The organism is Enhygromyxa salina (assembly GCF_000737335.2).
GTDB classification, from domain to species: domain Bacteria; phylum Myxococcota_A; class Polyangia; order Nannocystales; family Nannocystaceae; genus Plesiocystis; species Plesiocystis salina_C.
In genome coordinates this window covers 57,378-112,576 of sequence record NZ_JMCC02000090.1, presented here as the reverse complement: position 1 = coordinate 112,576, position 55,199 = coordinate 57,378, and the positions used below count along the sequence as shown (strand labels likewise).

Here is a 55,199-nt window from a genome sequence, read left to right as displayed (position 1 = left end):
GGCGGGGGAATGTGGGCGAGGTGACGCTTTCCCTTCGACGGGGTGGGCGCTCTCGATGGGGACGGGAATGTGGGCGAGGTGACGCTTTCCCTTTGGAGGGGTGGGCGCTCTCGCTGGGACGGGGGAATGTGGGCGAGGCGACGCTTTCCCTTCGACGGGGTGGGCGCTCTCGTTGGCGGCGGGGGAGTGTGGGCGAGGTGACGCTTTCCCTTCGACGGTGGGCGCTCTCGTTGGCGGCGGGGGAATGTGGGCGAGGTGACGCCTTCCCTTCGACGGGGTGGGCGCTCTCGTTGGGGACGGGGGAATGTGGGCGAAGTGACGCCTTCCCTTCGACGGGGCGGCGCTCTCGTTGGCGGCGGGGGAATGTGGGCGACGTGACGCCTTCCCTTCGACGGGGCGGCGATCTCGTTGGCGGCGGGGGAGTGTGGGCGAAGTGACGCCTTCCCTTTGGCGGGGCGCACTCGCTTGGGTGACTCAGCCGAGTTTCAAGGTGCGGCGGAGCTCTAGATAAGGGGTCGAGACCGAGAAGGCGATCAGGCCCTTGATCAGCTCGCGGCCGTCGACGGAGGCGTTGGGGCTGCCTTGTAGGATCACGCGGGCGGAGACGTCTAGGCTGTCGCTGACGAGGAAGCCGGCGCGGGCGCTGGCGTGTTCGCAGCCGCGGAGCCATGACTTGGTGTCGGCGCCGCCGCGCTCGATGACCTTGGCGACGGCCTTGCGCAGATCGTCTAGGCGCGAGGGGGGGAGCATTTTTTTTATGGCTTCCGCCCAGCCGCGGGCGGGGTCGCGGAGCTCTTTGGGGATCGCTACTTGGGGGTGGGTGAGGCCGACGGCGCCGTAGATCGCGTTGCGTAGGCTCGAGACCGAGGGCATGACCGAGGCGCCGAGCAGGTGCGGGTGGGTGGAGGCGACGGCGCGGCCGGCTCGGAAGGCGAGGGCGGCGTCGGGCTGGCGGCCAAGGGCCTCGTCGCCGCCGAGCAGGGTTGGGTAGACGCCCTTGGGATCGCCGAGGGCGGTGACGCGGAAGCCTCCGGGCTCGCCCTTGCGCAGGTAGAGGTCGGGCGGGGGGATGTCGATGACCTGGGCCATGTAGGCGACCCAGCGGGTCACGCCGGCGGCCTGCATGGTCACGGTCTCGCGCTGGCTGCGGTCGACGTTGGCCGAGGCGTGGGTCAGGCCCTCGCGCGCGGCCATGACCGGCCACAGCAGGCCGTACAGATCCGAGAGGCGGGAGCTGGGGTGGCTGGGCAAGATGACGTCGCGCCACTGCTTGCGCGAGATCGTGCCGCGGGGTGGTTGGTAGTTGTCGCCTAGCTCGGCGGCGAGCTCGAGCTCGGCCTCGTCGGCCTGCTTGAGGAACCGAAGCGTGCGCGAGACCGCGACCGAGGCGTCGCGCTGCTTGGCGGCGAGGTACAGCTCGACGAGGCGGTGGTAGCTGTCGTAGTCGAGCGGGTTGTCGCGGATCAGGGCCTGGACCTGCTCGATGCCCTTGTCGAGGGCGTCGTCGCCTAGCTGCACGGACAGCGAGATGACCTTGTTGCGGCGCTCGGTCTGGCGCTCGTCGTCGTCGCTGGCGCCAAGCGTCTTGGTCAGCGTGATCGCCTGCTCATAGGCGATCATGGCGGTGCGCTTGTCGTCGAGGTGCCTGTCGTAGATCGAGGCGATGCTGTCGAGCAGATCGATGCGGACCTCGGGCTGATCCTCGGGGGTGATCTTGAGCCGCGAGCGCAGCACCTTGGACAGCTCGCGCCACTCGCCGCTGGACTCGAGGTTGTCGCGGACGGCCTTGAACGCCTTGTCGTGGAGAGGATCGGCCTCGAGCACGCCAAGCAGCCGCGCGCGCACGACGACGCCGGTGGTGTCGAGGTTGTGGGCGCGCATCAAGGACGCGGCGGCGTAGCGGTACTTGGCCCGGATCGGCCCCTGATCCTGCAAGGTTGCGAGCCGATCGAGCACGCCGACGGCCTCGGCCCACTGCTCGGCGTTGCTGAACAGATCCAGCGAACGGTGGAGCAGCGAGATGTCGTTGGGTCGGCGGGCGAGCACGGCCCGCAGCAGGACCACGGCCTCGTCGGGGCGGTTGAGCTGATCCGCGAGGGTGGTCGCGAGCTCGAGGCGCAGATCCAAGATCTCTTGATCCTTGGCTTCGCGGCGATCGTCGTCTTCGTCGTAGCTGGCGAGCTCGGCCTCGAGCACGGTGAGCAAGCGCTGCTTGGCCTCGACCTCGCGGGCCGGGCTGTCGGCCAAGCTGACCAAGAACCGGGCGGCGTCGACGTAGGCAGGGTCGATGTCGAGGGCGCGCTCGATCATCTGGAGCGCCTTGCTGGCCTCGCCCATGCCCTGGCGAGCCTGGCCCATGCGCAGGTACAGCTCGGCCTGGACGCGCGGCTCTTCGCCCTCGCCGGCCTGGATCGCGAGCCCTTGGTAGGCCCGCAGCGCGGCGTCCCAGCTCTGCGACTCGAGCTCGAGATCCGCGAGCGCGCGACCGACCTCGCGGTTGCGTGGATCGAATTGTTTGGCGTCGCGCAGCAGCTCGCGGGCCTCGGCGTTGTTGCCAACCGCGAGGGCGCAGCGACCGGCGAGCGCGTGGACGCGGGCGTTGAGCTCGCGATCTTCGGGGCTGCCAGCGCGGGTCTGGGCGACCCAGCGCTCCGCGTGCGGCCACGCTTCTTTGAGCTCGCCGCGCTCGACGAGGCGCTCGACGAGCATGCCGGTCGCGCCTGGATGATGCGGATCGAGCTGGACGATCTCGCGGATCAGCGGCAGCGCGCGCTCGGGCTTGTTGAGGGTCTGCGCCCAGGTCGTGGCGGCGGCGAACAGCTCGCGGACCTTCACGCGTGGATCGTCGCTGGTCTGCGCGGCCCGGATCTGGGCCTCGAGCGCCTCGAGCGGGCGGTCGCGTTGCTCGAGGATCTCGCGCAGCAAGGCCCACGCCCGGCTCGCGGACTCGTCGAGCTCGAGCGCCTCACGCACGCGGGCCTCGGCCTCCTCGAGCTCACCCGCGCGCTCGCGCATGCGGGCGACGGTGACCAACATCGAGGCCCGATCCGCGGGGCTGTCGGCGTCGGCGATCCGCTGACGCAGGAGCTGCTCGGCCAGCTCTTGCTCGCCGGCGTCGCGCAGGCGCTCGATCAACAGATCACGCCAGCGCCCCTCGGCCGGCTCGAGCTCGACGAGGCCCTCGAGCGCCGCCCGCTCGCGCGCGGGATCCTCGAGCGGACCGGCGGCGAGCTCTTGCAATTGCTTGTACGCGCTGACCCGCAGCTCGCGGCCGAGCACGGTCAACTTGGCGCGGCGCTCGAGCAATTCGGCGAGGGGCTCGTGGGCGTCTTGGCTCAGGTAGAAGCGAGTCAGGCCCGCGACGGCGTCGAGCACGAGGGCGTGATCGACCGGCAGGGTCTCGACGATGCGCTCACGACAGTCCGCGGCACGCTCGCCGCCGTCGGGCTCACGATCGAGCAGGCCCGCGGCCTCGGCGAGCAGCTCGGCGCGGCGGCCGGTGTCCTCGGTGATGTCGGTGAGCACGCTCAGCGCGTCGATCAGGCCCTCGCGGGCGCTGGCGGCCTCGCCCGAGTCGCCGCTGGCCTTGGGCCGCAACAGCTCGAGCAGCGCCTCGGCGGTGGTCTTGTCGCTGCGATCGCGCTCGATGATCTGGCGGTACATCGAGATCGCGCCCGCTTCGTCTTGCAGCCGCTCGAGCATGATCTGCGCGGCTTCTTTGCGCAGCGCGGTCGCCTCGGCGTCGTCGAGGTTGCCGGCGGCCTGGGCCGGCAACACCTTGGCCAGCAAGTCCCAGCGCTCGAGCTCCCGCGCCCACTGCTCGCTGGCCGCGAGCGCGCGATGGTTCTCGGGATCTTCAGCGCGGACGTGCTCGGCGGCCTCGAGCGCGCCGTCGAACTCGCCGAGATCACCCAGGATCTGCGCGGCTTCGATCAGCGCCTCGTGGCGGACGGGCCCGGTCTCGAGCTCGGCGATCGTCAGCAGCCCCGTGGCGAGCTCGGCCGGCCGATCCGCCTTGCGGTAGGCGACCAACGCGGCGCGCTGCAGATCCAAGTTCTCGGGCTCGAGGTCGAGCGCGTCTTCGTAGACGGCGATCGCCCGGCCCAGATCCCCGGCTTGCTCGAGGTAGATCAGCGCGGCCCGGCTCAGGATCCGCAGCTGATCCGCGGCCGACGGGACCCGCCGGCCCACGGCGTGGAGCTTCTCGGCGACCGCTGCCCAGCGCCCCGTGACCTCGGCGAGCCGCAGCAGATCCTCGACGAGCGGGACCTGGGCGTTGACCGAGATCGTGTCGATCAGCAGCAACAGAGCGTCGAGCGCGGTGCCCGGCGCGTCGAGGCGCTGCTCGCTGATCTCGGCGAGCTCGCGCAACAGCACGATCTTCTCGCTCTCGGCCTGGCTCGAGCGCGCGCGGATGTCGAGCACCTCGGCCACGCGATCCCAACGCTGGGCCGCGCGGGCTTCTCGCTCGATCCGGCTGATCGCCTCGCGGGCGGGCAGGTGCGAGGACTTCTGCTCCAGGATCCACTTCCAGGCGTCGAGGTCGTCCGGGTCCTCGGGCTCGACGAGCTTGACCGGGCCGGTTGGCTTGGCCGGCGCCGCGGGTGCTGGCTGCTCGACCGGCGTGGCCGCGGCGACCTGGTCGAACTTGTGGGGGGTCGTGAGGATCGTCGCGACCTCGGTCCGCAGGCCCTTGGGGTCCGGGCGCTGCTCGGGGTCGGGGTGCATCGCCTTGGCCAGCAGCGCGTCGACGCGCATGTCGATGCCGGTGACCAAGCGCGAGGGGGCGGGGACCGAGCCAAGCGGCAGCTTGCCCGTGATGCAGCGGTACAGCAGCGCGGCGAGGGCATAGGTGTCGCTGGCTGGGCTTGGGGCCGCCCCCGCGAACAGCTCGGGCGCGGCGTAGCCATGGTTCTCGCGCACGATCGCCGGGCGCGACCACGAGACCAGCGGCAAGAACCCAAACCCGCGCAGCTTGGCGCCGTCTTGGGTGATCAACACGTGGCGCGGATGCAAGTTGCGGTGGACGAGCCCCTTGGCGTGGGCCAAGCCGACGACCTCCATCAGCGGGCCGATCAATTCAAACGCCTTGTCGAGCGCGAGCGGCTCGGCGGTCTGCTCGAGCAAGCGCGCGAGCGGGACGCCCTGCTCGGGTTGCATGATCACGCCAAACACGCGGCCTTCGGCGACGCCTTCGCGGACCCGAACCAGCGCGGGGTGATCGATCTCGGCGAGGACCCCAACCTGCTCGATGAAGCGGCGGCGCTCGTCGGGGCTGACGGGGCGCCCGAGCGTGCCGACCTCGATCGCAACCAATTCGTTGTCAGCCGCGCGGTCGTGGCACTCGAGCCAGATCCGCGAGCCCACGCGCCCGCGCACGGTCGCCAACGCAAACCGCGGCGAGACCAAGGCGAGGTTGCGATCTTGCTCGGCGGCGGCCTCGAGCCCGGTCCGCGCCGCCTCTTCGTCACCCTCGACCAGCGCCAGCAACGCGAGGTTGAACCGCGCCACACGCATGTCGCGGGCGTCGTCGTCGAGCGCGATGACCTGGACGAAGGCCTTGCGCGCGCGCTTGTGCCAGCGACTCTGGGTCTTGCCCGACACGCGCGCGTGGGCCAGCCACACGCTGCCCAAGCGGAGCAGATCCCGCGCCGGCAGCGACTCGATGCCGCCCGGCAGCGCGTCCACGAGCAGGTCGACCTCGTGGGGATCGACAGCGAACGCCGCGTCCACGCCAACGTCGACGCGGACCGGCACCGGTCGCAGCACGCGGCTGAGCTCGAGCGCCGCGAGCCGCTCGGGAGCGCGCGACTCGGCCTGCTCGTCACCGACCGCCGTCGCGATGCGATCGAGCAAGCTGTCGACGCCGCCCTCGGGCAGGCTGCAGACCTGCAGCCCGCTGCGCTCGCGCAGCTGCTCCGCCTCGATCCCGCCGATCTCGGGCAAGAACAGGTAGTGGGACCCGCCCGATGCGGGGATCCGGCGCAAGATTGCGAGGATCTGGCGCAGATCGGGGTCGCCGAGCTCGAAGCCCAGCAGCACCAAGGTGGAGGTCCGCACGGCTTCCTCGACGAGCTCGCGCAGATCGTGATCACGGCGCAGATCTTCGCTCACCGAGGTGTGCAGCACGTGGTCGCGCGGCATGCCTTTGCTGGCGTCACGGCTGACCCGCGGTCGCTCGTGGCCCCCAGCCTCGCGCGCGCGGGCGAGCAGATCCGGGTAGACGGTAGCCAGGCACCCACGCCAGCGCAGCTGACCGAGCGCGCACAGGCTTGGGGGCAGCGGCTTGTCTTCGTCGATCTTGGCGGCGAGCGAGGCCTCGAGCGCGTCGCTTTGATGGCGCCGCAGCCAATCGAGCACGGTCAGGCGGTCGCCGCGAGCGAGCAGACCCTCGAGCTCGGCCTGGGTGTCTGGCTCGGCGCCAGCGGCCAGCTCGGCCAGCAGCGCGGCCCAGCTTGGACGCTCGACGAGGGCCCCAATCCCCGCGCCAGTCCACAGCACACAGTCTCCAGCCTGGATCGCGGCCACTAGATCGATGGGAAGCTCTTGCATGACGGTCCGGGAGCTCGGCGCGAGAGTGGCCAAGTGATCCCCGACAAATACTCGCACTGCGGTGGGCTTTGATCGTTCGGCCACACGTGAGAAGTCGCGCAAGCCGGTGATCCGCTGCACAGGCAGTCAGGATCCCCACGACGAACACCCCATCGCTGGCCTGGGCCTGGTAGATCGTGCCGCGATGGCTGACCCAGCGTATCGACCGCCCCGCGGCAAGACCCTCGTGACTGGCGGTAGCGGCCACTTCGGGGCCAATTTGGTGCGTCGGCTGCTCACCGAGGGGCACGAAGTTCGCGCGCTGTTTCAGCCCGAAGCCAACAACCGGGCCCTCGACGGGTTGGAGCTCGAGCGCTTCGCGGGAGACATCCGCGATCCCGCGCGAATGCGCGAAGCCTGTCGCGGCTGCGGCCAGGTGTTTCACGCGGCGGCCAAGGTCTCGACGCGCGCGCCGACACCCGCGCAGGAGCGCGAGATCTGGGAGATCAACGTGCTCGGCACCCGCAACATGGTGCGCGGCAGTCTGGAAGAAGGGGTGGATCGGCTGTGCCTGACTGGCTCGTTCTCCGGCATCGGCATCGACCCCGACGCGCCCTCGCGTCCGGTTCACGAGGGCATGCCGTTCTATCCCTTCATCGACTGGCTGCCCTACGCGCGCAGCAAGACCCTCGCCGAGCACGAGCTGCTCAAGGGCGTCGCCGACGGGCTCGAGGCCGTGGTCGCGGTGTCAACGGGGATCATCGGCCCGCACGACTTCTTGCCCTCGCGCACGGGCAAGGTGTTGGTCGACTTCGCCAACGGAGATCTGCGCGGCTACATGCCGGGCGGCTCGGAGTTCGTGCGGGCGGCCGACCTGGTCGAGGGTCACCTGCTAGCGATGGCCAAGGGCAAGCCCGGCCGCCGCTACCTGTTGTCGACCGAGTTCTTGACCCTGGATGATCTGCTCGACCTCTACGTCGAGCGGGTCGGACGCCCCAAGCCGTGGCTGCGGATGCCCGTGCCCGTGATGAAGGCGGTCTCGCACGCGTACGCGGCGACGGTGCGGCGGGTCGTCCCCGACGCGCCCCAGCGGCTGACGCCCGGGGCGATCGAGATCCTCTCGATGGAGCGCCACGCGGACATCTCGCTGGCCCGCGACGAGCTTGGCTATCAACCAACGTCGATCCGCGAGGCGGTCCGCGAGGCTTACGAATTTTTCTGCGAGATCGGCAAGATCTCGAGCCGACACTGACCTTGGACTTCTCCGGCGAACCTCAGCGTCGGCGCTTTGGTTTTCGGCCCAGGCGCAGCCCAGTGCCGCCCGTGTTGGTGCCCGTGCCCGTGCCGCCGCGCTCGGGCGCGCTGCCCGTTCGATAGCTCCCGGTGCCCGTCACCTCGCGCGGGCCCGGATGCTCGGGGGGCCGCTTGGGCCGGCCTGCTTGGCGCAGGCTGCCGCGGCGGTTGGCCTGGCCGCTGCTGGTTTGATTGTGCCCGCTTCGATCCTCCCACGGCGACTCGTCTGCGGGCTCCCGATGATCACGGTCGAGGTCGCGTCGCCGCGCCGCCGTTCGTTCGCGGGTGTCTTCGCGGTGAGGCTCGCGGGGCGCGTGCGCGTCATCCCAGACTGCCGCTTCGAGGGGCTCGGGCTCGGCCCGACGGGTGAAGGGCTGGGTCGGCTGCTGATCCTGCCGATGCGGGACATCTGGAGCGTCGAGATCGACGCTGAGATCCCGACCCAGGTCCTCGCCGTAGTCCGTACGTGGGCGGGACCGGCCAAGCTCGCCGCGGCCCGGCTCGCGCGTGTCTCGGGCGCGCTGGGGGTCCTCGCTGCGCGCATTAAAGTAGCTGCTGCCAAATTCCGGCGGCTCTCGGGCCCAGTCGCTGCTCCCGGTGTCGTCTCGACCCTCTTGGTCGTCGGTGTACCTCGGCGCGTGGTCGCGTGGAGCGTAGTCGTCCCGGGCGTAGTCGTCCCGAGCGTAGTCGTCCCGAGTTGGCCGACCGTACTCGCCCCGGCCGGCCGGCCTCGGTCGATCCTCTTGGACGTACCCGCCGCGACCTGGACGCTCGCGTCCCACGTCGAAGCGCTCGCGGGACCCGGGTGACGCCTGCTCGCGGTCGTCGGGCGCAGGTTCGCGCCCGAAGCCAGCCCCGGACCCGAACCCGGGACCCGACCCTAAATCCGACCCTAAGCCCGACCCGGAGTCCGACCGTGAGTCCGACCCTGAATTAGAGAAGTCGGGTTCGCGCTCGAGCTCATCGACCCCAAGCGGGGGCTCTCCAGAATCGAGGAACAGATCCTCCTCGACCGCTCCAACGTCCCCACGGCCCTCGCCGAGCCACGGCGCGGCCGACAAGAGGGGATCGCGGCTCGCGGTCACGGCGTCGATGATCTCGCTGGCGAGCCCGATCCCCGGCGGACGCCAGCCGGCCTCCATCCGGGTCTGCATCAGCTCTTGGACCTGGCGGAGCAGCGCGAAGTACTCCTTGCGCGTCCGCTTCTCGTTGAGCACGTAGAACTCGGCGCCGGTCAGCCCCACACACGCCAGGCAGTGCACGCAGTCGGTGCAGCTCACGCACAGCGTCAGGTAGCGAGACTCCTTGCAGTCCCGCGAGTCGTCGCAATAGCTGACCTTCTCGCAACCAACGCAGCGCTTGCATTGCGTGCCGCTGGTGCAGTCCAGACACTCTTCGCAGTAGGTGCAGTCTTCGCAGGTGTCACACCCAATGCAGAACCGACAGTGGTTGCACGCGCGACAGTCCTCGCAGCTGAAGTTACCCACGCCAGGCTCATCGTCGCTGCTCTCCCGATCTTCGATCAGGTTCTCGAGCGCGCTCAGGAAGTCGTCGAGGGTCATCTTGGGTCGAGCCAGGGTACGCGGCTCGGGGAGATAGATCCAAGCGACTCCTGCGGGGTCTTGGCCTGTACTGGTGTGCGGCGGGCCGGACGTCTACACTCCGCCGGTTCATGTCCGCCCACCGACCCATGCTGGCGCTAGCGCTGCTTGCGCTGTCCTTGTCGGCGCTCGGTTGCCAGCCGCAGGTTGGCGACAAATGCAAGCGCGCGACCGACTGCGGGCTCAACGTGATCCGGCAGTGTGACGTGTCCCAGCGCGACAGCAAAGGCGAGGGCGAGTGCATCGTCGAAAACTGCAGCTTTGGGGTGTGCCCCAACGAGGCCGAGTGCGTGAAGGTGTACGCCAGCGAGTTCCTGTCGATCACCTGTGATCCGGAGCTCGAGGACATCCCGATGTCGAGCGAAGGCGCGATCCTTCGCGACGACTGCCTGCCCAACGAGGTGTGCTTGCCAGAGGGCTTGTGCGCCGATGAGATCCGCGCGCGGACCAGCTGCCGGCGCAAGTGCAAGACCGACAAGAACTGCCGCTCGAACTACAAGTGCGTCGGGACCGGCGTCGGCGGGCTGTATGTCGCGCCAGACCCTGCGGATCCGATCGCAGAAAACTTCGCGCGGATCTGTGTGCCGCGCGACGCCGACTAGTCGGCGCCTGCAGGTCCAGCTGGCGGCTGACCTGCTTGGTGTGCTTGGTCATAGGCGCGCCTGAATTGATCGAGCGCCGCACGGAACGCCGCGGCGTCGCGCTGCACCACTTCCGAGACGCTGTGCACGTCGAGCAGCTCGCAGCGTGAGCCCGGCCAGCGAACAACCAACCCGTGCCCGACGGAGTGGGGCGTGGACTCGGTTGGCTTGGACTCGATCCGCCAGATCTCGAGGGCACGCAGCGCGGCGTAGAGCGCGTCGAGCTGTGCTGGGCCAAGCAAGACGCACGCGCCCGCGGGCGCATCGACCCACAACATGTCCCACTCGAAGTGACAGGCCCCGCCGGCCGCCCCCGCCACGTCGGCGGCCGCGATCCCATAGAAGGTCTCGACCATGCCCTCGTAGGGGTCCTCCCAGTAGCTCAGCTCGAACCCGGGTGGGCGCGTGGCTGGCATCGGCTCGCATGAGTCGTGCGCGGTCGCGACATACTCGACCCGCGGGTCATCACTGGTCATCGAGACCTCTCCGCGTTGGTAGCGGGCGATCCAAGCCTGGGCCTCGGCCTGCTCGGCCGCGAGCTCGAGCGCCGGGCTCGACTCGGGGCTCGGCGCTTCGTTCTTGCCGGTCTCACTATTGCCGGGCTGATTGGGGTTCGGACTTGGACCGGTACATCCAGATACGAGCACGCCCAACACCATCCACATGCTCGCCGACATACGCACCACGTCAGCAGTGTAGCCGACGCGCCCTATCGCGGGGGCAAGTCCGCCTGGGTCAGGGCCAAGAAAGCCGCGAGCGCAGGCTGCAGTGATTGCATGTGATCCCCGGTGACGACCACCCGCTCGAACGGCTTGCCCAGCGCCCACGCCGACCGCTCGAGCGCGGCGGCGTTGTCGACGAACCAGGGATCGTCATCGCCGACGTACGCGACATGTCGGTGGACCATCCACGCGAGGTTGGGACCGAGCACGCGCAGCTCGGTCTCTTCGGGATCGTTGGCGTCGAAGCGGACCAGCTCGCCGTTTTGCTTGGAGGCGGCCCAGCGCGAGAAGGTCTCGGGCATGTAGATGCCCCCGCAGCTGCCGGTGATCCGCAGCGGCAGGGTTGGGTACAAGCTCAGCATCGCCGCCACGCCGCCGCCGATGCTGTGGCCGAACGCGTAGATCCGGCGGCGATCCACCATGGGCTGACTGGCGACCCACTCGATCGCCGCGCGCGCGTCGTCGACCTCGCCCCACAACAATTCGAAGTCGCCGGGGTTGCCGTTCTCACCCCGGAGCATCGGCGTCATCACGACGAAGCCCGCGTCGACGAAGGGCCGCACGGCCTCGAAGTCGTCGGGCCCAAACGCGAAGTCGCCGTGAAAATAGACGAGGGCCGGCGCGCGGTTCGAGCCGCTGGCGCCGAGCGGGGTCGCATACCAGGCCGCCAGCGAGAGGTCGCCTGAGGGATAGGTCACGGCCATGACCCCGCTCGAGGGTCGGTACTCGTTGAACTTGCCAGGCGACGGTCCGCTCACGCGGAGCTTGGTGTCGCGGGCGTGCCGGCGGGCCAGGTAGGGGGTGCTTGGGATCGGCCTGGTGACGGTATCGGGCGCTTCCAGCTCGGTTTTGCGACATCCGGCGGGTCCGACGCTCATCGCCAGCGCGAGCGCGGCGGCGCTCGGCAGGGCTTGCAGAAGGCGTGGCCCAGGCATGACGCGAGTGTGCGATGGGTGGCGGCCAAGGTCCATCCTGGCCGATCGAGCGCTTCACGCCGCGCGCCGCCACACATGCGCACGCTTGCACACGCACGCACGCCCGTGCATGTTCCGCCGCCTAGTGACCACAGGCAACCATACCCGCGACGACATCCGCAACCTGGCGATCATCGCCCACGTCGATCACGGCAAGACCACGCTCGTCGACGCCCTGCTGACCGAGGCCGGGGCGTTCGAGCGCACCGAAGTCGGCACCGAGCGGGCGATGGACAGCGGCGATCTCGAGCGTGAGCGCGGGATCACGATCACCTCGAAGCCCACGGCGCTGTCGTGGAAAGACCACCGGATCAACCTGGTCGACACCCCCGGCCACGCCGACTTTGGCGGCGAGGTCGAGCGCGTGCTCAACATGGTCGACGCCGTGCTCCTGGTCGTCGACGCGTTCGAGGGCCCGATGCCGCAGACCCGGTTCGTGACCGAGAAGGCCGTCGAGATGGGCCTGAAGATCCTGCTGGTCGTCAACAAGATCGACCGACCTGGCTGCGAGCCGCACGCGGCCGTCGACGGCACCTTTGATCTGCTCGCCGGGCTCGACGCCAGCGACGACCAGCTCGACTTCCCCGTCGTGTTTTGCTCGGCGCGCGAGCGCTACGTGGTCGCCGAGCCCGACGATGAGGACGGCGAGCGCCTGCCGATCTCGCAGATCCTGGATCTGATCATCGAGCGCGCCCCGGCGCCGCAGGTCCAGCTCGACGCCCCGCCCGCGATGTGGGTGTCGACGCTGCACCACGACAACTACCTGGGCTATCTGGCGATCGGCCGGATCGACAGCGGCACGATCGAGGCCGGCAAGCGGCTCGCGCAGATCCGCCCAACGCCCGGCTCCACGCCGGACCCCGTCCGCGACTGCACCGAGGTGTTCCGCGTCGCCAAGCTGCTCGCGTTTCGTGGCCTCGGCCGGTTCGAGGTCGCCTCGGCCAGCGCGGGTGACATCGTGGCGATCGCCGGGATGAGCTCGCTGCAGGTCGGCGACACGCTCAGCGACCCCGAGGTCGAGCGCCGCCGCATGTTCCCGGCCCTGTCCGTGGATCCGCCCACGCTCGCGGTTCGGTTTCGCGTCAACGACGGCCCCTTCGCCGGCACCGAGGGCAAGTGGGTGACCTCGCGCAAGCTGTCCGAGCGGCTGTTTCGCGAGCTGCGCTCCAACGTCGCGCTGCACGTCGACAACACCGAGTCGGCCGACGAGTTCGAGGTCTCCGGTCGCGGCGAGCTGCACCTCTCGGTGTTGATGGAGACCATGCGCCGCGAGGGCTACGAGTTTTGCGTCTCGCGCCCGCGCGTGATCTTGCGGGAGAACGCCGAGGGCAAGCTCGAGGAGCCCTACGAGAACCTGCTCGTGCAGTGCGACTCCGAGTACGCGGGCGCCGTGATCGACAAGCTCGGCCGCCGGACCGGCGAGATGACCACCATGGAAGAGCTCGGCAACGGGCGGACCAAGATGGGCTTCAAGATCCCCGCGCGCGGCCTGATCGGCTACCGCTCGGAGTTCATGACCGACACCCGCGGGACCGGGATCATGGCCTCGATCTTCGCGGGCTACGGCCCGCACCTCGGGGCCACCCGCAACCGCCCGCGCGGGGTCCTGATCGTGCTCGAGGCAGGCGAGAGCATGACCTACTCGCTCGCGCGCCTGCAGGAGCGCGGGGTCCTGTTCGTCGGCCCGCAGGTCCGCACCTACGCCGGCATGATCGTGGGTGAGCACGCCCGCGAGAACGATCTGATCGTCAACCCCAACGTGAACAAGAAGTTCACCAACGTGCGCTCGAGCGGCGCTGACGAGAAGGTGTTCTTGACGCCGCCGCGCGAGCTGAGCCTCGAGGACGCGCTGTCCTTCATCGAAGAGGACGAGCTGATCGAGGTCACCCCCAGCAACCTGCGCCTGCGCAAGCGCTGGCTGGACCACAACGTCCGCAAGCGGATGCTCAAGGCCTCCGCCGCGGTGGTCGCCGCTGCGTCTGCCTGAGGGTGGGTCTCATATCCCCAGCTGCGCGAGAGCGGGACCTTCATGGTCCCGCTTTTTTGTTGGCCCGCGTGAAACCGACCACCCGTCCGACGTTGTCTGATTGACACCATCGCAGCGGCCCAACGCCTACTCGACCACATGTAGCGGTCGCAGGCTGGCGCAGGTCGACGCGAGTGGAGTCAACACAACGAAACCCGGTAGCGATCGCGACCGCAACGAGGAACCGCGCCAACATGTCCCGCACCAAACAGACCAAGACCACCTTCACCGCTCTGCTCCTCCTCGCCGTCGCCGCGTTGGTTCCGGCCTGCGATCTGACCCGGGAGTGCAACCCGGAGATCGAGCTGTGCGTCTACACGGGCCACCCGGGCGGCCTCGCGCCCCGGAGCTGACCCCGAGGTGACCCCGTCTAGAAAGCGAAGCGTTCCCCAGACGGCCCGACCTTGGGCCCGAGCGAAGCGAGGGTGTCGACGCGCGCGGAGGCGAAGCCGAGCACGGGTCGAGTCGGGGCGGCTGGGGGTATGAGCAGGCGGGCCGACCTTGGGCCCGAGCGAAGCGAGGGTGTCGACGCGCGCGGAGGCGAAGCCGAGCACGGGTCGAGTCGGTCCGGGTGGGGGTATGACAGCCCAGCTGACAAGCGTCCGGTTTCTTTTGTAGACTGCGGCGAAGTTGGAGCCGCGTCGGATCAGCCGCCACAGCGCCGTCGCTGGGACCATCATCTGGATCGTCTGGCAGCTGCTGTCGAGCAACTTCGCGCCGCTGGTCCTGTTCGTGCTCTCGCCGCTGGTGTTGGTCCCGCTGCTGCTCGCGGCGGTGGTCGACGCCCACGAAGAGTCGCCGCTGTGGCGGGCGCTGTGCTGGGCGCAGCTGCCCTGCGCGCTGCTGTTGCCGCTGGGGCTGAGCCTCGACCCGGGGGCGTTCGCGCTGCTGGCTTGCCTGCCGTGGGCGGGCTGGACGGTGGTCGCGGCCGTCGAGGGTCTGCGCCGCATGTGGGGGATGCTGCGCGAGGGTGGCCTGCGCGGTCTGTACGACACGGAGCTGGCGATCGCGGCCGGCCTGAGCTTTCCGGTGATCGGCAGCGGCTGGTTGTTGTGTGATCGCCTGGCGATCGAGCCGCTCGGGTTCTCGCCGTTGATCGTGCTGCTGACGGCCGTGCACTTTCATCACGCGGGGTTCACCTTGCCGATCTCGGCGGGGCTGCTCGGTCGCGCGATGCCCCAGCGCGAGCCCTGGCGGGCGGCCGCCGTCGGGGTGGTCTTCGCGGTCCCGCTGGTCGCGGTTGGGATCACGGTCTCGCCGTTGATCGAGGTCGTGGGCTCGCTGCTCACGGTCACCGCCGCGGTCACCGTTGGGGTCGGGATGCTGCGACGGTCCACCAGCTTGCCGCCCACGCCGTTGCTGCCGGCGCTGCTCTCGGCCCTCGCGGGGGCGTGCCTGTTGGCGGCCATGATGTTCGCTGGCAGCTACGCGATCGGCGAGTACACGGGCACGCCGTGGCCCGACATCGGCTCGATGATCCAGCTGCACGGGGCCGTCAACGCCCTCGGCTTTGGTCTGCTCGGCGCGTGGGCGTGGCACTTGTCGCCCCCGGCGAGTCCACGCAAGATCGCTACAAATGAGTGAGCGCCCGCTGATCTGGATCGACGAGGCCATGCGCGCCCACGATCCAAATTCGGGCCGGCCCCACTCCCACCACCCCGAGCGACCCGAGCGACTGCAAGCCCTGCTCGAGCTGCTGAACGAGCCTGCGATCCACACCGCGATTCAGCGCCGCAGCCCGAGCCCCGTCGATCCCGCGGCGCTGTTGCGGGTCCACACCAAGGCCCACGTCGAGCGGCTGCTCGCGCTCGCGGGCCAACATGCGGCGCTCGATCCCGACACGCGGGTCTCGACCGGCAGCGTCCACGCGGCGCAGTTGGCCGCGGGCTCGCTGCTCGAGGCCGTTGACGCGGTGTGTGCCGAGCAGGCGCCCTCGCGCCGCGCGATGTGCCTGGTCCGGCCGCCGGGCCACCACGCCGAGCCTGATCGGGCCATGGGGTTTTGCTTGTTCGACAACATCGCGCTCGCGGCCGAGGCCGCCCGCGCCTCGGGCAAGTCTGCGCGCACGCTGATCATCGACTGGGACGTCCACCACGGCAACGGGACCGCTTCGGCGTTCTACGAGCGCGACGACGTGCTGTGCTTCGACCTGCACCAGCACCCCTTGTTTCCTGGCAGCGGGACCCTGGCCGAGCGGGGCCGCGGCGCTGGCGAGGGCTTCACCGTCAACGCTCCGCTGCCGGCCGGCCTTGGCGACGCGGACTACTTGGCGATCGTGGATCGCATGCTTCCGGCGCTCGCGGCTCGCTTCCAACCAGAGCTGGTACTGGTCAGCGCGGGCTTCGACGCCCACGCGGATGATCCCCTCGGCAGCATGGAGCTGAGCGCGGCCGGGTTCGCCCAGCTGTGCGCGCGGGCCCGCGGGATCGCAGATCAGTACGCGGGCGGTCGGCTGATCCTCGCGCTCGAGGGTGGCTACGATCTGGCCGCGCTGCGCGACAGCGTGCGGGCCTGCATCGAGGTGCTCGCGGGCGGCGAGCCGGCTCGCGTCACCGGGCAGGCGCACCCGCAGACGCGGGCGCTGATCAACGAGCTCGCCCGCGTCGCTCAGATCTAGCGAGGCGTGTAGACCTCTGCATGGACATCGCCTCGGTGAGCGGGTGCGGGGTTCGATGTGCTGATCGAGCAGCGCGCACGACCCGTGCGGCCTCTGTCGCTCACCCGAAGCGAACTCCTCGCGGGGAGGGAGATCCATGTTTGTTCGGGTGCGCTCGTTTGCGCGGGCACAAACTCGACTCAAATACACCGAATTTGGGGTGCCAAGGACGTTAGAGCCGGATCTCGGGGGCGTCTGCGAGCCACTCGCGCAGGCGCACCGCGTAGGCCAGCGGGATCTCGATGCCCGGCCGGGTGACGTCTGCGAGCGCGTCCCCGTGGAAGTCGCTGCCGGCCGTCGGCACCAGGTCGAGCTCGCGAGCGAGGCGCAGCCACGGCTCGGCGCGGGCCGGGCTGGCTTGGCCATAGAACGCCTCGATGCCCTCGAGACCCTGGTCGCGGAACTCGACGAAAAGCTCGCGAACGACGGCGTAGTGGCGCAGCGTGTGCGGGTGCGCGAGGCTCATGCGCGCTCCTGCGGCGCGGCCGAGCGCGAGCGCTTCGCCGAGCTCGAGGCTTGCGATCGGGACGTCGGCCGGGCCGTTGTCGCGCAGGTACTTTTCAAAGGCCGCGCGCATGGTCTTGCAGACGCCAGCGTTGACGAGCGCCCGCGCGACGTCGGGGCGTCCCGGGGTCCCGCTCGCGCCCGCGAGGATCGCCTCGGCGTCGAGCTCGATCCCGAGCGCGGCGAAGCGCCCACAGATCGCCACGATCCGCTCACGCCGTCGCTGCAGCTGGATCGCCAAGCGGCGCTCGAGCTGCTCGCGGCCCGGCCCATCGGCGACGCCCCAGATCAGCAAGTGGATCGTGCGGCCCGCGTGCTTGCTGCTGAGCTCGAGCCCGCGCAGGACCTTGGCTGGTGCCCCGGTCGACGTGTTCGCAAGCTCGGTAGCGAGCCGATCGCAGCCCGCCATGGTGTCGTGATCTGTCAGACACGCCAGCTCGACGCCGAACTCTGACAGCGCCTGCGCGAGTTGCTCAGGGTCGAGGCTGCCGTCGGAGCAGGTCGAGTGACAATGTAGTTCTAGCCGCAAGTCTGCGCAGTATAGCGGCTGGCTCGTCCGCTCGGTCACGCAGCACACCGACATGACACGCATTGCCGCTTACGCGCGGCGCCCCGGCTCTTGTAAGCTCAGCAGCCCGCATGAAAACCCGGCGACACGACGCGCTGCAGGCTGGACCACTTGGTCCGGCGAAAGGATCGCAGCGCGCATGAGTGACGCACCGCCAGCCAAACCTCACGATCCAGCCACGAGCGGCTTTTGGTGGATCCCGGGCGGGCTGCTGGCGGCGACGGGCGCGTTGATCGTGCTGTGGTGGGTGTGGCCGGTCAACGAAGAGGTGCGAGAGATCAGCGCCGAGCTCGCGACGGCGCCCGCGACGGACGTGGGTGCGGAGCTCGGCTTGGATCTGCCGCCCGAGCCCAGGCTCGATCTCGGCGGCAGTGACAGCGGCGCGGCTCCACCAGCAGATCCCTTCTCGAGCTACGTGCTCGAGACCGACGGCGGCGTCGCGGCCAGCGACGCAGATCCCCCCGAGCCAGACCGGCACCACTACCACCGCGAGACTCCGTTCGAGTGGACGCTGCGACCCAGCCACAGCGTCGGTCCGATCTCCGACGTTGGCGTGCGCGGCTACGCCTTCGTCGATGGCGGCAGCGCAGGCTTGCCGCTGGCTCTCGACCCGCTTGGGCAGATCTCCGAGGCCGGCGCGATCCTGCTCTCCGGCAAGATCGGCCAGCTGGGTCTCGAGCCGGGTCGCTACACGATCGCGCTCGCCGTCGGTCGCGCCAACGCGCTGCCGGTTCAGGCCCAGGAGCTGCTCGCGCCAAGCCCCGATGCGCCCGCGGGCGCGCCGACATGGGTGGTCCGCCGCGTCGAGCTCGTCATCGAGGATTGAGCGCTCGCGACTACACCAGCGCGTAGCGGAGCCCGCGATCGCGGACGACCAGCCACTGCGCGCCGCAGTGCTCGAGCGCCGCGAGCAGGATCGTCACGCCGCCAACGACCACGTCCGCGCGCCCGACCCCGAGCGTGGGCATGGCCTGCAGCTCGGCCAGGCTGCGGGTCGCCAGCCGCTCGCGCAATTGGGCGATCTGCGTGATCTCGAAGCGCGTGCGATCGACCCGCTCACGATCATAGCGCTCGAGCCCGAGCAGCAGCCCCGCGGTCGTCGTCACGGTGCCGGCGAGCCCGTACAGCTCGGGCTCCGGCGCGAGTGGCTGACTGGCGAACACCTCGCGCGCGTGGTCCAGCATCCGCGCGAGCGCTGCCGGGCTTGGCGGGTGGCCATCCAAGAGTTGCTCGGAGATCCGCACGGATCCCAGGCGATGGCTGACCGCCTGCGCGACCTCGAGACCGTGACCCACGACCAGCTCCGTCGACCCCCCGCCAATGTCGATGACGCGCAGGGGATCGACCGTTGGGTGCTCGAGCGCGACCGACCGGTACGACAGCCGCGCCTCTTCGTCGCCGCTGATCAGCCGCACCTGACTGCCGAGCACCTGACTCGCGGGCCCCAGGAATTGCGCGGCGTTGCTGGCCATGCGCAGACCTTCGGTCGCGACCGCGGTGATCTGCGTGACGCCCTGTTCGTCCGCCAGCGCGCGGTAGCGCCGAAGCACGCCCAGCGTCCGCTCGATCGCCGCGGGCAACAAGGTCCCGCGGGCGGCCGCGCCCTCGGACACCCGCGCGACCGTTGACTCATCGCGGATGATCTCGAGCGCGCCATCTTCACGCCGCCGCGCCAAGAGCAGCAGCACGCTGTTGCTGCCGATGTCGATGACCGCACGCGTTGTCATGTTGCTCGCGTCCCCAGGCGATCCGGGCCAGCTAGCGCGGACCCGAGGAGATCACCGCGAGATCGTGCAGTGACCAGATCCGTGGGTTCTTGATCCGCCGCGAGCCGGTGTTTTGGTAGGCCATCTCGACCAGCGCCGCCAACCACGGCCGCAGCTCGTCGAACCGGATGATCTCGTCGGTGTCCATCTGGCGGCCGGCCACGAAGGGATCCATGTCGGCCTCGATCCGCTCGGCGACGGCCTTCATGCCTGCCTCGATCTCCGCGCGCTCGGCCGGATCCGTGGCGACGATCTCGAAGTCGTCGTCGAGCTTGGTGTTGTAGGTGGCGATCGCCAGGGTCCGCCCCTCCATGACCGAGAGCCGCGAGATCGTGCTGCTCAGCTGCACGATCGGATCGTAGGGCAGACCGCTCATGGCGTAGTAGCCCGCGCCCGACGCCTTGCGCAGCAACACCGTGAACATCGGCACGTCGTTGGTGCTGTTGGTGTAGATCAGGCTGGAGCCGTAGCCGAGCAAGCCCTGCGCCTCGGCCTCGGCCCCGACGTCGAAGCCCGAGATGTCTTGCAGCCAGATGATCGGGATCCCGTCGGCGTTGCAGGCCCGCGAGAACGCGCTGATCTTGGCGATCCCGCCGCGGTACAAGATCGCGGCGGGGCGCTTGCGATCGCAGCGCTCGGGGTCGCCGACCAGGCCCTGGCGGTTGATGATGAAGCCAGCGTAGAGCCCACCGATCCGGCCCACGCCGGTGATCATCTCTTCGCCGGTCTCGGGCATGAGCTCCCAGAACAAGCTCTGATCGCACAGCCGCGCGAGCACTTGGGTGGCGTCGTAGACCTCGCGGTGATCCGGCGGGATCAGCCCGGCGAGCTCGCCCGCGGGGTGAAACGGCTCGACCGCGCCGCGGCCGTGCCGGTAGAAGTCTGCGCCCGAGCTGGGCAGCTTGGCGACGTCGCGGCGGATGCAGTGAAGGGCGATCTCGTCGTCGGGCACGCGGACATCGGCGCAGCCGCTCTGGTGCACGTGAACTTCGGGGCCGCCGATGTCCAAGCTGGTGATGTTGGTGCTCTTGGCGCCTTTGATCAGCGCGGCCCCGGCGATCACCATGTAGGCCTGCTCGGTCATGTACACCCGATCCGAGATGATCGGCATGTAGCCGCCGCCGGCGATGCAGTCGCCAAACACCCCGGCGATCTGCGGCACTCCGTTGGCGCTCAGCAGCGAGTTCATCTTGAAGATGTGCCCGGCCCCGGTGCCGCCCGGGAACGAGCGTGACTGCTCGGGCAAGAACAGCCCCGAGCAATCGACCAAGTAGACCGTGGGGATCCGCAGGCGCAGCGCCATGGTCTGCGCGCGCTCGATCTTCTCTGGGGTCTTGGGCCACCACGAGCCCGAGGCCACGGTGTTGTCGTTGGCGATCACCATGCACCAACGCCCGTGGATCTGGGCGAACGCGGTCACGACCCCCGCGCCTGGGCTCTCGAGCCCGCGATCGCCAAAGCTCAGGCCCCAGTTGACGAAGGTGCCAACCTCGAACACCTGCGTGCCGGGGTCGATCAGCTTGGCCAGCCGCTCGCGCGCGCTGAGCTTGCCGCGGACGTGCAGGCGCTCGAGGTACTTGGGGCCCCACCCGTCTTGGACCTTGGCGCGGCGCTCGTCGAGCACTTGCTCGCGCTCGGCTAGGGTCTCGCGGTACTCGCCGAAGGTCCGATCATCGCAGACCTGATCGCGGGGGGAACCAATGGGGGACAAGGGGACGATGGCCATGATGGGGCTCTGGAGTCTGCGGGTCTGCCGTCAGGGCGCGAAGCCGGGGATCGCCCGCGTGTCGTAGCGGTGGCTGCGGAATTCCGGGCTGCGCAGGATCTGGAGGTGCATGGGGATCGTGGTCTGCACGCCCTCGCAGACCAGCTGCTCGAGCGCGAGGATCATCTGATCGCAGGCCGCGTCGCGGGTGTCGCCGTGGGTGATGACCTTGCAGATCAGGCTGTCGTAAAACGGCGGGACCTCGTAGCCAGCGCGCACGTGGGTGTCGACGCGGATCCCCGGACCGCTGGGCGCGACCCACTTGGTGATCACGCCGGGCGAGGGGCGAAAGCCCTGGGCGGGATCTTCGGCGTTGATCCGGCACTCGATCGCGTGACCCGTGAGCGCGATCTGATCTTGCGTGACCGAGAGCCGATGACCGGCGGCCACGCGGATCTGCTCGCGGACCAGATCGACGCCGCTGCGCATCTCGGACACGCAGTGCTCGACCTGCAGGCGGGTGTTCATCTCCATGAAGCGCAGCACGTGCGCGCCCTCGACCGCTTGATCGAGCAGAAACTCGATGGTTCCGGCGCCGACGTAGCCGATCGCCCGGGTCGCCTCGACCGCGGCGGCCAAGGTCCGCGCGCGCTCGTCTGGATCGAGGGTGGGCGCGGGCGACTCTTCAATTAGCTTTTGGTGGCTGCGCTGGACCGTGCAGTCGCGCTCGCCGAGGTGGACCACGTTGCCGTAGCGGTCGGCCATGATCTGGATCTCGATGTGGCGTCCGCCCTGGATCAGCTTTTCGAGATACAGACGGGCGTCACCGAAGGCCGCTTGGGCCTCTGCGCTGGCCTGCGTCCACGCTTGCTCGAGCTCGTTGGCGGTCTGGGCCGCGCGCATGCCCTTGCCGCCGCCGCCGCTCTCGGCCTTGAGCAACACGGGGTAGCCAACGGTCTCGGCCACGCGGCGGGCGTGCTCGAGATCAGACAAGATCCCGTCGCTGCCGGGGATCAGCGTGAGCCCCGAGCCACCCATGGCTTGCTTGGCCGGGGTCTTGCTGCCCATCAAGCGCATCACGTGCGCGGGCGGGCCGATGAAGGTCACGCCGTGCTGCTCACACAGTCCGGCGAAGCGGGGGTTCTCGGCCAAGAAGCCCCAGCCTGGGTGAAGCGCCGTGCACCCGCTCTGGCGGGCGGCCTGGACCACGCGCTCGAGCGCGAGGTAGCTGTGCGTTGACCGGGCCGGCCCAAGCACGACCTGCTCGCGACCCTCTGTCCACGGGCCGCCGCGATCCGCCGCAGACACGCCGAACACGGGGGTGATCCCGAGCTCGTCGCAGCTTCGCGCGATGCGGGTTGCGACCTCACCCCGGTTGGCGATGAACAGGCGATGAAAGCCGGCCATGGGGGCGGAATCTAACACGAACCCGCGCGGCCGGACCTCTCGCCGGGAAAGATCACTTGGGGATCGACTCGGCGTCTTTCAAGAAGCGCGCGAGCCCGCTGTCGGTCAGCGGGTGGTGGATCAGCTTGGCGATCACCGCGAAGGGGATCGTCGCGACGTGCGCGCGCAAGCGCAGGGCCTCGACCACGTGGGTCGGCGAGCGAACCGAGGCGACCAGCACCTGCGTGTCGAGCTCGTAGGAGTCGTACATGTCGACGATCTGCTCGACGAGACCCATGCCGTCGTGACCGATGTCGTCGAGCCGGCCCACGAAGGGCGAGATGTACGTTGCCCCCGCCTTGGCGGCGAGCAAGGCCTGCAGCGGCGAGAAGCACAGCGTGACGTTGGTCTTGATGCCCTCTTCGGTGAGCGTGACGACGGCCCGGATCCCCGCTTCGATCAGCGGCACCTTGACGACGATGTTCGGGGCGATCGCCGCGAGGTCACGGGCCTCGTCGATCATCGTCTCGTAGTCGGTCGCGAGCACCTCGGCGCTGACGGGGCCCGGGACCAACGCGCAGATCTCTTCCAGCACCGCGCGCATCTTCTTGCCAGTCTGGGCGACCAGCGAAGGGTTGGTGGTCACGCCGTCGAGCACGCCCATGGCCTGGGCGGCCTGGATCTCGCCAATATCCGCGGTGTCGATGAACAGCTGCATGGCATCGTGATCGCCGAAGGACAGCCCGTTTGCAAGCGGCCATGTCAGCCGAGCGCAGCCAGCAGCGCCTCGATCTCGGTGATCGGCATCGAGCAGGTCTGGGCCCGGCACACCAGCGCGTCCGCCCCCGCTGCCTCGGGGCGAATCATGAAGGAGATCGCGACTGGCGAGGCCAGCGAGCCACGTCGCTCGCGGATCGCGGCAGCGAGAGCCTGCCCCTGCTCGGGGCTCGCGGCGCGGATCGTGACGTGCACGGCCCGATCGCTGGCCCACTGCGCGGCGTTGATCAGCCCAGCGAACGCGAACGGCTGGGCGCTCGCGGTTGGGAACCGGCTGAGGGTCTGCTCGATCTGCTCGCGGGTGCCCGGGGGCGCGCCATGGCCTGCGGGCCCGCCCAGATCCAGACGCGCGAGCAGCTCGACGGCGGCCGCGAGCCCGCTTGGCAGCGGCGAGTCGTGCTGGCTCTCGGTCCGCTCGATCAGCTGCTCGCCGTCGTCGGCGGTGGTGAAGAAGCCGCCGCCCTCGCGCGCGTAGTGGGCCATCAGCTCGCGCGCGAGCGCCTCCGCTTCATCGTGCCAGCGCGGCTCGAGGGTCAGCTCGTGCAGATCCAGGCACGCGCGCCCGAGCAGCGCGACATCCTCGAGGTAGGCCCGGGTGTGGGCGACGCCCTGCCCAACAGAGCGAAGCGTTCCCCCAGACGGACCGACCAAGGGGCCCGAGCGCAGCGAGGGTGTCGACGCGCGCGGAGGCGAAGCCGAGCACGGGTCGAATCGGGCCGACTGGGGGTAATAAGAGGCGCGAAGCAGTCGAGTGTCCGCGTCGCGGTGGGTGGTCAGGATCGTTTCGGCTGCCCGCCGCGCGACGTTCGTCCACTGCTCGACCCGCTTCGCTTCGCCCCACACGTGGGCCGCCTCGGCCGCCCGACAAAAGCCGGAGATCGCCAGCGCGTTCCAGGCCGTCAGCAGCTTCTCGTCGCGCAGCGGCGGGACCCGGCCGTAGCGCAGCTCGAGCAGCTTGGCGCGGGCGGGCGCCAGCTCCAGATCCAGGGCCGGGGGGATCGGCTCGGGCCGGTGCAGCGCCGACATCCCGTGCTCGAAGTTGCCGTCCCGCGTGACGCCGTGAGCCCGCGCGAAGGTCTTGCCCATCGCCTCCCCGAGCGCGTCCTCGAGCTGCGCGGGCGTCCAACAAAAATACTTGCCCTCGACGCCCTCGCTGTCCGCGTCAGTCGCCGAATAGAAGGCCTCCCCCTCGCTGCGCATGTCCGCGGTCAAGTAGTCGGCGGTCTCCTCGACCACGCGGCGTAGGTACGCCAGCGGGCCGGTCGCCCCAAACGCGACGCTGGCTTCGGCGTAGAGCGCGAGCAGCAGCGCGTTGTCGTAGAGCATCTTTTCGAAGTGGGGGATCAGCCACTCGCGATCGGTGCTGTAGCGGGCGAAGCCGCCGCGCAGGTGATCGTAGATGCCGCCGCGCCACATCTTTTCCAGGGTCAGACGCAGCGCAGGGCCGGCGTCGCCCTGGGGTTGGTCGCGGCTGCGGCCAAGCAGCAGCTGCAGCCCAGGGACGTTGGGAAACTTCGGCGCGCGGCCCAGCCCACCCCACTGTGGATCGATGCGCTCGACCAAGCGGCGCCCCGCGTCGGCCCACGCGCCGGGGCTCGCCAGGCTCAGGTCCACGCCGGACGCGGCGTCCTCGTCGATGCTCTTGGCGAGCTCGGCGAACCCGTTCATGAACGCCTGGGCCTGCGAGAGCGCGTCGTCGCGCCGCTCGGTCCACAGCTCCGAGAGCGCGACCAACAATTTGGCGAAGCCGGGGCGCCCGTAGCGATCCTGCGCCGGAAAGTAGGTGCCGCCGTAGAACGGCCGCTGATCCGGGGTCAAGAACACGGTCAGCGGCCAGCCGCCGCCTTGGCCCATCAGCGCGACTACCTTCTGATAGATCGCGTCGATGTCGGGCCGCTCTTCGCGGTCGACCTTGATGTTCACGAAGTGCGCGTTCATCAGCGCCGCGATGGCGGGATCCTCGAAGGACTCGTGCGCCATCACGTGACACCAGTGGCACGCGCTGTACCCGACCGAGAGCAGGATCGGCTTGTCCTCGTGCTTCGCGCGGGCCAGCGCCTCGGGCCCCCAGCCGTACCAGTCGACCGGGTTGTTGGCGTGCTGGCGCAGGTAGGGGCTGGTCGAGTCGGCCAGCCGATTGGGGCCGCTGGGTTGGTTGGGATCGGACATCTGGATGCGGAGTCGTCAGCATAGCGAAGATCCCCCTGGGCTCGACCGACCCTGGCCGACGGGATCCCGGGCACCCGCTGACCCGCCCTTCGCGCCCGCGGGGGCTACGCTCGCTACTGGTCAGATGTCTGCGTCGCGCGGCTCGACCTGGTGCGTCAGCTCTCACCCGGTCACCTCAAAACCCCGGGCGCGGCTTTGGCCGGCCCCGAAAAGTTGCTATGTTCCGCGCCCCCGGAGAGGTGTCCGAGTGGTCGAAGGTGCCAGACTCGAAATCTGGTGTGGCGCAAGTCACCGTGGGTTCGAATCCCACCCTCTCCGCTACCTGAAAATTTAGCCCATGAGCGTGCCCGCCAGAGAACGGGCCCGCTCGAGCTCGTCTCGAGCACCGCTCGAGCACATCTGGAGAGGTGTCCGAGTGGTCGAAGGTGCATGATTGGAAATCATGTGTGGGGCAACCCACCGCGGGTTCGAATCCCGCCCTCTCCGTCGGTCGACAAGCCTAGTCTCGTACGACCGTTCATGCCCCGGGTGACGTTTCTCCCCCTAACTCCGCCAGGTCCGGAAGGAAGCAACGGTAAAGGGGAGAGCGGGTGCCCGTGGGCTTACCTGTTTTACGTCCAGGCTGCCCGACTCGGCCCGTACTCGGCTTCGGCTATTTTACGTCCAGGCTGCCCGACTCGGCCCGTACTCGGCTTCGCCTCCGTGCGCGCCGACACCCTCGCTGCGCTCGGGCCCAAGGTCGGGTCCGCCTGGACGAACGCTTCGCTCTTTTTTGCCTTGTTCGGCCGCGATGGGCCGTGGTCGGCTTCGCCTCCACCGACACCGACGCCGTGCCCGCGTCCAGAACCACGGCCCGCCACGGTAGAACAAGGAAAAAAAGCGAGCGAAGCGAGAGTCAACGCCGGCCCAGGCACGCAGTCGCAGTCGGTGGAGGCGAAGCCGACCACGTGCCGCCGCGAACGAACAAAGCAAAAGAGAGCGAAGCGTTCGTCCAGGCGGACCCGACCTTGGGCCCGAGCGCAGCGAGGGTGTCGGCGCGCACGGAGGCGAAGCCGAGTACGGGCCGAGTCGGGCAGCCTGGACGTAAAATAGCCCGCTCATGCTCCAAGCCCCCTTCTAGGGGGCCACACATGCCCCCGCGCACAAGCGGCCCCGAGGAGCGAAGCGACCAGACGCGAAGCGGCTGCAGTCGGCGAAGTGCGAAGACGGCCGGGGGGGTATAAAAACAACCCCCGTGCCTTACGTTGAGTATGCCTGCGAGGGACGCCTGCTGTTCCGGACCGAGACGACCGAGTCTGCGCAATTTGTGCCGCGGGTCCATGAGATCGTGGTCATCGACGACGAGCCCTACCAGGTGGTCGATGTCGAGTACTGGGCGCGGCGCTTGGGATCGACGGACCGGCGGTTCGTGTGGCCAACGGTCTACGTGATCCCCCTGTCAAGCGAGGACTGGAAGCTCCGGCTGGAGCGACGCAACCTAAAAGTGAAGCCCGACGGGCCGCCGGTGCGGTACTGACGTAGTCTGGGGGCCCGTGGCCTTGCTGCGACCAGACCTGATCCAGGCGCTGCTGCCCGCGCGTGAGCGCGAGCGGATCGAATCGTATGCGCTCGACGACGCGGGGGCGGGGACCGATGCGTTTGGAACCTCGGCGACGGGGATCGGCAACGCGTACGCGGTCGCGTACTGGCTGCACCGCTACTACTTCCGCGTGGTCTCTGCCGGGCACGAGAACATCCCGCTGTCGCGGGGCGGCGTGGTCGTTGGCAACCACAGCGGGGTGCTGCCGTTCGACGGCGCGATGGTGTCGACCGACGTGTTTCGCCATACGGATCCGCCGCGGCTGGTTCGCTTCATGGTCGACTTCTTCGTCTACAGCATGCCCTACATCGGGACGCTGTTTCGCAGCCTTGGCCAGGTCCCGGGCACGCGGCGCAACTTCGACGGGCTGATCGAAGAGGGGCACCTGGTGGGGATCTTCCCGGAGGGCGCCGACGCGCTGGGCAAGCCGGCCGAGGATCGCTACGAGCTGTTCCCGTTCTCGCATGGACACGTGGAGCTCGCGGCCCGACACGGGGCGCCGGTGATCCCGTTTGGGGTGGTCGGCGCAGAGGAGCAACAGACCGTGATCACCAACCTGCAACCGCTCGCGCGCGCGCTCAACCTGCCGTTCATTCCGGTCACGCGCACCTTCCCGTGGCTCGGGCCCGCCGGGCTGCTGCCCAAGCCGGTCCGCTACTTCATCCACTACGGGGAGCCGCTCGACATCGATCCCGCGGTGCTCGAGAGCATCGAAGTGCGCGCGTCGGAGGTCGAGCGGGTCCGCGACGCGGTCCGCGAACAGATCCGAGTTGGCCTCGAGCATCGACGGCTGGTGGACGAGGGGCGCGCATGAACGAGGGGCACGAAGACGATCGGGTGGTCAACGTCAACGCCGGCTCCGACCCCGACCCCGACCCCGCCCGGTCGCAAGACGCCGACGACCAGGTCCGCCAGATCATGGACTCGACGCCGACGCTGCTGCGCCCAGGTCCCCGGCGGATCCTGATCGCCGGGGCGCGACGCAAGATCGCCGGTGAACTGATCGCGTGTCTGCTCGAGGATCGGCGGATCGACAAGATCCTCGCGGTGGGTGAGGGCGCGTGCCCGCCGGGGTTGCTTGGCCACGATCCCAACCGCTTCATGTATCACACGGCGACGCTGGATCGCCGCCGCCAGGTCGACAACCTGTTCCTGTTCGAGGAATTCCGCGAGCACCCGCTCGACACCGTCGTGCACCTGGCGTTCTCGGGCAACCCCAAGGGCTACGACGTCTCGCGCCACGAGTACAACGTCAACGCGGCCCGGCACCTGCTCGACGCCAGCTTGCGGCATGGGATCGGCAAGTATGTGTTCCTGTCCAGCGACGCGGTCTATGCCGTGGGTCCGCGCGGCGACTACAAGGTCGCCGAAGACGCGGAGCTCAACCTCGATCCAAGCTCGCCCAAGTCGGTTCGCGACATCATTGACGCAGAGTTCTACTGTCGAGCCAAGATGGACTCGCCTGGGTGCGAGGTCATGGTCTTGCGCCCGGCGGGGGTGATCGGCGGGGGCGTGATGTCGGGGCTCAATTTGTTGTTCGAGAGCCACCCTCCGGTGCTGCCGATCGGCTTCGATCCAATGATCAACCCCACGACCAAAGAGCGGCTGGCTCGCGACATTCAGCTGGCCCTGATGCTGCGGGGCAAGGGCGTGTACAACATCGCGGGGCCGTCTCCGGGGCCGTTGACGCGGTTCTTGGAGCAGCGCGGGATCACGCCCATGCGCGTTCCTGGGCCGCTGCTGCGCCAAGCCAACCGGCTGCAGCGGATGATCGGCCAGACCCGCTATCACGCAGAGTACCAGCCCAAGCGGCTGTTCTACTCGCTGGTGCTCGACGACGCCCGGTTCGAGGCGGCGTTTCGTCAGCGCGCGAGCATGTTGTCCGCAGGCTGAGCGCCCTCGCGGTTCATGTATGATCAGCCATCGTGGCTGACATCGCGAAGACCCCGCAGGCACCGCTCCCACGCCGGCTCGCGTGGGTGTTGGTTCCGACCTACCTGCTGGTGCTGCTGAGCTTCGCGCTGCCAACGATCCCCCTCGACGGGAGCTTCGCGGCGCTCGTCTTGCGGGTGGCCGACTCGGCGACCTGGGAGCAGCTGCCCTTGTTGTGCATGGCCACGTTGATCCTGCTGACTTCGCGCCCGGGGCCAAACATGCGCAAGCGGGTGATCGAGACGGGGTTCATCCTCGCGGCCATGGTCGCGGCGCTGGCTGGCAACGCGCTGCTCAACGAGAGCGTGGTCAAGCCGGCGTTTCACGTGCCAAGGCCGAACATCGTCGCGCTGACGCAACACCACGCGCTCGAGCCGGCCGTCGCCGAGCCCCATGATTTTTATGCGCTTGGCGACAAGCAAGCGCGGCGCGACTACCTGGCCCCGCGCCTCGCCGCGCTCGAACAACCCGCGCTCGGGCCCAAGGTCCGCGCGCACTGGATCCACGAGACCGGCTACTCGTTCCCCTCGGGCCACGCGACGGCTTCAATGACCTTTGCAACGCTAACCCTGGCGCTGGGGATGGCGTGGTTGCACGGCTGGCGCCAGTGGATCACAGCGGCGATGCCGGTGTGGGCGTTGGGCGTGGTCTACTCGCGGCCGCTGCTGCAGGTCCACACGCCAACCGATGTGTCCGTGGGCGCGCTGCTTGGCATCGGGTGGGGGCTCGGAACGTTCGTGCTGGTCCGCTGGCTGGTCGAGCACACCACGGGGCCGGAGCCTCGCCAACGTAGTCACGCCCGCGCCACCATGGGGTGACGCGGGCGCTGGTTGTGTGTGTGTGTGAAGGTTGCGTGGGTTTAGCCGGCCACGCGCAGCGTGGTCTCGCCTTCGACGATCAGGTAGTCCTTGATCTTGGCGAAGGTCTTTTGACCGATCCCGCGAATGCGCATGATGTTGTTGCGCTGCTGGTATTTGTGGGTCTCGCGGTAGCTGATGATGCGCGCGGCGATCGACGGGCCAATCCCGGGCAGCAGCTCGAGCTCCGCCGCGCTCGCGGTGTTGATGTTGACCTGGCCCTCGAGGGTGACGGCGGCGTCGAAGCGATCGGCATCGTTGGCGTCGAGCTGAACCTGATCGACCTGCTGAAGCTGCTCGGTCTGCTCGACCAGCTCGACCGCGGTGGGTGCTGCCGCGAGGGCGCTGCCACCCACCAAAGTGGCGAGGACGAGGGCGAAGGAGGTGGTGATGTTGCGAATGGTCTTGTTCATGACGCCCGTACACAAAGCACGTGGTTTGCCAATGATCGAAATCCAATGATCACGAACAGTTGGACGAATTCATGCAAGATTGAGTGGCCCGTGGGCGGGACGGTGGCCCGCGGGCGGGCCACCCTCTTTGGCCCGCTCACGGGACACCTCGAGCGAGCCGGCACGAAGCTCGCTCCAATGGCCGACGCCCGCGCCACCAAGAGGTGACGCGGGCGTCGGGTTGGATCGGCCAAGTCCTACTTGGCCACGCGCAGGGTCGTCGCGCCTTCGACGGTCAAGAAGCCCTTGATCTTGTCAAAGGTCTTTTGGCCGACGCCCTTGACCCGCATGAGGTTGTTGGCCTGCTCGAACCGATGGGTCTCGCGGTAGCCAACAATTCGCTCGGCGATCGACGGCCCAATCCCGGGCAGCAGCTGCAGCTCGGCCGCGCTCGCGGTGTTGATGTTGACCTGACCTTCGAGGGTGACGGCGGCGTCAAACCGCGCGTCATCATGTACGACCGAGCTGGCGTCGATCGTTGCGACCTGGGCGGGCGCGGCCGCGAGGGCGCTGCCACCGACGAGCGTGGCGAGGACGAGGGCAAAGGAGGTGGTGAGGGTGCGAATGGTCTTGTTCATGACGCCCGCACACAAAGCACGTGGTTTGCCAATGATCGAAATCCAATGATCACGAACAGTTGAGCGGATTCGTGCAATTCGAGCTGGCCCGTGGGCGGGACGGTGGCCCGTGTGCGGGCCGGGGATCGTGGCTCGCTCACGGGCCACGCGCCGAGGCGACGCCATAGATCGAGGGTTGCGCGCTGGGTCGCTAGTGTCCTGAGTCAGCAACAACCTAAAAAAGTCAGCCCTCGCCAAAGACCTCCTGAAGTCGCTGGCAGTGACGGGCCACTGCCGCGATGATCTGGTCAGCGGTCTTGGTCCAGATGAAGGGCTTGGGGTCGGCGTTGTGTGCAGCGATGTACTCACGGATCGCTTGCTCGAGTTCGGCTGTCGAGCGGTGAACTCCCCGTCGCAGAGCCTGTTGAGTCAACAGCCCAAACCACCGCTCGACCTGATTGAGCCACGAGCTGTAGGTCGGTACGAAGTGGAAGTGAAAGCGACGATGCCGCTTGAGCCAGCGCTGGATCTCGGGGGCGCTGTGCGTGGCGTAGTTGTCCAGGATGACATGGACCTCGAGCTCCTCGGGCACGGACCTGTTGATCGTGTTGAGGAACTTGCGGAACTCGATGGCTCGGTGCCGCGAGTGGCACTCGCCGATGACCTCGCCAGTGGCAATGTTCAGCGCAGCGAATAAGGTTGTCGTGCCGTGCCTCAGGTACTGAGGGGTTTGACGCTCAGGCTGTCCGAACAGCATCGGGATGACCGGCTGTCCACGCTCGAGCGCCTGAATTTGCGACTTTTCGTCAACGCACAGAACGAGGGCGTTGTCGGGAGGACTCATGTACAGCCCGACGACGTCGCGGACCTTCTCCACGAAGAAGTCGTCCGTGCTCAGGCGGAACGTCTCTTGGCGGTGAGGCTTGAGGCTGAAGGCCCTCCAGATCCTCGACACGCTCGACTGACTAACTCCGAGCTTCTTGGCAAGCTGCCGAGTGCTCCAGTGAGTCTGCCCCTTCGGGGTCGTCTCGAGCGTGCTACGCAAGACTTCCTCGACCTTCTCATCGCTGAGCTTGCGGGCTGTTTTGGGGCGCGGGAGGTCGTGAAGACCGTCGGTGCCTTGCTTGGCGAATCGCTTGCGCCACTTCGAGACGGTCGCCGCGGACAGCCCCACCTTCTTCGAGACCTCAGTCGTCCCCATCCCTTGGGCGCAGAGCAAGACCACCCGGGCTCGTTGGGCAAGCTGGACTGACACAGTTCGGCCGCGAGCCCAACGCTCGAGTACCTTGAGGTCTTCGGCTGTTGGCTCGACATGTGTTGGAGGACGCCCCACGCGTGTACTGATCTGCATACACAACTAAGGCGGTCCCAGGCGTGGAACGTCACAGACTTTTTTGAACTTTCTACGGACTCAGGACACTAGCAGCCCGTGGTGTAATGCATCGTGTCGCCTCGCGCCGGAATTTTCGTCGAGGGCGCGAAGCCAAAACGCCGCTGTGGTGGGCCCACTGCAAGTTTTGGCGACAAAGCCCTCGGCGAAAAAGCCAAGCGAGGCGGCGCGAGGCATTGCACCACGGGCTGCTAGGCTAACGCCGCGACCTGCGTAGATGTAGCGAGACAGAACCGCGTGTCACCTGCCACCACTGCGGTGCGCGAGCCCTGACCCGCAACTCTGGCGCGATGCGGGGGGTAATGATGCGAGCAACGTCGAGTGCCCAGGGCCCAAGACTCGAGCTACGTGGGACGGATCCTGACCAACATCGCAGACCCCATGCGCTGTAGCGCTGTGTGCACAACATGCGTGGCCATTTTCCCGTATGGAGACGAAGGTAACCTCGAGAGAGCGAAGTGGCGAGGCTTTGCCGTGAGCACGTAACACATGCCCTCCGACTTGATCTTCATTCCTTCTGGCTCACGGAGCTTTTCGATCTCATCCGGGCGGAACGACACATCGTAGTTGGTCCGCTTCTCGTCGCGCCCTGTCAACGGGAGACCGATAACGAGGCCGTCCCGTCGAAGAACTGGGTCCGATATGATTAGCCACAGGTGCTTCCCTCCGACTTCAGCCCCGTGGGCTTCGCCAGAGTCGATTTCATACACGTGCTCGCATGGAATCTGTCGACGCGAAGTCATGCAACCTTACTTGACCAGTGTAGGCCGTCCTCATTGACGGCTGCCGACACGAGCCCGAACGCACGGCTGGCAGAGTCTAGAAACGCAAACGTGAGATCATCCCAGATCATCAAATCTTGCCGGTCGGAGTAGATCCACGTGGCAATCGCCATGAGGAGAAATCGGCCCCTCGAATCCTCCTGTTGGATCATGGGATGAGCCTGGATCCCGCCAGGCAAGAACCTCAGCAAAGCGGCTTCGTCATCGGCGGCAAGCAAACCGAGCCGGATCCGCTCGATCACCTCGTCGGTCCCGCCGCGAGTTCGAAGGTCTTTGAAGAGGTTGTTCCTTGAAGGCGGCCTGATTGGACCCTCCATCAGTTCAAGGCCCATCGTGATAACTCGAACGGCAATGCCGGCCTCTGGCATGATCTCCGCGAGGATCTGTTCCATCTGTGCGCGATCACCAGCCATCAAGAGACGGGAGATCGCCTTCTGAAGAAGCTTCTCGGCACCAACGACAAGTTCTGCAGCCTCGCGGGTTGACGCGTCCTTCGTTCCATCGAGCACAGCGATCGCGGTCTCGATAAATCGCGGACTTCGCGCATGCGCGTTTTCTTGGGCGTGCATGACGAAAGTCTAACCCGCAAACCGCAAGAACGCGGGGCAGCGCGCGAGAGGCAAGCGCACGGACACCTGAACAGTCTGCGGAGATCGTGTCGCGCGTGCCACGCCCGATGGGCGTCGGAACATGCTCAGCGATTGGGTCCGATGGGACCCCCAGTTCGAGGTCGCTAGGTCGCCAGCTCCCAAGCGTGATGGAGATTGACCGGCGCGCGCGACACCACTTCGCGCGGGTGCTGGAGCCTCTCTTCTAGCCACAGCGAGCGCCCTTCGAGCCCCACAGGCGCGATGCACATCGCGGGTGTAGCGAAGCTACACAGCGAGTTCATGCTGCCGATCAACGCGATCGGGCTCGTGTGCCGCGAGTCCTTGGGCGAGTTCACGACGCGGCGTCGCGCTCGGCCTGGGGGGTACCCAAGTGACGCCGCTACAGCACGCGCCCGCGGACCAGCGTCGCGCGGACCGGGCCGGCGTCGTGGCGAAACAACAGCGCGTCGATGATCGTGTCGAGATCACTCGAGCCTAGCAGCGGCAGATCGATCACCGCGAAGTCAGCCTCGAACCCCGGCGCGACACACCCAAGCTGCCCGCGGCCGAGCGCGCGCGCCCCCCCACGGGTTGCGAGCCACAGCAGCGCCTGCGGGCTGAGGGCGGCGCCGTGCAGCAGCGCCGCGTCGTGGGCAGCGGCGGCCACCCGGCGCACCGAGAAGGTCCGGCCGGCCCCAACGTCGGTGCCCAGGCCCACGCGTAGACCCCGATCCAGCGCGGCCTGCAGCGGCATCGCGCCGCTGCCCAAGAAGAAATTGCTGTCGGGACAATGCGCGATCGCAATGTTGCGATCCACGAACCGGGACCACTCGTGATCGGACAGATGAATGCAGTGCGCGAGGATCGTGTTCGCGGTCGCGCAGCCGTGGGCCTCGTACACGCCCAGGTAGTCGCGCTGACCGGGGAACAGCTCGAGGGTCTTGGCGATCTCGTCGAGGTTTTCGCTGATGTGACTCTGGATCAGCAGGCCGTGCGTGGCCGCGAACGCGCCCGCGGCATCCATCAATTCGGGGGTGCAGCTAATCGCGAAGCGGGGGATCATTGACAGCTGCAAGCGGCCGCGGTCGTAGCCGTGCCAGCGCTCGAGCAGGCCCTCGCTGGCCGCGAGCGCGTCGGCAGCCGAACGCAGCAGCGCGGCAGGGGCGTGGCGATCCATCAATGTCAGGCCGGTCGCGGCCCGCAATCCACGGCGCGCGAGCGCAGCAAACAATTGCTCGGTCGCGCCGGGATGACTGCTGCTGTAGATCGCGGCGCTGGTCGTGCCCTGGGCGATCATGGCGTCGCAAAATTCGTTGGCGACGGTAGCTGCGTAGTCTTTGTCGGCGAAGCGCCGCTCCTCGGGGAACACGGAGCGCTCGAGCCACGGCAGCAGCGGGCCGCTGGCGCTGCCGATCACCCGGGTTTGCGGAAAGTGCAGGTGCACGTCGATGAAGCCCGGAACGATCACCGCGCCGGGCCACGTTTGGGGCAGCGCACAGTCGGCGGGCGCGGCCTCGACCGATGCAATCACGCCAGCGTCGTCGATCCGCACCACGGCGTCAGGCACCAGGCTCACGCGTGGGGCATCGGGATCTGGCGCGAGCACGCAGCCACGGATGGTCTGAAGGGTCCCTGTCATGGCGACGGCGGATGTGTCGTATCACGAATCGTCCCCTGCCAGCACCCGGGTGACGCGGTTCGCAAGCCACGAGCGGCCGCGAGCCGAGGCCAGCTTGGCTACTCTCGGTGCAACCGTGGACGGAGGCGCCCGCGAGCGGGCCGGAAGCCTCACCGAAGCGCAAAACAGTGTAGCGTCGCGGCCATGCAACGACTGATGGATCCCGTGCTGCTTGGCGTCGTGGTGACGCTGTCCTCGATCAGCCTGCTCGGCTGCAGCGCCGACGACGGGCCTGGGCAAGAGACGGCCACCACCGAGACTGGGGATGGGGATGGGGATGGCGATGGCGATGGCGATGGCGATGGCGACGGGGATGGCGACGGCGATGGCGATGGCGACGGCGACGGTGACGGTGACGGTGATGGGGATGGCGACGGTGATGGGGATGGCGATGGCGATGGCGATGGCGACGGTGACCCCGTCGCGTTCGCGCTAACCAGCGCGGCCTATGAGAACGAGGGCGTGATCCCGGATCCGTACAGCTGCGCGGGTGACAACATCTCCCCGCCGCTCGAGTGGGTTGGCGCGCCCCCTGATGCGGCCAGCTTCGCGGTGTTCTTCACGGATCTCTCCTTCAACTTCGATCACTCGGCGATCTGGAACATCTCCGCGGACCTCACCGGGCTGCCAGAGGCGGTCGAGCGCCAAGCGATGCCGATGTCTGTGCCCGGCGCGACCCAGGCGGTCTCCTACGCTGGCTGGCCCGGCTACGCCGGACCCTGCCCACCCAGCACGCACACCTATCAGTTCATCTTGTACGCGCTCGACGTGGCCACGCTCGACGAGCTGGCCCCGAACTCGTCCCTGGAGGAGGCGCAGGCGGCCATGCAAGCCCACATGATCGACTCGGTCACGCTCGATGGCGAGTTCACCCCGCCCTGAGACGGCGATCCAGCGGTGCAGCTGCGCCAGTAGCTGACCCGATCCGATCGGGGGTGTACCCTGCCGACGTGACCGACGCGGAGCTGCTGCGGGCCTGGGCGGGCGGCGACAAGCTCGCGGGCGAGCGCCTGTTCGAGCGCCACTTCGAGGCGGTCACTCGCTTCTTTCGCAACAAGCTGCCCGCCGACGCGCACCACGAGGATCTGATCCAAAAGACCTTTCTCGGGTGCGTCGAAGCCCGGGATCGGTTTCGCGGTGAAGCCAGCTTCCGCAGCTTCTTGTTTGCGATCGCCCACAACCAGCTGTCCAAGCACTGGCGCGCGCGCAGCCGGGATCGCCTGGACCTGCAGACCGTCTCGGTGTTCGATCTCGACCCCTCGCCCAGCGCAGCCGTGGCCCGCAATCAAGAGCAGCGCCAGCTGCTGCTCGCGCTGCGGCGGATCCCGCTCGACAGCCAGGTCGCCCTCGAGCTGCACTACTGGGAGTCCATGACCGCGGCCGAGATCAGCGAGGTGCTCGAGCTTCCGCTCGGGACCGCCAAGACCCGCCTGCGTCGGGCCAAGCAGCTGCTAGAGATCGAGCTGCGCGCGCTGCAGAGCGTCGGGAGCTGAGATCCGCGCTCGTCAGGCCCTCTCACGCCATCGCATCATGATGCCGTTGCGGGGCCGCGTGGTCAGCTGGTAGTCCATCTCCGGTTCAAATCCTGGCGCGGCCTCGAGGTCGAAGCGCTGGAACAGGCGGGTCAGCACCAGGGTCGCTTCGATGATCGAGAAGTGCTCACCAATGCACTTGCGTGGCCCCTCGGAGAACGGCGTGTAGGCAAATTTGTGCTGCTTGGCGAACACCTGCGGCTCGAAGCGATCGGGGTCGAAGCGCTCGGGGTCGGGCCAAAATTCGGGGTGCCGATGGGTCAGCCAGACCATGTGCATGACCCGGATCCCCGGCTCGACCGGGTAGCCCGGTCCGAGCGTGTCGGCGTTCGCACAGTTGCGCGCCACCGCCCAGACCGGGGGGATCAGGCGCATGCTCTCGAGCACGACCTGTTTGACGTAGCCAAGCTTTGGCAGGTCGGCGGCCGTGGGCGGGCGGTCTCCGATCGCAGCGTCGATCGCTTGGATCATCTTGGCGCGCAGATCGGGGTGCTGGCTCAGCAGCCACAGCGTCCACCCCAGCGCGACCGCGGTGGTCTCGTGACCCGCGATCAACATGGTCACGACTTCGTCGCGCAGCTGCCGATACTCGAGCGGTGCGCCGGTCTCATCGCGCCCACGAAACAGCGCGCCAAGCAGATCGTCACGATCTTCATTGCTGGCTCGCCGCTTGTCGATGATCTGCTGGATGACGTGATCGAGGCCGGCGACCGCTCGCTCGAGCTTGCGGTTGCCCGGGGTCGGCACCCAGGCCGGGAACTCGGCGACCGCTGTGACCCGAGCCGAGATGAGCTCGACCGCGTCGTGGATCGCCTGCATGGCGGTCGCCCCCTCGTGGCCATCGAAGCTGAGCTCGAACAGCGACTCGCTGATGATCTCGAGGGACAGCCGCATCAGCTCGTGGTGCACGTCGAAGACCTGGCCGGGGGGGATCGTCTGTGCCCAGCGATCCAGCATCCGCTCGGCCTGCGCGACCATGCCATCGGCGCACTTGGCCAGCGTGGCACGCGAAAAGCTGGGCTGAGCGATCCGCCTGGCGGTCCGCCACTTCTGGCCGTCGGCGGCGATCAGCCCGGTGCCAACGTGGCGGCGAAACGGATCGTAGGACGCGCCCTTGACGTAGTTCTCGCGCCGCCGCAGGAGCAGCGCCTGCGCGTCATCGGGGTGCACGACGACCTTGATCGACTCACCGGCCACACCAAACTCGAAGCAGTCGCCAAGCTGGCGCCAGGCCTGCTCGACGAAGGGGATCAAGCCAAGGCTGATCATGCCGGGCAGGTGACCGATGACCGGCCACGCCCGGGTGCTGGGCCAGACGAGTTTGGTGGCGACCGCGGGCTCCACGCGGGGCAGTAGAGCACCTGGCGGGCGTCTCCAACAGCGGCGGCGCCCAAACCCCAAACATGGATCCCCACAGCCAACTGGGCCCGACTCGGCCTCGAGCGGCATCGCCGCCGGCCGACACCGAGCGCCGTTTTCTACATGGCAGACGCCCTCGCCCCGATTATCCGATCCGCTTCCCGGCGCCGACCCGGTACGCTGGGCCGCCCGCGAGCGGGGCAGCAACGTGACCCCGCTTTGATCGACATGTCTGACAGTCGCCAGTTTGTACCTGAGCTCCTTGCCATCCTCGAGCGCCTCGACGACGGGCGCACGGCTCTGCTCGCCCCGTCGCCAGGGCTGTGGCGTGACCCACCCGCGGTGGGATCGCTGATCCGACCGGGCGACACGCTTGGGTGGATCGAGATCCTTGGCGTGCTGCATCGCGTGCGCGCGCCTGAAGCCGCGCTTGGCATCGTCAGCGAGGCGCCCGAAGAGATCGAGCTCGCCCGCCGGCAGGTCGACTACGGGGCGCGGTTGCTGAGCTTGGATCCCAACGCGCTCGGCGGAGCGCTCGAGGCATCGCGCGAGGCCGAGCGCGGGCCGACCAACGCCGACGGCACGCTGACCTTCACCTCGCCTTCGAGCGGTCGCTTCTACCAGCGCGCCGCGCCGGACAAGCCGGCCTTTGTCGAGGCTGGGCAGATCATCGAGCGCGGCCAGACGATCGGGCTGCTCGAGGTCATGAAGACCTTCACGCGGGTGAACTACGACAACCCCAAGCTGCCGGCGAAGGCCAAGATCCTGAAGATCGTCGCCGCGGACCAGGCCGACCTCGGCCGCGGCGACGTAATCTTGACCCTCGAAGCGAGTGATCGTTAACCCCCACAGAGACTCCGAAAATGCGTTCAGAGCCCCCTTCTAGGCCTTCTAGGGGGCCACACATGCGGATGCAGTCGGCGAAGGGCCAAGGTCTCAAACCATCCAATTCACTGCGGCAGGATACTAGACCCAAATCAAGCGCTGAATTGGAAAAGGTGAGTGATTTGGGGCTAGTACGAGCCGACAGGCGAGCGTTTGGGGTGAGCGAAGGGGGCTCCGCCGCCGAAGCGAGGGGCTTTCGAAAGCCCCCTTGAAGACATAGTAGGCCCGAGTCGAGCGCGCAGCGCTTGATTCGGGACTAGAGCGAGCCCGTGAGGCGGATGAGGCGGGCTTCGAGCTCGGGGCGGCGGTAGTCGGTTGGCCGCGCGCGCAGGTAGGCGGTGATCGCCGCGGCCTCATCCGCGCGCTGTCCCAGGGCCCGCAACGCCAAGATCCGGCCAAGCTCGGCCTCGGGCGCGAGCTGCTTGGCCCCGCGCTGCAGGTACAGCTCGTAGGCAGCGAGGGCGCCCTCGTGATCCCCGGTCGAAGCGAGCAAGTCGCCCAGACGAACGGGGACGTTGACCGCCTCGGGGCTGTCTGGATAGTGCTCGAGCAGCGCCCGGTACAAGCTGGCGGTCTGGGCGTGGTGGCCTGCGGCGCGCTCGCGCTGGGCGGCCTCGGCGAGCTGCTTGGCGCTGGGGGTTGGCGGCTTGGGGTCGGGCCGGGCTTGGCCGTTGGGCGCTGTGGCGATGCTGGCCAGCAAGCCCGCGAGCTCGACCGGCTTGGCATCGTCGAGCGCGAGCTCGTGCTGGGCGAGGCGCTCACCGCGATCATCGAACACCCCCAGCTCGTGGGCACCGGCGGCAAGTGAGAGATCCATGCGGCCGCCACCGAGCGCGTGGCCATCGAGCTGCAGCGAGAGCTCGCCGCGCGCGGGGATCGACAGCTGCGCCGACCCAGGCGAGGACCGCAGCAGCTCGGCCAGACCCACGAGCTGGGCGAGGGCCGTGGGCGTGACCTCGACGGGGCTGGGCTCGTCGCTGCTGATCTCGCCGCGCATGCTGGTGCGCTGGCCGGCCTCGAGCACGCGCACGCTGGGGTCGCGCAGCTCCACGCGACCCTCGAGCACGGTCACCCACACCCGTCCTTCGTGGCTCTCGACCGCGAACACGGTGCCGATCGCGGTCACGCTGCCGAGCACGGTGTCGATCGTGAAGCGCTGACCGGGGCCCAGCGGATCGAGGGCGGCGACCAAGCGCCCCTCGTCGAGGCGGACCCGTCGCTGGCCGAGGTCGCTGGTGCTCGGCAGCTCGAGCGCGCCCTCGAAGCACACGACCGCGCCAGGGTTTGTCCACGACACACACCCCGGCACCGACAGCTTCGCGCCCGGCCCGACCGCGGCGCCGAGTGGCGACGGTGACGTTGTCATGCTGAGCACGCCAGCGGGGTCGACCGGAGCCGTGTCCGGGTCGACCAACGCCTGATCACGATCGGGCGTTGGCCTGGACTTGCTGGGCTGCGTGGGTGGATCTGTCTGGCGCGAGCCGGCGTCACCGAGCTGCGCTGAAGGGTCTGCGCGCACGCCCAGCCACACCAGCAAGCCGGCCGCAGCCGCGATGGCCGCCACGGCCCCGAGGGTCGCGCGCGACCGCCAACGAGGACGCAGCTGCAACGCAGGACTGGCTTGCTCTGCGCGGAAGGCCGCCAACGCCTGCGTCCCAAGCCGGTCGAGATCAGCGTGCGAGTCGGTGGGGATGTCCGCGTCCGCGTCTGCGTCTGCGAGCGCATCGAGGGCGAGCGTCCACAGCTCGCGCTCGTTCGCGCACTCGGGGTGTTCGGCTTCGTAGTCGCGCACGAACGCGCGCTCGTCATCGCTGAGCGGCTCACCCACGGTCTCCCGATCGATCAGCGCCTCCCAGCGCCGGGCGTCGCCGCCAAACTTGGCTTGCTCGCGGGTCATGTCGCTTTCCTGGTGATCGACCTGATTGGCATCACGGACATGACCAGGTTGCTCGGCTTGCCGGACGGGCTCGACATGACCCGCGAGCAAGCCAGGTTGCTCGACGCGATCGCCTCGCGCTGACGCAAGCACTGACGCAGCTGTCGACGGGCCATGCGCAGACGATCTTTGATGGTGTTGGGCGAGGTGTCGGTCTGCGCGGCGATCTCTTCGATCGTGAACCCAACCGCCCACAGCTGCAGCGCCTGCTGGCGATCCGCGGACAGCTCGTCCAGAAACCGCCGCAGGCTTGGCTCGTGGAGGTGGTTGTGGCTCGCCCGCGGGTGCTCGAGGCGATCGGGATCGACGTCGGTGAGGCTGGCGAGCGTGCGGACGCGGCCCCGCTGCTGGCGAAGAATCGTGCGAACGGCGATCCGATCGCACCACGCTTCTAGCTTGCCCTCACCGCGAAAATTCTTGGCCGCGCGCAGGACCTCCATGATCGCGGTCTGGGTGGCGTCGTCGGCGTCTGCTTCGCTGTGGGTGAACTTGCGAGCGCGCGCCCGGACCTGGCCGATCACACGCTCGACCAGCTCGCGCTGGGCCTCGGGGACCTTCGCGGCGACCTTGCTCATCAGGTCCAAGTCTGCGGTGGGATCGCTGACGGGCGCCTGCGCAGGGACGGCGCGGGCCGAGCTGGTGGTCTCGACCGGCGGTACCCGAGGACGTATCGCCGCCGCCACCACGACCGCACAGTAGCGGTCTTTCGCGTGAAGTAACACCTCTGTGAAGACGTGGAGCCAAGCGCCGCGAGCGGGCGGAAAAAACTTGCTGGGTCGAGCAAACTCGAGTTCTGGCGCTCGAGACAGAGAGGCGAAGCGACCAGACGCGTCAGCGGCTGCAGTCGGCGAAGCCCAAGGTCTCTGTGGGGGGCACCCAGGAACCGACACCGAAGGTGCCGCCAGCGCCGATTCGGCCCCTGGGCTCGAGCCCTGATCGCCGTCGCGCGGGTCGACGCGGAGCTCGCCCGCGGGTAGGGACGCGGCTGCAATCGATCCTTCGCTGTCGCGTCGGGCCCAGCTCGCAGGCGCGATCGTGGCGGATCTGCGGTTCGCCGAGGCGACCTGATCCCCGAGCTGCTCTGAGTTGACGGGCAACGAATACGTGATGATGAACGCATGAACGCGCGTGCCTTGGTAATGGCGATCCAGCTGCTGGAGCGCCCGCCTGTCCCAACAAAGGCCCGTCGTTGGCGAACGCACACCATCGGGCCCGTTGCCCGAGTCGAAGGCACTCGAGCAACGGGTTTTGCAACGCGGGTCGGTTGGTAGAGACTTGCAGCCCATGTCGCGCTTCGTCTCGATCCCGCTGTGCCTCGCGTGCCTGTGCGCGCCGCTGCTCGTGCCCACTCACGCCGCGTTCGCCAACGAGGGTCAGTGGAAGCCCAGCCAGATCGCCGAGATCCATCCGCAGGCCGCCAAGGCCGGCCTGAAGCTCGACGCGAGCGCGCTGTGGGATCCCGCGGGCGACGAGAAGACCGGCGGCCTGATGCGGGCGGCCGTCAACTTCAGCGGCTGCACGGCCGCGTTCGTCAGCGCCGACGGGCTGATCGCCACCAACCACCACTGCGCCTACGGGGCCCTGCAGGCCAACTCGACCGTCGACCACGACTATCTCAAAGATGGGTTCGTGGCCAAGACCCGCGGTGACGAGCTGCCGGCGACGGGTCGCTCGATCAAGATCCTGCGCAACATCACCGACGTCACCGCGCAGATCCACGCCAAGCTCGAGGGCATCGAGGACGATGGCGACCGCGCCCGCGCCTATGATCAAGCCCGCAACGAGCTGGTCGACACCTGCGAGGCCGCGGGCAAGTTCCGCAACTGTCGCGTCTCGGCGTTCTTTGGCGGCAAGCTGTTCGAGCTGCACGAGTACGTCGAGCTTCGCGACGTGCGCCTGGTCTACGCGCCGCCCTCGGCGATCGGCGAGTACGGCGGCGAGACCGACAACTGGATGTGGCCGCGCCACACCGGCGACTTCTCGCTGCTGCGCGCCTACGTCAACCCGACCGGCGACCCGGCCGAGTACGCGCCCGAGAACCTGATCTATCGCCCGCGCCAGTGGCTGCGGCCTTCGGCGCAGGGTGTCGATCCCGGCGACTTCGTGGCGGTGCTTGGCTACCCGGGCCTGACGGATCGCTACTTGTGGTCCGCCGAGCTCGCGCGCCATTACCAGCAGTGGCTACCCATGCGCGTGCGCATGTACGGCGAGTGGATCGAGATCCTCGAGGCCGCCCGCGAGCGCGACGCAGGCGTGGGCATCAAGGTCGCGGCGCTCACCAAGAGCCTGGCCAATCGCCACAAGAACGCGGCGGGCAAGATCGCTGGGCTCGATCGCTCGAACTTCTCGGCCACCCGCGACGCCGAGGATCGGCGGATGCTCGAGGCCGGCGACGCCGAGGCGCTGGCCACCCTCGAGGCGCTGGCCAGCATCACCGAGGCCCGGCGCGCCCGCGAGGCGTGGTCGTTCTTGCTCGACAGCCTGAACTACGCCCCGCGCAGCCTGGTGATCGCGCGGGATCTCGTGACGTGGGAGCAGCAGCGGGCCAAGCCCGACGTCGAGCGCAAGTCGGGCTACCGCGACCGCGACCGCGATCGGGTCTGGAATCGGCTCGAGCAGCTGACCAAGGACTACGACGCCCAGGTCGACGTCGAGCTGCTGGCCTCGTTCTTGGCCTACGCCGACATGCTCGAGGGCCGCCGGATCGCCGGCTTCGATCAGATCATGGGCGCCGCCAAGGGCCAAGGTGGCATGCCCACCCGGCGCGACGGCGTCAGCGGCCCCCCCGAGCCCTACCTGGTCGCAGCCAAGGCCGCGCTGAAGGGCTCGGCCCTGGCCGACGCCGCGGCCCTCGAGCAGATGTTCGAGGATCCGAGCAAGATCAAAGCCAGCAAGGACCCCATGGTGGTGCTCGCGCGCGCGCTGGCGCCGGAGCTCGACGAGCTGACGAAGATCAAGGACGCCGAGCGCGGCCGCCTGCTCGAGCTCGAGCCCCAATACTTCGATCTGATCTCGCGGATGCGCGGCAGCTCGCTCTACTCCGACGCCAACGGGACCCTGCGCCTGTCTCACGCGACCGTGCAGGGCTACGACAAGTGGAACGATCAGACCCAGGCGCCGCAGACCGTGCTCGCGGGGGCGGTCGCCAAGCACCGGGACGCCGGCGAATTCGATCTGCCCGACAACGTGCTCGCCAAGGCCAAGACCGCCAGCACCAGCCGCTGGATCGACGCCGAGCTCGGCGACGTGCCGATCGCGTTTTTGGCCGACGGCGACACCACCGGCGGCAACTCTGGGTCGCCGGTGATCAACGCCAAGGGCGAGCTGGTCGGCTTCAACTTCGATCGGGTCTGGGAGAACGTCGCGGGCGACTACCTGTGGCGGGCCAGCCACTCGCGCAACATCATCGTCGACGCGCGGTATCTGTATTGGATGCTCGACGAGGTCGAGGGCGCCGAGCACCTGCTGACCGAGCTTGGCCTCGCCGACTTTCAGGGCGCCGCGCCCAAGGGCGACGCGGGCGATGCGACTGAGCAGGCGAACGATGGCAGTGGCTCGAGCGCCGAGCGAGCCGGGGCGAAAGCTGACACCGCGGCCAAGCCCGCGAGCGCGGCCGGCTGCGGGTGTGTTGTGGACGATCAGCCGTGGGCGCCCGGGGTGTTGCTGTTCGGTCTGCTGGGCCTCGCCGGCCTTCGCCGGCGAAACATGTCCGGCGAAGCGTGAACGCGCGCCGAGTGCCGCGGGCACTCGAGCGCTTCGAAGATCAGGTCGTCGTCGCTCTGGCCGCCCGAACCCGCGCGCCAAGTTCACCGTAGCGAGCATGTGGCATACTGGCGACGGAGCATGGGCGAGTCCACCCCAACCCCCCTCTGGCCCGAGAACCTCGACGAGGACGGCGCCCCCGAAGACACCCCCAAGCTCATTCTCGAGCAGGCTGGGCGAGAGCTCGGGGATCGCACCGCGGGCAAGGTCGTCGGCGAGCTCCAGACCCGCAGCACGGGTGACAAGCTCGAGCACTCGTTCTACCTGCGCTCGACGGAGGTCGACTATCGATATTTCATGTTCAAGGTTCGGCACGTCATTACGGGGTTTCCGGTCGAGATCATCTTCAGCAGTGATGCCCCGTTCATGCAGTGCTCGAACCAGGAGGCGTTTGAGGCCGAGCTGCGGCGGCTGTTTAGCGACACACAAACTCGCCAGATCGTGAATCGCCTGCGCAACCTCGCCCGCGAAGTCGGCTGAGAGGGGCGGCCCCAGACGCACCTGACGACGCGTGGCGAGGTTGAACGTCGAGCTCGCTAGCGCGACAGCTCCACGTGCAGATCGTGGTCGACCACCGCCCGCGAGGTCGCCAGCTCTTCGCGCGCGCGCTCGGCCAGCGCCTCGCACTCGCCCAGCGGCCGGCTGCCGCCCTCGGGGAATTCAAAGCACCCACCCTCGCGCGGGATCCCGTGCCCAGCCGCGACGAACATCCGACCGCCGTCGATCGTGATCGGCCCAAACGCGGAGCCATCGGGATACGCCGCAAACCCGGCCGGCTCCATGCCTGGCAACAACGGCTGCCCGACGAACCCGGGCGGTCGCTCGAGCCCGAGCGCGTGCAGCAGCGTGGGCCCAACGTCGACCTGGCCGCCGGTCACCTCCACGCTGCCGTAGGGCGGGCGCTGCTCGACAGGCACCCGCACGAACAAGGGCACGCGCTCGAGCCGATGAAACAGCGCGGGGTCCCATCCCTCGGCGCCGGCGAGCTCGATCACCTCGGGGTATTCGTCGAGCTCGAAGCGGGCGTCGTGATCGCCGTAGAGGGCGACGACGGTGTGATCGAGCAGCCCGGCGTCGTCGAGGCCCTCGAGCAGCTCGGCGAGTGAGCGATCGAAGTAGTTCATCGCCTGCAAGTAGTTCCCCACCCGCGTGCCCTCGAGCGCGCCAAGCTCGAGCTCGCTCAGCTGCGCCGGGAATTCGTCGTAGGGGTGATGCAGCGACAAGGTGATCGCAAACCCAAACCACGGCTGCGGCAGCGCCTTCAGCTCGGCCAACAAGCGCTCGAAGAACACCCCGTCCGCCAGACCCCAGCCGGTCTCTTGCCCCGGTCCAAGCTCGCGCCGAAACAGCGAGCGCTCAAACCCGTAGCGCGGGTGCAGCACTGCCCGGTTCCAGAACCCGCGCTTGTAGGGGTGCGCCGAGATCGTCGCGTAGCCCTGGGCTTGGAGTGCGTGCGCGAGGGTGAAGAATTGATTGTCGGCCCGCAAAAAGCAGATCGCCCCCTCGCCAAGCGGGTGCTGTGAATTGAGCACGGCATACTCGGCGTCGGAGGTCTTGCCTTGGTTGGTCTGGTCGATCAGGTAGGGGTACCAGTCGGCCTCGCTCCGCATGCGATTGAGCAAGGGCGTGACCGCTTGGCCCCCAACCTCGAGCCCGATCACCCAGCTCTGCGCGGCCTCGACTTGGATCAACAGCAGGTTGTCGCCGGTCGGCGCCGGGCGGGGGTTGGCGGCGGCGAGCGCCCGCTCGACCTGGTCGGCGCGGACCTGAAACCAGGTCGTGATCGCGGTGAGCTCGGCCTGACTCGGTTGGCCCCGACGCCCGCGCTCTCGCAGCGTGCGGGCGAGGTCGAACAGGTGCGCGTTGAGGTAGCCAAACCGGCCGACCATCGCCTGCTCCGAGAACACCCGCGCGCCCAAGCTGCCGCCCAGCGCGACGCCAAGCCGGATCAGCGCGGGGCTGGCCAGGACCAGACAGATCACGAACGCGGGCAGTCGCGGGCCCAGGCGCCGCCACAGCTTGGCGGGCAGCGAGGGCGCGTCGGCGTTGGCGTTAGCGCTATCTCGGGCGGGAACGGCCGGCCAGATCGCGGCGGCGATCAAGCCGGTGATCGGCACCACCGCCAGCCACCCCCACGCGCCCTCGAGCTCCGCGATCGCGCTGTCGCCGACCTCGCCCAGGTGGTGCGAGGCCGTCAGCGCAACAACCGGCACGATGCTGCCGAAGTAGTGCATGTAGACCAGATCCGCGAGGCCCAAGACCGCCAGACCCAGCACCAGCACCGCCGCCACGTAGGCCCGCGCGCGCCCGCCAGCCAGCGCAGCCACGGCGACGAACAACCACACCCCCGAGCCCGCCAGCGCGCTCGACCACTTCCACGCCTCGATCCCGGAGAAGTCGTGGAAGGCGAGGGTCAGCAGCCAGATCGCAGCGCCAGCCCAGACCAGGGGGAGCTGCTCGACCAGCCGTTGCGCGCGCGCGCTCGTGGGCGGCCAGCGACGCCGAGCCACCGGCCCCGCGAGCGTGATCAGACCCAGGCCGATCGCCAGCGCCGCCGCCAGCCACGTCGCGCGAATGACTGGCGAGCTGGGCGAGCTCGGCGAGCTCGCAGGCTCGAGCCCCAGATCAACCGGCGGCCCATACCAGCGCTCGTGCTCGCGGACCAGCTCCCACTGCAGGCGATAGCGGCCGGCCTGTTCCGGCCCGCGCAGCTTGGCGCGCACGCGCACGCGCTCACCGGGAGCCACGGGCGCGGCGAAGTTGGTGCGCAGACCGTCGTACTCAACGACCTCGCCGTCGGCGTCGAGCCAGTGATACGCGAGGTGATCCCCGCTGGCTTCGGACCAGGCCTGCGTGCCCAGATTCTGCAGCTCGATCTCGGCGTGCGTGGTCCGGTTGACCCACACGTGGCGCGGCGACGTGGCCTCGACCAAGCCCCAGGCCAAGCGTGGGCCGGTGACCTCGATCCGGCGCCGCGCGTTGCCGCCAGACGGCTCGGGGTACCAGCGCTGGCCCTCGCGGACGATCCCCCAGATCAGCTCGTAGCCCCCGGGGTGCTCGGGCGCGACCAGGCGGGCGTCGAGCGAGACGAACTCGCCGGGCTCGACGGATCCGGGCAGGTCGGTGCGGGCGCCGTCGATCAGGCCGCGCTCACCCTGATCGAGCGCGCGCCAGCGGTAGCCAAGCTGATCCCCCTCGGCCCACGCCTCGCGACCGGTGTTGCGCAGCGTCACGCTCACGCGTTGCTCGGGGTCGTCAATCGCGAGGCTGCCCGGCAAGTCATCGTCGATCACCTGCCACCGCAGCGGATCAGGCTGCGCCCACGTGCAGGCGAGCTGCGACGACGCGTCGCGCAGCTTGGACCCGTACCAGCGCACCCGCTCGCGCAGCGGCTCGAGCTCGAGGCACACGCGGCGCGGCTCGGAACCTTCGAGCTGCGGCGGTCGCAGGCGCAGCTGCAGATCCACCTCGGCGCCGGCCTCCACCACGCTCGGGTACATGGTGCGCAGCCCGTCGAACTCCAGCAGCTGGCCTTCGTCGGACCACCAGTGATAGGCCAGGGCGTCACCCAGCTGCGAGTCCCAGGGGATCTGTCCGCGGTTGCCCACGCGCACGGGGACCTCGATCGTCTCGCCCGCGACCAGCCGCTCTGGCAGCTCGACCGAGATCGGCGCCCAATCAAGCTCGCCAACTTCAACCTCGAGCGCGTGAAAGATCGGCCCGTCCAGGGGCGGCGGAAACCAGGTCACGTGCTCGCGGACCATGGCCCACTCGAGCTGGTAGTGACCCGGCGCGTCGGGGGGTCGCACCCTCGCCGTCAGCGTCACCGCTTCGCCGCGGCGGACCCACCCGGGCAGCTCGGTGCGCAGGCCATCGCGGACCAACAGCTCGCCAGTCTCGCTGCGCCAGTGATACGAGAGCCGGTCACCCAAGCGGGGCGCCCACGCCTGGCTGCCCAGGTTGCGGATCGTGATCGTGACCTCGGCGTCGGTCCCAACCCACAGCTTCGCCGGGGTCGCCTCGGCTTCGAGCGCCCAGCCATACTGCGCGGCCAGTGCGGGGCGTGGCGCCAGCAGCAACGCCACCACCACGCCAACGAGCACCAGCAGCTCACGAGCTCGTGTCGTCGGCCTCCGCGCTCGCATCAGTGGGCTCAGTCGGCTCAGTCGGCTCAGGCGCGTTGCCTTCGTTGACGACTGAACGCCCCGAGCTGCTGGAGTGATCCTGTTCGCCGTCCTCGGAGGGGGCTTCGAGCACTGCCTTGACGGGCCCATCGGGGACCGTCACGCCCAGCCGATCCATGCCAGGCTTGGACGCGGACCGGGTGTCGATCTCGAGCTCGGGGTCCGCGAGCTCGGGGCTTGGGTCGCTCTGTGCCTGCGCGAGCGCCTCGGCCTGCTCGCGCCCTCCTTCGACGACCTCCGTCTCGACGTCGGCTTCAGCCGGCGCGATCTTCTTCTTGGCCTTCTTCTTCTTGGCCTTCTTCTTGGGCGAGTCCAGCGGCAGCGCGACGGCGGCGGCCCCTAGCTGCGCGGGCACGTGGGTGGGCAGCCGCGGGTCATCGCCAACATCGAGCAGCGAGGGGTTGAACAGCAGCCAGCTGCCGAGCAGCGCGATCACTATCGTCAGCTCCACGCCAACGATGATGTTGTACATGAGCGAGTCGCTGTCATTGAGCTCGAAGTAGAAGAAGTCGAACCCAGCCGAGGCGAACAGCGCGATGCCCATGATCAGCATGAAGCGGTTGCTGAGCAGCTTGCGGTCAACCAGGAACAAGATCGCGACCACGCCCAGGTAGTAGCGGGTTGCGACCGCGAGCAAGAAGAACCCAAACACCCCAAACATCGCCGCGAAGCTGACCATGTCCAGCCGGCGCACGCTGGTCAGCAGCGGCGCGAACAGGCACGCGACGGCCGCCCAGTAGTAGCCGCTGCGGGCGTTGAAATTGGCCTGCTTGAGCCCGTAGTTGCCCCCCGTGACCTTGCCGTCGAGCATGAACAGGTGCTTGAACCCGACCCGGAACGACGCCGAGGTCGAGTTGTGGATCTTCATGTTCTCGTACCAGGTCCGCCAGTTCTCGACCCCGCCGTCCATGCCGATCAGGCTGATCACGAAGCACAGCGCGAGCGTGCCGCCATACCAGCCCGCGAACTTCCAGTGCTCCTCGCGGAGCTTGCGGGTATGGACCAGGTCGCTGGCGATCTTGATGACCACGCCAACCGCGAAGATCGCCGGGAACACCCGGACCATCGTCGCCCACGCGAACATCGCCCCCGCCAGACCCCACTTGTCTTTCTTGAGCGCGGCAAAGCCGATCAGCAAGGTCGCTATATAGTCGAAGCGCAGGATCGATCCGCCCATGTGGGTGAACCGGTTGGGAAAGAACACGCAGAAAAATATCGCCGCGATCGCGGCCTGGCGCACCCCGAACGCCCACCCAACCGCGCCAAACGCGACCATCATCAAGAACGGATCGATCTTCGCCAGCCGCTTGAGGCTGTCGAGGTTGACGTCGATCGGGTTGACCAGCAGCTTGCAGACGGTCGCGTAGAAGGGCGTGCCGTTGAAGCCCTTGTCCTTCATCAAGCGCCGCCACTGCCGCTTGGACGACCAGGTCCCGAACTCGGCCAGGTCATGGCGAAACTCCTCGAGCCGCTCGGGGGTGAAGCGGCTCTCGCAGTCGTTGTCTTTGATGTGCTCTTCGCGGTCGACCATCTCGCGGGTTCGCAGGTCGCGGATCTGCTTGACGGCGCGAAAATGGTGCGGCCCCGCGCGGTCGACCGCGTAGGCGCACTTGTACAGATCGAAGTAGCCGAGCTCCTTGTGGTACTTGACGCCGATCACCGTGTGAAAGGCGTCCCAGCGATGCACGTACACGCCGTTGTTGCGGGTCCCGTAGAAGTAGTTGATCGACGCACACAGCGCGATCACGACCAGACCCCCCGAGATGATCCGGTTGGCCCAGCTCACGAAGTTGGGGTCGTCGAGCTGCTTGCTCAGCGCCGGGGCCACGTCTTCGAGCAGCTTGGGCCGGTTGCGGAAGCACCGCCAGACCAGCGCGCCAAGCAGCACGACGACCATCAAGGTCGCGATGTCGAGCTGGGTCGCGTAGGTCTGCTGGGGATCCGCGAACCGGCCGAGCAGACCGTCGATCCCGGAGGGTGCTTCTTCAGCGGCCGGGGCGAGCCATAGCAGTCCAAGCAGGGCGTGCATGGGCGCGACATTGCCATGGTTTTGGACCCCCACAGAGACCTTGGACTTCGCCACCTGCAGGCGCGGAGGCGAAGCGGCCGCCTGTGGTAGGGGGTATAAACCCAGCCGTGTCTGGCGATCCCGAGGTCGTTGTCATCGGCGCGGGGCCCAATGGGCTCGCGGGGGCGTGTGTGCTGGCTCGCGCGGGGCTGCGGGTGCTGGTGGTCGAGGCCCACCCGGATCGGCCGGGGGGCGCCCTGGCTTCGGATGCCGGGACGCTGCCGGGCTTCGTTCACGATGTTGGGGCGGCGTTCTTTCCGTTCGCGCAGGCCAGCCCGGCGTTTCGGGATCTGCGTCTCGACGAGCATGGCCTGCGCTGGACCTTTGCGCCGATCGAGAGCGCGCACCCCGGGCCGGACGGCAGCGTGGCCGTGCTCGCGCGCGATCTGGACATCGTCGAGCGCAATTTTGGATCGTTGCAGGACGGCGGCCGCATGCGCAGGGTCTGCGAGTGGCACCAGAACATCGAGCCGTCGCTGATCCCGGCGATGCTGAAGACCTTTCCGGCGATCCGCCCGGCGCTTGGGCTGCTGCCGTTTGCGATCTTCCGGCTCGCGGCCACGTTCATGCGCAGCGGGGCGCGACTGTCCAAGGCATGGTTCGAGTCCGAGCCCGCACAGCGCGTGATCCCTGGGCTGGCGCTGCACACCGACGTTGGGCCCGACGACATGTTTGGATCGGGGATCGGCTACATGCTGGCGGTGATGGCGACGACCGGTGGCTACGGCGTGCCCGAAGGTGGCGCCGGGGCAATCACGGCGGCGATGATCCGCAAGCTCGAGAGCCACGGCGGTCAGGTTCAGCTGGGCGCGCGCGTGAAGTCGATCGTCGTGCGTGACAACCGGGCCGTGGCGGTGGTGCTGGCCGACGGGCAGGAGCTGCGCGCGAGCAAGGGGATCCTCAGCGACACCTCGGCGCCCGCGTTGCTGGGGCGGCTGGTGGACGCCAAGCACCTGCCGGGCCGGATCGTCCGCAAGATGGCGAACTTCGCCCAGGGCTGGGGCACCTTCAAGCTCGACTGGGCGCTGGATGGTCCGGTGCCGTGGAGCTGCGAGCTGGCCCGCGAGGCCGCGGTCGTGCACGCGGGCGACAGCCTGGAAGATCTGCGCAGCTTCACCAACGAGGTCCGCGGCGGCGCGCTGCCAAGCAACCCGTACTTGGTGATCGGGCAGCAGAGCCTGTCGGATCCAAGCCGGGCGCCGGCGGGCAAGCACACGCTGTGGGCTTACTCGCGGGTGCCCAACCACGCCCCTGAAGGCGACTGGGCAGAGATCAAAGCGCGCTTCGCCGACACCGTGGACGCCCGCATCGAGGCGCTCGCGCCTGGCTTTCGTGATCGGGTCCTCGCCCGCCGAGCCGTCTCGCCTGCCGACCTCGAGCACATGGACGCGAACCTGATCGGCGGGGATCTGGGCGGGGGCTCGAACGCCTGGCACCGCCAGCTGCTGTTCCGGCCGGTGTTCCCGTGGTTTCGCTATCGCATGCCCGTAAAAGGGCTGTATCTGGGATCTTCGTACGCGCACCCGGGCGCGGGCGTGCACGGCATGTGTGGCTACAACGCGGCCCACATGCTGCTGCGGGATCTGTAGTCACACTCGCACGAACGCCGCTGGACCTTTTCGGCTCCCCGCCGCTAGAGTGCGCTTCGCTATCCCAGTCGAACCATCATGCAAGCCCGAATTTTCCCGACCATCGTAGCCGCCGCGTTCATCTGCATTGCTTGTGACAGCAAGCCCGCCGAGGGCGAAGCCAAAGACAAAGACAAAGCAGAGAAGACCGAGAAGGCCGAAAAGCCCGAGCAGCCCGAGAAGACCAAGCCCACCGCCGACGCCCCCCCCGCCGAGGAGCCCCCAGCGGCGACCCCCGGTGAAGTCATCCTCGAGGAATTCGAAGAGCCCTTCCTTGGCAAGATGTTGATGCCAAAGGGCGCCGAGTCCACGAACATGAGCGAGAAGGGCGGCCACTACAAATTCCCGCTGACCGCCGACGGCCTCGAGGCGCTGTACATCGACTACGAGACCATCGGCGGCGAGAAGACCCTGGACAAGGCCAAGAAGGCGACCAAGTGGACCGCCAGCAACGCAGAGATCACCAACGCGGCCACGAACGAAGCGGGCGTGCACGTGGTCGAGCTCGCGCGCGAGACCGACGGGAAGATCTTCGTGCTTGGATTCCGGCCCGACAACTACACCAAGTGCTGGGGTCCGGCGTCGCAGCTCGAGAACTGCAAGAAGATCATCAACTCGATCCCGATGCCCGCGAAGTAGCGGCCATTCGCGGACCGACAAGTCGATCTGCTTGGACAGGTTGCGCTTCCAGGGGACGTCCAGGAACGCGACCAAGGTCCAGCGGATCGGCGACTCGGTCATCGACTTGATCGTCTCGCCGACTTGCTCGGTGACCAAGTCGAACAGCGACCCAGATCGCCCGCGCGCGGCGTCGATGCCCCGGCCCCGGAGGTGTGCTTCAATGCCGTCGTGCAGCGCCTGCGACGGTTCGTCCCCGGGCTCGTGGGGCTGGGGCTCGCGGTGATGATCCTGTGGCGGGGGGGCGCGGTGCTCGAGCACCAGGCCGAGAGCCACGAGAGCTTCGCGGTCGTCGTGGACCAACCCAGCCGCGTGATCCCCCTGGCCACGGCTGGCGCGACGAGCCCGGCCCTGCTGACCTGGCGCGGCCGCGTGCAACCGGCGAGCGAGCGCGAGCGGGTGACCCTGCAGGTGGATGGATCTGCGGCTGTGGCCAGTGATCGGGCGGAGGGTGGCCAACTCGAGCTGCCCTTGGCGGACCTCTCGCGCGCGCCCGGCTGGCACTTCGTCGAGGTCGGGCTCAACCGCCGGGGCGGCCGCCGCGAGCGGGTCGTGGACAGCGTGCTGGTTGGACGGTTCGCGGCCCCCAACTCGAACACCAAGCCATGCGGGGCCACCTTCAGCGCGTCGCCGCAGCTGGTCCGCAGCTTGGTGATCCCCATGCTCGAGCGCGAGGTCCTGCCGGCTCTGCGCGCCAACGAGCACATGGGCCCGGACACCGAGCTGAGCACGGCCAAGCTTGATCTGCGCGACGACGTCGTCCACTTCGAGCTCGAGGTCACGGGCGTCAACACGCTCGCGGTCAGCGGGGTCGTGGTGGTTGCGATCGTCGAGGAGCGCGAGCTCTACGCCAAGCTGGTGACCCTGGGCGACGTCGACTTTCGCGGCGCGCTGCGCAACAAGGCCCGCGGGATCGGGGCGGGCGGCGGTGCCCTGATCGGGGGCCTGATCGGGGGTCCGCTCGCGCCAGTGGGGGCCGCCGCGGGCTGGTACTTGGCCGACAAGGTCGTAACCAAGAAGGCCCGCGAGCTGGTCCGCCAGCAGATCGACGACGGCCTCGCGCAGCTGTCTGGCACCGAGCTGCTGCCCACCCACGTCGAGCTGGTGCAGGGTCAGCCAAGCTCGCGCGTCGCCCTTGGGTTCTGCGAGCAGACAGGCGTGCGCGCGACGGGTCTGTTCGCGGGCCTGTGGATCGTGCCGGCCCCCGAAGCTGGGCCACCGCGCTTTGACCTGGGGGTGCCCGGCCCGCTGATCACCGGGGCAACCCCGACCGCTGAACCACTCGGCGCGGGCGAGGATCTTCGCGTGGAGCTCAGCATCGATCTCGTCAACGCGCTCGTGACCCAGTGGACCGCGAATGGCCTGCTCGCCGAGCTGATCGGTGAGCAGCGGGTGCTCGCCCACGCCAACCACGAGCTCGAGAGCTGGACGCCGCTGCGCTTGGGGGGCCTGCGTCCAACCCGGCCGCCCACGCTGACCCCCGTTGGTGGCCCGGACGCCGGGTGGGCCTACGGCCTGGGCGGCCTGCAGATCACGCTGACCGGCGTCGACGATCAACCGTGGGGGCAAGTGTTCGTTGGCGCCGCCGGGACCCTGAGCCCGAGCTGGGATCCCGACGCGGGCGAGCTCAGCTTGATCGGCAGCTTGGATCGCTTGGACATCACCTGCGCGCTACCAGACAAGTCGGGCGCCGGTCGGGCGTTGCGCGGGTGCTTCTCGGAGGTGCTCGAGGCGGCAGAGGTTCGTGACCGGATCGACGCCCACCTGCGCCCGGGCGCCCGCAACTTGCCGAAGCTCGCCCTGCGCGAGCTGTTGGCCGACGAGCTTGGTGTGCAGCTTGGCGACCTGAGCATGAGCCGCCCCCGGCCCGGGTTGCTGCGCGTGGCGGCGACCCTTCGCGACGCCACCCCCTGAGCGCGCGGCTCAGGACAATTTCAACAGCCGCCACAGCGCGACCACCAGGTGCTCGGGGCCCAGCTCGACGTCGTCGCGCTCGCCCGCCTGGGCGAAGAACTCCGCGATGATGAACAC

42 protein-coding genes, 2 tRNA genes and 1 other RNA gene (1 of these 45 only partly in view) are annotated in these 55,199 nt (G+C 68.5%); 22 read left to right on the top strand and 23 right to left on the bottom strand.

Features of this window, described 5'->3' with window-relative positions; all coding sequences use genetic code 11:
- Window positions 1–474: 474 nt before the first annotated feature.
- A complete protein-coding gene (locus DB30_RS29920) occupies window positions 475–6,552 on the bottom strand; it encodes a protein kinase domain-containing protein (RefSeq protein WP_052555372.1) in 6,078 nt (2,025 codons plus the stop codon).
- A 184-nt stretch (window positions 6,553–6,736) separates the two neighbouring features.
- Here DB30_RS29920 and DB30_RS29915 point away from each other — a divergent pair, with 184 nt between their 5' ends.
- On the top strand, window positions 6,737–7,783 hold the full coding sequence (locus tag DB30_RS29915) for an NAD-dependent epimerase/dehydratase family protein (protein WP_146661215.1): 1,047 nt from the start codon (window positions 6,737–6,739) through the stop codon (window positions 7,781–7,783).
- 22 nt (window positions 7,784–7,805) lie between these two features.
- Here DB30_RS29915 and DB30_RS29910 read toward each other — a convergent pair whose 3' ends face one another.
- On the bottom strand, window positions 7,806–9,386 hold the full coding sequence (locus DB30_RS29910) for a hypothetical protein (protein WP_052555368.1): 1,581 nt from the start codon (window positions 9,384–9,386) through the stop codon (window positions 7,806–7,808).
- Between the two features lie 110 nt (window positions 9,387–9,496).
- Here DB30_RS29910 and DB30_RS29905 point away from each other — a divergent pair, with 110 nt between their 5' ends.
- Window positions 9,497–10,027: a hypothetical protein gene (locus DB30_RS29905; RefSeq protein WP_146661213.1), complete on the top strand. Its 531-nt coding sequence runs from the start codon at window positions 9,497–9,499 to the stop codon at window positions 10,025–10,027.
- Here the strand turns inward: DB30_RS29905 and DB30_RS29900 are convergent.
- Together DB30_RS29900 and DB30_RS29895 are read right to left on the bottom strand one after the other, a co-directional pair.
- Window positions 10,024–10,752, bottom strand: coding sequence for a hypothetical protein (locus DB30_RS29900; protein WP_146661211.1), 729 nt, complete (start codon window positions 10,750–10,752; stop codon window positions 10,024–10,026). The two genes, DB30_RS29905 and DB30_RS29900, sit on opposite strands and share 4 nt — an antisense overlap.
- Window positions 10,753–10,775: 23 nt before the next feature.
- Window positions 10,776–11,723 carry an alpha/beta hydrolase family protein gene (locus DB30_RS29895; protein WP_052555362.1) on the bottom strand — a complete coding sequence of 316 codons (948 nt, stop codon included), beginning with the start codon at window positions 11,721–11,723 and terminating at the stop codon, window positions 10,776–10,778.
- 109 nt (window positions 11,724–11,832) lie between these two features.
- On the opposite strand from DB30_RS29895, the gene typA reads away from it, so the two are divergent.
- From typA to DB30_RS29875, 4 genes are all read left to right on the top strand, one after another.
- Entirely contained in the window at window positions 11,833–13,749 is a 1,917-nt protein-coding gene (typA, locus tag DB30_RS29890) for a translational GTPase TypA (RefSeq protein ID WP_052555360.1), read from the top strand.
- Window positions 13,750–13,982: 233 nt separating this feature from the next.
- Window positions 13,983–14,141 carry a hypothetical protein gene (locus tag DB30_RS29885; protein ID WP_153258429.1) on the top strand — a complete coding sequence of 53 codons (159 nt, stop codon included), beginning with the start codon at window positions 13,983–13,985 and terminating at the stop codon, window positions 14,139–14,141.
- A 277-nt stretch (window positions 14,142–14,418) separates the two neighbouring features.
- Window positions 14,419–15,372: a YndJ family transporter gene (locus DB30_RS29880; protein ID WP_052555357.1), complete on the top strand. Its 954-nt coding sequence runs from the start codon at window positions 14,419–14,421 to the stop codon at window positions 15,370–15,372.
- Window positions 15,365–16,405, top strand: a complete 1,041-nt coding sequence (locus DB30_RS29875) for a histone deacetylase family protein (RefSeq protein ID WP_052555355.1) — start codon at window positions 15,365–15,367, stop codon at window positions 16,403–16,405. Before DB30_RS29880 ends, DB30_RS29875 begins: the two co-directional genes overlap by 8 nt.
- Window positions 16,406–16,616: 211 nt before the next feature.
- On the opposite strand, the gene DB30_RS29870 is transcribed toward DB30_RS29875, so the two are convergent.
- Window positions 16,617–17,477, bottom strand: coding sequence for a PHP domain-containing protein (locus tag DB30_RS29870; protein ID WP_165704012.1), 861 nt, complete (start codon window positions 17,475–17,477; stop codon window positions 16,617–16,619).
- A gap of 178 nt (window positions 17,478–17,655) precedes the next feature.
- Between DB30_RS29870 and DB30_RS29865 the strand changes: the two genes are divergently transcribed.
- Window positions 17,656–18,342: a hypothetical protein gene (locus DB30_RS29865; RefSeq protein ID WP_052555350.1), complete on the top strand. Its 687-nt coding sequence runs from the start codon at window positions 17,656–17,658 to the stop codon at window positions 18,340–18,342.
- Between the two features lie 10 nt (window positions 18,343–18,352).
- Here DB30_RS29865 and DB30_RS29860 read toward each other — a convergent pair whose 3' ends face one another.
- Genes DB30_RS29860 through DB30_RS29840 form a run of 5 tightly spaced genes read right to left on the bottom strand, consistent with a single transcriptional unit; the run spans window position 18,353 to window position 25,319 of the window.
- On the bottom strand, window positions 18,353–19,243 hold the full coding sequence (locus DB30_RS29860) for a Ppx/GppA phosphatase family protein (protein WP_052555348.1): 891 nt from the start codon (window positions 19,241–19,243) through the stop codon (window positions 18,353–18,355).
- Between the two features lie 31 nt (window positions 19,244–19,274).
- The gene (locus DB30_RS29855; protein WP_052555345.1) at window positions 19,275–21,008 is read right to left on the bottom strand and encodes an acyl-CoA carboxylase subunit beta; all 1,734 of its coding nucleotides are present in this window, start codon (window positions 21,006–21,008) and stop codon (window positions 19,275–19,277) included.
- A 30-nt stretch (window positions 21,009–21,038) separates the two neighbouring features.
- On the bottom strand, window positions 21,039–22,394 hold the full coding sequence (locus DB30_RS29850) for an acetyl-CoA carboxylase biotin carboxylase subunit (RefSeq protein ID WP_052555343.1): 1,356 nt from the start codon (window positions 22,392–22,394) through the stop codon (window positions 21,039–21,041).
- A 52-nt stretch (window positions 22,395–22,446) separates the two neighbouring features.
- The gene (gene fsa / locus DB30_RS29845) at window positions 22,447–23,091 is read right to left on the bottom strand and encodes a fructose-6-phosphate aldolase (RefSeq protein ID WP_052555388.1); all 645 of its coding nucleotides are present in this window, start codon (window positions 23,089–23,091) and stop codon (window positions 22,447–22,449) included.
- A gap of 44 nt (window positions 23,092–23,135) precedes the next feature.
- Window positions 23,136–25,319 (bottom strand): thioredoxin domain-containing protein, encoded by a 2,184-nt coding sequence (locus DB30_RS29840; RefSeq protein WP_052555340.1) that lies wholly within the window; start codon window positions 25,317–25,319, stop codon window positions 23,136–23,138.
- A gap of 233 nt (window positions 25,320–25,552) precedes the next feature.
- Between DB30_RS29840 and DB30_RS29835 the strand changes: the two genes are divergently transcribed.
- The 7 genes from DB30_RS29835 to DB30_RS29805 all read left to right on the top strand — a co-directional run bounded on the left by DB30_RS29835 (window position 25,553) and on the right by DB30_RS29805 (window position 29,648).
- Window positions 25,553–25,637, top strand: a tRNA-Ser gene (locus DB30_RS29835).
- Window positions 25,638–25,720: 83 nt separating this feature from the next.
- Window positions 25,721–25,805, top strand: a tRNA-Ser gene (locus DB30_RS29830).
- Between the two features lie 30 nt (window positions 25,806–25,835).
- Window positions 25,836–25,929: signal recognition particle sRNA small type (ffs, locus tag DB30_RS29825), an RNA gene on the top strand.
- A 624-nt stretch (window positions 25,930–26,553) separates the two neighbouring features.
- Window positions 26,554–26,835: a hypothetical protein gene (locus DB30_RS29820; protein WP_052555339.1), complete on the top strand. Its 282-nt coding sequence runs from the start codon at window positions 26,554–26,556 to the stop codon at window positions 26,833–26,835.
- 16 nt (window positions 26,836–26,851) lie between these two features.
- On the top strand, window positions 26,852–27,712 hold the full coding sequence (locus tag DB30_RS29815) for a lysophospholipid acyltransferase family protein (protein ID WP_052555335.1): 861 nt from the start codon (window positions 26,852–26,854) through the stop codon (window positions 27,710–27,712).
- Window positions 27,709–28,791, top strand: coding sequence for an NAD-dependent epimerase/dehydratase family protein (locus tag DB30_RS29810; protein WP_052555333.1), 1,083 nt, complete (start codon window positions 27,709–27,711; stop codon window positions 28,789–28,791). Before DB30_RS29815 ends, DB30_RS29810 begins: the two co-directional genes overlap by 4 nt.
- Before the next feature lie 32 nt (window positions 28,792–28,823).
- Window positions 28,824–29,648, top strand: coding sequence for a phosphatase PAP2 family protein (locus DB30_RS29805; RefSeq protein WP_052555332.1), 825 nt, complete (start codon window positions 28,824–28,826; stop codon window positions 29,646–29,648).
- 41 nt (window positions 29,649–29,689) lie between these two features.
- On the opposite strand, the gene DB30_RS29800 is transcribed toward DB30_RS29805, so the two are convergent.
- The 7 genes from DB30_RS29800 to guaD all read right to left on the bottom strand — a co-directional run bounded on the left by DB30_RS29800 (window position 29,690) and on the right by guaD (window position 35,097).
- Window positions 29,690–30,100 (bottom strand): ComEA family DNA-binding protein, encoded by a 411-nt coding sequence (locus DB30_RS29800; RefSeq protein ID WP_052555329.1) that lies wholly within the window; start codon window positions 30,098–30,100, stop codon window positions 29,690–29,692.
- A gap of 236 nt (window positions 30,101–30,336) precedes the next feature.
- Window positions 30,337–30,717: a ComEA family DNA-binding protein gene (locus tag DB30_RS29795; RefSeq protein WP_052555327.1), complete on the bottom strand. Its 381-nt coding sequence runs from the start codon at window positions 30,715–30,717 to the stop codon at window positions 30,337–30,339.
- A 223-nt stretch (window positions 30,718–30,940) separates the two neighbouring features.
- On the bottom strand, window positions 30,941–32,047 hold the full coding sequence (locus DB30_RS29790) for an IS630 family transposase (protein ID WP_146661203.1): 1,107 nt from the start codon (window positions 32,045–32,047) through the stop codon (window positions 30,941–30,943).
- Between the two features lie 383 nt (window positions 32,048–32,430).
- Window positions 32,431–32,829: a type II toxin-antitoxin system PemK/MazF family toxin gene (locus DB30_RS43240; RefSeq protein ID WP_146661201.1), complete on the bottom strand. Its 399-nt coding sequence runs from the start codon at window positions 32,827–32,829 to the stop codon at window positions 32,431–32,433.
- Window positions 32,826–33,437 (bottom strand): hypothetical protein, encoded by a 612-nt coding sequence (locus DB30_RS29780; protein ID WP_146661199.1) that lies wholly within the window; start codon window positions 33,435–33,437, stop codon window positions 32,826–32,828. Before DB30_RS29780 ends, DB30_RS43240 begins: the two co-directional genes overlap by 4 nt.
- Before the next feature lie 164 nt (window positions 33,438–33,601).
- Window positions 33,602–33,814 (bottom strand): hypothetical protein, encoded by a 213-nt coding sequence (locus tag DB30_RS29775; protein WP_052555322.1) that lies wholly within the window; start codon window positions 33,812–33,814, stop codon window positions 33,602–33,604.
- A gap of 44 nt (window positions 33,815–33,858) precedes the next feature.
- On the bottom strand, window positions 33,859–35,097 hold the full coding sequence (gene guaD, locus DB30_RS29770) for a guanine deaminase (protein WP_052555320.1): 1,239 nt from the start codon (window positions 35,095–35,097) through the stop codon (window positions 33,859–33,861).
- Between the two features lie 183 nt (window positions 35,098–35,280).
- Between guaD and DB30_RS41785 the strand changes: the two genes are divergently transcribed.
- Together DB30_RS41785 and DB30_RS29760 are read left to right on the top strand one after the other, a co-directional pair.
- The gene (locus DB30_RS41785) at window positions 35,281–36,018 is read left to right on the top strand and encodes a YbhB/YbcL family Raf kinase inhibitor-like protein (protein WP_146661197.1); all 738 of its coding nucleotides are present in this window, start codon (window positions 35,281–35,283) and stop codon (window positions 36,016–36,018) included.
- Between the two features lie 68 nt (window positions 36,019–36,086).
- Window positions 36,087–36,629, top strand: coding sequence for an RNA polymerase sigma factor (locus DB30_RS29760; RefSeq protein WP_146661195.1), 543 nt, complete (start codon window positions 36,087–36,089; stop codon window positions 36,627–36,629).
- Window positions 36,630–36,641: 12 nt separating this feature from the next.
- On the opposite strand, the gene DB30_RS29755 is transcribed toward DB30_RS29760, so the two are convergent.
- Window positions 36,642–38,012 carry a cytochrome P450 gene (locus tag DB30_RS29755; RefSeq protein ID WP_052555314.1) on the bottom strand — a complete coding sequence of 457 codons (1,371 nt, stop codon included), beginning with the start codon at window positions 38,010–38,012 and terminating at the stop codon, window positions 36,642–36,644.
- A gap of 243 nt (window positions 38,013–38,255) precedes the next feature.
- On the opposite strand from DB30_RS29755, the gene DB30_RS29750 reads away from it, so the two are divergent.
- On the top strand, window positions 38,256–38,870 hold the full coding sequence (locus DB30_RS29750; protein WP_146661191.1) for a biotin/lipoyl-containing protein: 615 nt from the start codon (window positions 38,256–38,258) through the stop codon (window positions 38,868–38,870).
- Window positions 38,871–39,168: 298 nt separating this feature from the next.
- Here the strand turns inward: DB30_RS29750 and DB30_RS29745 are convergent, their stop codons facing one another.
- Entirely contained in the window at window positions 39,169–40,809 is a 1,641-nt protein-coding gene (locus DB30_RS29745) for a FecR domain-containing protein (protein ID WP_052555310.1), read from the bottom strand.
- Window positions 40,806–41,534: an RNA polymerase sigma factor gene (locus DB30_RS29740; RefSeq protein ID WP_205633099.1), complete on the bottom strand. Its 729-nt coding sequence runs from the start codon at window positions 41,532–41,534 to the stop codon at window positions 40,806–40,808. Before DB30_RS29740 ends, DB30_RS29745 begins: the two co-directional genes overlap by 4 nt.
- Before the next feature lie 598 nt (window positions 41,535–42,132).
- Between DB30_RS29740 and DB30_RS29735 the strand changes: the two genes are divergently transcribed.
- Together DB30_RS29735 and DB30_RS29730 are read left to right on the top strand one after the other, a co-directional pair.
- Window positions 42,133–44,571, top strand: coding sequence for a S46 family peptidase (locus DB30_RS29735; RefSeq protein ID WP_052555306.1), 2,439 nt, complete (start codon window positions 42,133–42,135; stop codon window positions 44,569–44,571).
- Window positions 44,572–44,691: 120 nt separating this feature from the next.
- Window positions 44,692–45,090, top strand: coding sequence for a hypothetical protein (locus DB30_RS29730; RefSeq protein WP_052555304.1), 399 nt, complete (start codon window positions 44,692–44,694; stop codon window positions 45,088–45,090).
- A 56-nt stretch (window positions 45,091–45,146) separates the two neighbouring features.
- Here the strand turns inward: DB30_RS29730 and DB30_RS29725 are convergent, their stop codons facing one another.
- Together DB30_RS29725 and DB30_RS29720 are read right to left on the bottom strand one after the other, a co-directional pair.
- Window positions 45,147–48,755: a sulfatase-like hydrolase/transferase gene (locus DB30_RS29725; RefSeq protein ID WP_165704010.1), complete on the bottom strand. Its 3,609-nt coding sequence runs from the start codon at window positions 48,753–48,755 to the stop codon at window positions 45,147–45,149.
- Window positions 48,721–50,823: a hypothetical protein gene (locus tag DB30_RS29720; protein ID WP_052555297.1), complete on the bottom strand. Its 2,103-nt coding sequence runs from the start codon at window positions 50,821–50,823 to the stop codon at window positions 48,721–48,723. The genes DB30_RS29725 and DB30_RS29720 overlap by 35 nt, the downstream gene beginning before the upstream one ends.
- Window positions 50,824–50,930: 107 nt before the next feature.
- Here DB30_RS29720 and DB30_RS29715 point away from each other — a divergent pair, with 107 nt between their 5' ends.
- The 3 genes from DB30_RS29715 (at window position 50,931) to DB30_RS29705 (ending at window position 55,082) form a co-directional block, all read left to right on the top strand.
- Window positions 50,931–52,451: a phytoene desaturase family protein gene (locus tag DB30_RS29715; RefSeq protein ID WP_052555295.1), complete on the top strand. Its 1,521-nt coding sequence runs from the start codon at window positions 50,931–50,933 to the stop codon at window positions 52,449–52,451.
- Between the two features lie 78 nt (window positions 52,452–52,529).
- A complete protein-coding gene (locus tag DB30_RS29710; protein WP_052555293.1) occupies window positions 52,530–53,129 on the top strand; it encodes a hypothetical protein in 600 nt (199 codons plus the stop codon).
- Window positions 53,130–53,339: 210 nt separating this feature from the next.
- Window positions 53,340–55,082: a hypothetical protein gene (locus tag DB30_RS29705; protein WP_146661181.1), complete on the top strand. Its 1,743-nt coding sequence runs from the start codon at window positions 53,340–53,342 to the stop codon at window positions 55,080–55,082.
- Window positions 55,083–55,091: 9 nt separating this feature from the next.
- Here DB30_RS29705 and DB30_RS29700 read toward each other — a convergent pair whose 3' ends face one another.
- On the bottom strand, window positions 55,092–55,199 hold the final stretch of the coding sequence (locus DB30_RS29700; RefSeq protein WP_052555289.1) for a hypothetical protein. The gene runs 3,222 nt beyond the window's last position; 108 of the gene's 3,330 nt are visible here — the last part of the coding sequence; its start codon lies off the right edge, out of view; the stop codon is at window positions 55,092–55,094.

Coding starts and splice junctions, on each gene's coding strand:
- DB30_RS29920 (WP_052555372.1), bottom strand. CDS start 6,552: ATGCAAGAGCTTCCCATCGATCTAGTGGCCGCGATCCAGGCTGGAGAC.
- DB30_RS29915 (WP_146661215.1), top strand. CDS start 6,737: ATGGCTGACCCAGCGTATCGACCGCCCCGCGGCAAGACCCTCGTGACT.
- DB30_RS29910 (WP_052555368.1), bottom strand. CDS start 9,386: ATGACCCTCGACGACTTCCTGAGCGCGCTCGAGAACCTGATCGAAGAT.
- DB30_RS29905 (WP_146661213.1), top strand. CDS start 9,497: ATGTCCGCCCACCGACCCATGCTGGCGCTAGCGCTGCTTGCGCTGTCC.
- DB30_RS29895 (WP_052555362.1), bottom strand. CDS start 11,723: ATGCCTGGGCCACGCCTTCTGCAAGCCCTGCCGAGCGCCGCCGCGCTC.
- typA (WP_052555360.1), top strand. CDS start 11,833: ATGTTCCGCCGCCTAGTGACCACAGGCAACCATACCCGCGACGACATC.
- DB30_RS29885 (WP_153258429.1), top strand. CDS start 13,983: ATGTCCCGCACCAAACAGACCAAGACCACCTTCACCGCTCTGCTCCTC.
- DB30_RS29875 (WP_052555355.1), top strand. CDS start 15,365: ATGAGTGAGCGCCCGCTGATCTGGATCGACGAGGCCATGCGCGCCCAC.
- DB30_RS29865 (WP_052555350.1), top strand. CDS start 17,656: ATGAGTGACGCACCGCCAGCCAAACCTCACGATCCAGCCACGAGCGGC.
- DB30_RS29860 (WP_052555348.1), bottom strand. CDS start 19,243: ATGACAACGCGTGCGGTCATCGACATCGGCAGCAACAGCGTGCTGCTG.
- DB30_RS29855 (WP_052555345.1), bottom strand. CDS start 21,008: ATGGCCATCGTCCCCTTGTCCCCCATTGGTTCCCCCCGCGATCAGGTC.
- DB30_RS29850 (WP_052555343.1), bottom strand. CDS start 22,394: ATGGCCGGCTTTCATCGCCTGTTCATCGCCAACCGGGGTGAGGTCGCA.
- fsa (WP_052555388.1), bottom strand. CDS start 23,091: ATGCAGCTGTTCATCGACACCGCGGATATTGGCGAGATCCAGGCCGCC.
- DB30_RS29840 (WP_052555340.1), bottom strand. CDS start 25,319: ATGTCCGATCCCAACCAACCCAGCGGCCCCAATCGGCTGGCCGACTCG.
- DB30_RS29810 (WP_052555333.1), top strand. CDS start 27,709: ATGAACGAGGGGCACGAAGACGATCGGGTGGTCAACGTCAACGCCGGC.
- DB30_RS29800 (WP_052555329.1), bottom strand. CDS start 30,100: ATGAACAAGACCATTCGCAACATCACCACCTCCTTCGCCCTCGTCCTC.
- DB30_RS29795 (WP_052555327.1), bottom strand. CDS start 30,717: ATGAACAAGACCATTCGCACCCTCACCACCTCCTTTGCCCTCGTCCTC.
- DB30_RS29790 (WP_146661203.1), bottom strand. CDS start 32,047: ATGCAGATCAGTACACGCGTGGGGCGTCCTCCAACACATGTCGAGCCA.
- DB30_RS43240 (WP_146661201.1), bottom strand. CDS start 32,829: ATGACTTCGCGTCGACAGATTCCATGCGAGCACGTGTATGAAATCGAC.
- DB30_RS29780 (WP_146661199.1), bottom strand. CDS start 33,437: ATGCACGCCCAAGAAAACGCGCATGCGCGAAGTCCGCGATTTATCGAG.
- guaD (WP_052555320.1), bottom strand. CDS start 35,097: ATGACAGGGACCCTTCAGACCATCCGTGGCTGCGTGCTCGCGCCAGAT.
- DB30_RS41785 (WP_146661197.1), top strand. CDS start 35,281: ATGCAACGACTGATGGATCCCGTGCTGCTTGGCGTCGTGGTGACGCTG.
- DB30_RS29750 (WP_146661191.1), top strand. CDS start 38,256: ATGTCTGACAGTCGCCAGTTTGTACCTGAGCTCCTTGCCATCCTCGAG.
- DB30_RS29745 (WP_052555310.1), bottom strand. CDS start 40,809: ATGACCCGCGAGCAAGCCAAGTTTGGCGGCGACGCCCGGCGCTGGGAG.
- DB30_RS29735 (WP_052555306.1), top strand. CDS start 42,133: ATGTCGCGCTTCGTCTCGATCCCGCTGTGCCTCGCGTGCCTGTGCGCG.
- DB30_RS29730 (WP_052555304.1), top strand. CDS start 44,692: ATGGGCGAGTCCACCCCAACCCCCCTCTGGCCCGAGAACCTCGACGAG.
- DB30_RS29725 (WP_165704010.1), bottom strand. CDS start 48,755: ATGCGAGCGCGGAGGCCGACGACACGAGCTCGTGAGCTGCTGGTGCTC.
- DB30_RS29720 (WP_052555297.1), bottom strand. CDS start 50,823: ATGCACGCCCTGCTTGGACTGCTATGGCTCGCCCCGGCCGCTGAAGAA.
- DB30_RS29710 (WP_052555293.1), top strand. CDS start 52,530: ATGCAAGCCCGAATTTTCCCGACCATCGTAGCCGCCGCGTTCATCTGC.